53 protein-coding genes and 3 pseudogenes (1 of these 56 running past the window's edge) are annotated in these 56,771 nt (G+C 68.4%); 30 read left to right on the forward strand and 26 right to left on the reverse strand.

Annotated features, from left to right (window positions below):
- Positions 1-1,288, reverse strand: partial view of a phosphoribosyltransferase family protein gene (locus J7E87_RS24570; protein WP_215096690.1) — the 5' portion only. The gene continues 86 nt to the left of window position 1, outside the view; only the first 1,288 of its 1,374 coding nucleotides appear in the window; its start codon is at positions 1,286-1,288; its stop codon lies off the left edge, out of view.
- A gap of 85 nt (positions 1,289-1,373) precedes the next feature.
- Here J7E87_RS24570 and J7E87_RS24575 point away from each other — a divergent pair, with 85 nt between their 5' ends.
- Positions 1,374-2,162 carry an HAD-IIA family hydrolase gene (locus J7E87_RS24575; RefSeq protein ID WP_215096691.1) on the forward strand — a complete coding sequence of 263 codons (789 nt, stop codon included), beginning with the start codon at positions 1,374-1,376 and terminating at the stop codon, positions 2,160-2,162.
- 40 nt (positions 2,163-2,202) lie between these two features.
- Here J7E87_RS24575 and J7E87_RS24580 read toward each other — a convergent pair whose 3' ends face one another.
- Both J7E87_RS24580 and corA read right to left on the reverse strand, forming a co-directional pair.
- Positions 2,203-2,574, reverse strand: coding sequence for a helix-turn-helix transcriptional regulator (locus J7E87_RS24580; RefSeq protein WP_215096692.1), 372 nt, complete (start codon positions 2,572-2,574; stop codon positions 2,203-2,205).
- A 140-nt stretch (positions 2,575-2,714) separates the two neighbouring features.
- The gene (gene corA / locus J7E87_RS24585; RefSeq protein WP_215096693.1) at positions 2,715-3,797 is read right to left on the reverse strand and encodes a magnesium/cobalt transporter CorA; all 1,083 of its coding nucleotides are present in this window, start codon (positions 3,795-3,797) and stop codon (positions 2,715-2,717) included.
- Positions 3,798-4,014: 217 nt separating this feature from the next.
- Here corA and htpX point away from each other — a divergent pair, with 217 nt between their 5' ends.
- Positions 4,015-4,950: a zinc metalloprotease HtpX gene (gene htpX, locus J7E87_RS24590; protein ID WP_251017950.1), complete on the forward strand. Its 936-nt coding sequence runs from the start codon at positions 4,015-4,017 to the stop codon at positions 4,948-4,950.
- Between the two features lie 20 nt (positions 4,951-4,970).
- A complete protein-coding gene (locus tag J7E87_RS24595; RefSeq protein WP_215096694.1) occupies positions 4,971-5,591 on the forward strand; it encodes a hypothetical protein in 621 nt (206 codons plus the stop codon).
- 33 nt (positions 5,592-5,624) lie between these two features.
- Here J7E87_RS24595 and J7E87_RS24600 read toward each other — a convergent pair whose 3' ends face one another.
- A complete protein-coding gene (locus J7E87_RS24600) occupies positions 5,625-6,365 on the reverse strand; it encodes a PP2C family serine/threonine-protein phosphatase (RefSeq protein ID WP_215096695.1) in 741 nt (246 codons plus the stop codon).
- A 51-nt stretch (positions 6,366-6,416) separates the two neighbouring features.
- A complete protein-coding gene (locus tag J7E87_RS24605) occupies positions 6,417-7,826 on the reverse strand; it encodes a chloride channel protein (protein WP_215096696.1) in 1,410 nt (469 codons plus the stop codon).
- Between the two features lie 225 nt (positions 7,827-8,051).
- Between J7E87_RS24605 and J7E87_RS24610 the strand changes: the two genes are divergently transcribed.
- Positions 8,052-9,095, forward strand: coding sequence for a M28 family peptidase (locus J7E87_RS24610; protein WP_308313061.1), 1,044 nt, complete (start codon positions 8,052-8,054; stop codon positions 9,093-9,095).
- A 259-nt stretch (positions 9,096-9,354) separates the two neighbouring features.
- Entirely contained in the window at positions 9,355-11,790 is a 2,436-nt protein-coding gene (locus tag J7E87_RS24615; RefSeq protein ID WP_308313062.1) for a SpoIIE family protein phosphatase, read from the forward strand.
- An 87-nt stretch (positions 11,791-11,877) separates the two neighbouring features.
- On the opposite strand, the gene J7E87_RS24620 is transcribed toward J7E87_RS24615, so the two are convergent.
- From J7E87_RS24620 to J7E87_RS24630, 3 genes are all read right to left on the reverse strand, one after another.
- Entirely contained in the window at positions 11,878-13,797 is a 1,920-nt protein-coding gene (locus J7E87_RS24620) for a protein-arginine deiminase domain-containing protein (RefSeq protein ID WP_251017951.1), read from the reverse strand.
- 497 nt (positions 13,798-14,294) lie between these two features.
- A complete protein-coding gene (locus J7E87_RS24625) occupies positions 14,295-14,615 on the reverse strand; it encodes a GYD domain-containing protein (protein WP_215096699.1) in 321 nt (106 codons plus the stop codon).
- A 287-nt stretch (positions 14,616-14,902) separates the two neighbouring features.
- The gene (locus tag J7E87_RS24630; protein ID WP_215096700.1) at positions 14,903-15,688 is read right to left on the reverse strand and encodes a DUF72 domain-containing protein; all 786 of its coding nucleotides are present in this window, start codon (positions 15,686-15,688) and stop codon (positions 14,903-14,905) included.
- 247 nt (positions 15,689-15,935) lie between these two features.
- On the opposite strand from J7E87_RS24630, the gene J7E87_RS24635 reads away from it, so the two are divergent.
- A complete protein-coding gene (locus J7E87_RS24635) occupies positions 15,936-16,310 on the forward strand; it encodes a helix-turn-helix transcriptional regulator (RefSeq protein WP_215096701.1) in 375 nt (124 codons plus the stop codon).
- A 139-nt stretch (positions 16,311-16,449) separates the two neighbouring features.
- Here J7E87_RS24635 and pstS read toward each other — a convergent pair whose 3' ends face one another.
- Positions 16,450-17,568 carry a phosphate ABC transporter substrate-binding protein PstS gene (pstS, locus tag J7E87_RS24640; RefSeq protein WP_308313063.1) on the reverse strand — a complete coding sequence of 373 codons (1,119 nt, stop codon included), beginning with the start codon at positions 17,566-17,568 and terminating at the stop codon, positions 16,450-16,452.
- A gap of 361 nt (positions 17,569-17,929) precedes the next feature.
- Here pstS and J7E87_RS24645 point away from each other — a divergent pair, with 361 nt between their 5' ends.
- Positions 17,930-19,021, forward strand: a complete 1,092-nt coding sequence (locus J7E87_RS24645) for a sugar ABC transporter substrate-binding protein (RefSeq protein WP_215096702.1) — start codon at positions 17,930-17,932, stop codon at positions 19,019-19,021.
- A 130-nt stretch (positions 19,022-19,151) separates the two neighbouring features.
- Here J7E87_RS24645 and J7E87_RS24650 read toward each other — a convergent pair whose 3' ends face one another.
- From J7E87_RS24650 to J7E87_RS24660, 3 genes are all read right to left on the reverse strand, one after another.
- Entirely contained in the window at positions 19,152-19,994 is an 843-nt protein-coding gene (locus J7E87_RS24650; RefSeq protein WP_215096703.1) for a glutaminyl-peptide cyclotransferase, read from the reverse strand.
- A gap of 209 nt (positions 19,995-20,203) precedes the next feature.
- Positions 20,204-21,628 (reverse strand): polysaccharide biosynthesis tyrosine autokinase, encoded by a 1,425-nt coding sequence (locus tag J7E87_RS24655; protein ID WP_374195222.1) that lies wholly within the window; start codon positions 21,626-21,628, stop codon positions 20,204-20,206.
- Between the two features lie 177 nt (positions 21,629-21,805).
- Positions 21,806-23,068, reverse strand: a complete 1,263-nt coding sequence (locus J7E87_RS24660) for a nucleotide sugar dehydrogenase (RefSeq protein ID WP_308313077.1) — start codon at positions 23,066-23,068, stop codon at positions 21,806-21,808.
- A 151-nt stretch (positions 23,069-23,219) separates the two neighbouring features.
- Between J7E87_RS24660 and J7E87_RS24665 the strand changes: the two genes are divergently transcribed.
- Together J7E87_RS24665 and J7E87_RS24670 are read left to right on the forward strand one after the other, a co-directional pair.
- The gene (locus tag J7E87_RS24665) at positions 23,220-24,416 is read left to right on the forward strand and encodes an NAD(P)-dependent oxidoreductase (RefSeq protein ID WP_251017952.1); all 1,197 of its coding nucleotides are present in this window, start codon (positions 23,220-23,222) and stop codon (positions 24,414-24,416) included.
- Positions 24,404-25,438, forward strand: coding sequence for an MraY family glycosyltransferase (locus J7E87_RS24670; RefSeq protein ID WP_215096705.1), 1,035 nt, complete (start codon positions 24,404-24,406; stop codon positions 25,436-25,438). The genes J7E87_RS24665 and J7E87_RS24670 overlap by 13 nt, the downstream gene beginning before the upstream one ends.
- A gap of 52 nt (positions 25,439-25,490) precedes the next feature.
- Here the strand turns inward: J7E87_RS24670 and J7E87_RS24675 are convergent, their stop codons facing one another.
- Both J7E87_RS24675 and J7E87_RS24680 read right to left on the reverse strand, forming a co-directional pair.
- Entirely contained in the window at positions 25,491-26,459 is a 969-nt protein-coding gene (locus J7E87_RS24675) for an NAD-dependent epimerase/dehydratase family protein (RefSeq protein WP_215096706.1), read from the reverse strand.
- Positions 26,456-27,664, reverse strand: a complete 1,209-nt coding sequence (locus J7E87_RS24680) for a glycosyltransferase (RefSeq protein WP_215096707.1) — start codon at positions 27,662-27,664, stop codon at positions 26,456-26,458. Before J7E87_RS24680 ends, J7E87_RS24675 begins: the two co-directional genes overlap by 4 nt.
- Positions 27,665-27,891: 227 nt before the next feature.
- Here J7E87_RS24680 and J7E87_RS24685 point away from each other — a divergent pair, with 227 nt between their 5' ends.
- Positions 27,892-28,812 (forward strand): bifunctional 2-polyprenyl-6-hydroxyphenol methylase/3-demethylubiquinol 3-O-methyltransferase UbiG, encoded by a 921-nt coding sequence (locus J7E87_RS24685; RefSeq protein WP_215096708.1) that lies wholly within the window; start codon positions 27,892-27,894, stop codon positions 28,810-28,812.
- 132 nt (positions 28,813-28,944) lie between these two features.
- Here the strand turns inward: J7E87_RS24685 and J7E87_RS24690 are convergent, their stop codons facing one another.
- From J7E87_RS24690 to J7E87_RS24705, 4 genes and pseudogenes are all read right to left on the reverse strand, one after another.
- The gene (locus J7E87_RS24690; protein ID WP_215096709.1) at positions 28,945-30,144 is read right to left on the reverse strand and encodes a glycosyltransferase; all 1,200 of its coding nucleotides are present in this window, start codon (positions 30,142-30,144) and stop codon (positions 28,945-28,947) included.
- A 155-nt stretch (positions 30,145-30,299) separates the two neighbouring features.
- Positions 30,300-31,616 (reverse strand): lipopolysaccharide biosynthesis protein, encoded by a 1,317-nt coding sequence (locus J7E87_RS24695; protein ID WP_215096710.1) that lies wholly within the window; start codon positions 31,614-31,616, stop codon positions 30,300-30,302.
- Positions 31,609-33,693 (reverse strand): asparagine synthase (glutamine-hydrolyzing), encoded by a 2,085-nt coding sequence (asnB, locus tag J7E87_RS24700; RefSeq protein WP_308313064.1) that lies wholly within the window; start codon positions 33,691-33,693, stop codon positions 31,609-31,611. Before asnB ends, J7E87_RS24695 begins: the two co-directional genes overlap by 8 nt.
- 80 nt (positions 33,694-33,773) lie before the next feature.
- Positions 33,774-33,936, reverse strand: a pseudogene (locus tag J7E87_RS24705) (IS701 family transposase); the annotation flags it as partial.
- Between the two features lie 207 nt (positions 33,937-34,143).
- On the opposite strand from J7E87_RS24705, the pseudogene J7E87_RS36560 reads away from it, so the two are divergent.
- The 5 genes and pseudogenes from J7E87_RS36560 to J7E87_RS24725 all read left to right on the forward strand — a co-directional run.
- Positions 34,144-34,284: pseudogene (locus J7E87_RS36560) on the forward strand (Trm112 family protein); the annotation flags it as partial.
- A complete protein-coding gene (locus J7E87_RS24710; protein WP_308313065.1) occupies positions 34,285-35,130 on the forward strand; it encodes a class I SAM-dependent methyltransferase in 846 nt (281 codons plus the stop codon).
- A gap of 497 nt (positions 35,131-35,627) precedes the next feature.
- Positions 35,628-36,956, forward strand: coding sequence for a hypothetical protein (locus J7E87_RS24715; RefSeq protein ID WP_215096714.1), 1,329 nt, complete (start codon positions 35,628-35,630; stop codon positions 36,954-36,956).
- 24 nt (positions 36,957-36,980) lie between these two features.
- Entirely contained in the window at positions 36,981-37,934 is a 954-nt protein-coding gene (locus tag J7E87_RS24720; protein WP_215096715.1) for a bifunctional 2-polyprenyl-6-hydroxyphenol methylase/3-demethylubiquinol 3-O-methyltransferase UbiG, read from the forward strand.
- A 22-nt stretch (positions 37,935-37,956) separates the two neighbouring features.
- A complete protein-coding gene (locus J7E87_RS24725) occupies positions 37,957-38,520 on the forward strand; it encodes a low molecular weight phosphatase family protein (protein WP_215096716.1) in 564 nt (187 codons plus the stop codon).
- Positions 38,521-38,536: 16 nt separating this feature from the next.
- On the opposite strand, the gene J7E87_RS24730 is transcribed toward J7E87_RS24725, so the two are convergent.
- The 5 genes and pseudogenes from J7E87_RS24730 to J7E87_RS36565 form a co-directional block, all read right to left on the reverse strand.
- Positions 38,537-40,399 (reverse strand): DUF4012 domain-containing protein, encoded by a 1,863-nt coding sequence (locus tag J7E87_RS24730; protein ID WP_215096717.1) that lies wholly within the window; start codon positions 40,397-40,399, stop codon positions 38,537-38,539.
- Positions 40,400-40,409: 10 nt separating this feature from the next.
- Positions 40,410-41,306 carry an LPXTG cell wall anchor domain-containing protein gene (locus tag J7E87_RS24735; RefSeq protein WP_215096718.1) on the reverse strand — a complete coding sequence of 299 codons (897 nt, stop codon included), beginning with the start codon at positions 41,304-41,306 and terminating at the stop codon, positions 40,410-40,412.
- A gap of 1,060 nt (positions 41,307-42,366) precedes the next feature.
- Positions 42,367-42,723 (reverse strand): YciI family protein, encoded by a 357-nt coding sequence (locus J7E87_RS24740; RefSeq protein ID WP_215096719.1) that lies wholly within the window; start codon positions 42,721-42,723, stop codon positions 42,367-42,369.
- Positions 42,724-43,109: 386 nt separating this feature from the next.
- Entirely contained in the window at positions 43,110-43,841 is a 732-nt protein-coding gene (locus J7E87_RS24745; protein WP_215096720.1) for a CAP domain-containing protein, read from the reverse strand.
- 572 nt (positions 43,842-44,413) lie between these two features.
- A pseudogene (locus tag J7E87_RS36565) lies at positions 44,414-44,813 on the reverse strand (AfsR/SARP family transcriptional regulator); the annotation flags it as partial.
- Positions 44,814-45,083: 270 nt separating this feature from the next.
- On the opposite strand from J7E87_RS36565, the gene J7E87_RS24755 reads away from it, so the two are divergent.
- Complete coding sequence (locus J7E87_RS24755; RefSeq protein ID WP_215096721.1) at positions 45,084-45,581, forward strand: phospholipase; 498 nt, start codon at positions 45,084-45,086, stop codon at positions 45,579-45,581.
- A 125-nt stretch (positions 45,582-45,706) separates the two neighbouring features.
- On the opposite strand, the gene J7E87_RS24760 is transcribed toward J7E87_RS24755, so the two are convergent.
- Entirely contained in the window at positions 45,707-46,519 is an 813-nt protein-coding gene (locus tag J7E87_RS24760) for a maleylpyruvate isomerase family mycothiol-dependent enzyme (protein ID WP_308313067.1), read from the reverse strand.
- 366 nt (positions 46,520-46,885) lie between these two features.
- On the opposite strand from J7E87_RS24760, the gene J7E87_RS24765 reads away from it, so the two are divergent.
- The 11 genes from J7E87_RS24765 (at position 46,886) to J7E87_RS24815 (ending at position 54,196) form a co-directional block, all read left to right on the forward strand.
- Complete coding sequence (locus J7E87_RS24765) at positions 46,886-47,500, forward strand: hypothetical protein (protein WP_215096723.1); 615 nt, start codon at positions 46,886-46,888, stop codon at positions 47,498-47,500.
- 135 nt (positions 47,501-47,635) lie between these two features.
- Positions 47,636-48,562 (forward strand): SRPBCC family protein, encoded by a 927-nt coding sequence (locus J7E87_RS24770; protein ID WP_308313068.1) that lies wholly within the window; start codon positions 47,636-47,638, stop codon positions 48,560-48,562.
- Positions 48,563-48,567: 5 nt separating this feature from the next.
- Complete coding sequence (gene gvpJ / locus J7E87_RS24775) at positions 48,568-49,062, forward strand: gas vesicle protein GvpJ (RefSeq protein WP_215096845.1); 495 nt, start codon at positions 48,568-48,570, stop codon at positions 49,060-49,062.
- Complete coding sequence (locus J7E87_RS24780) at positions 49,059-49,856, forward strand: GvpL/GvpF family gas vesicle protein (protein ID WP_215096725.1); 798 nt, start codon at positions 49,059-49,061, stop codon at positions 49,854-49,856. Before gvpJ ends, J7E87_RS24780 begins: the two co-directional genes overlap by 4 nt.
- Positions 49,857-49,858: 2 nt before the next feature.
- Positions 49,859-50,110: a c-type cytochrome biogenesis protein CcmI gene (gene ccmI, locus J7E87_RS24785; RefSeq protein ID WP_215096726.1), complete on the forward strand. Its 252-nt coding sequence runs from the start codon at positions 49,859-49,861 to the stop codon at positions 50,108-50,110.
- A 3-nt stretch (positions 50,111-50,113) separates the two neighbouring features.
- A complete protein-coding gene (gvpO, locus tag J7E87_RS24790; RefSeq protein WP_215096727.1) occupies positions 50,114-50,641 on the forward strand; it encodes a gas vesicle protein GvpO in 528 nt (175 codons plus the stop codon).
- 2 nt (positions 50,642-50,643) lie between these two features.
- Positions 50,644-51,111, forward strand: coding sequence for a gas vesicle protein (locus tag J7E87_RS24795; RefSeq protein ID WP_215096728.1), 468 nt, complete (start codon positions 50,644-50,646; stop codon positions 51,109-51,111).
- Positions 51,108-51,923, forward strand: a complete 816-nt coding sequence (locus J7E87_RS24800; RefSeq protein WP_215096729.1) for a GvpL/GvpF family gas vesicle protein — start codon at positions 51,108-51,110, stop codon at positions 51,921-51,923. Before J7E87_RS24795 ends, J7E87_RS24800 begins: the two co-directional genes overlap by 4 nt.
- Complete coding sequence (locus J7E87_RS24805; RefSeq protein WP_374195223.1) at positions 51,913-52,212, forward strand: gas vesicle protein; 300 nt, start codon at positions 51,913-51,915, stop codon at positions 52,210-52,212. Before J7E87_RS24800 ends, J7E87_RS24805 begins: the two co-directional genes overlap by 11 nt.
- Positions 52,213-52,360: 148 nt before the next feature.
- Positions 52,361-52,618, forward strand: coding sequence for a gas vesicle protein K (locus tag J7E87_RS35385; RefSeq protein ID WP_251017953.1), 258 nt, complete (start codon positions 52,361-52,363; stop codon positions 52,616-52,618).
- Between the two features lie 51 nt (positions 52,619-52,669).
- Entirely contained in the window at positions 52,670-54,196 is a 1,527-nt protein-coding gene (locus J7E87_RS24815; RefSeq protein ID WP_215096731.1) for an SDR family oxidoreductase, read from the forward strand.
- Between the two features lie 126 nt (positions 54,197-54,322).
- Here the strand turns inward: J7E87_RS24815 and J7E87_RS24820 are convergent, their stop codons facing one another.
- Together J7E87_RS24820 and J7E87_RS24825 are read right to left on the reverse strand one after the other, a co-directional pair.
- The gene (locus tag J7E87_RS24820; RefSeq protein ID WP_215096732.1) at positions 54,323-54,760 is read right to left on the reverse strand and encodes an SRPBCC domain-containing protein; all 438 of its coding nucleotides are present in this window, start codon (positions 54,758-54,760) and stop codon (positions 54,323-54,325) included.
- Complete coding sequence (locus tag J7E87_RS24825; protein WP_215096733.1) at positions 54,757-55,089, reverse strand: helix-turn-helix transcriptional regulator; 333 nt, start codon at positions 55,087-55,089, stop codon at positions 54,757-54,759. Before J7E87_RS24825 ends, J7E87_RS24820 begins: the two co-directional genes overlap by 4 nt.
- 89 nt (positions 55,090-55,178) lie before the next feature.
- Between J7E87_RS24825 and J7E87_RS24830 the strand changes: the two genes are divergently transcribed.
- From J7E87_RS24830 to J7E87_RS24840, 3 genes are read left to right on the forward strand one after another with little or no spacing between them, the layout of a single operon-like run.
- On the forward strand, positions 55,179-55,601 hold the full coding sequence (locus tag J7E87_RS24830; RefSeq protein WP_215096734.1) for an SRPBCC domain-containing protein: 423 nt from the start codon (positions 55,179-55,181) through the stop codon (positions 55,599-55,601).
- 17 nt (positions 55,602-55,618) lie between these two features.
- Positions 55,619-56,191, forward strand: a complete 573-nt coding sequence (locus J7E87_RS24835) for a TIGR03086 family metal-binding protein (protein ID WP_215096735.1) — start codon at positions 55,619-55,621, stop codon at positions 56,189-56,191.
- Between the two features lie 43 nt (positions 56,192-56,234).
- A complete protein-coding gene (locus tag J7E87_RS24840) occupies positions 56,235-56,699 on the forward strand; it encodes an SRPBCC family protein (RefSeq protein WP_215096736.1) in 465 nt (154 codons plus the stop codon).
- The last annotated feature ends 72 nt before the right edge of the window (positions 56,700-56,771 follow it).

The raw sequence follows: 56,771 nt of genomic DNA on the forward strand, positions 1-56,771 counted from the left end.
CGAAGAGATGCGTGGCGCCCGGGACGACCTCGAGCCGGTTCTCGCAGCGCAGCCGAGCCTGGGCCTTGCGGTTGAGGTCGAGCACCATCGTGTCGCGGCTGCCCACGATGAGCAGCGTGGGCGCCCGTACGTCGGCGAGGTGGGGGCCGGCGAGGTCGGGACGGCCGCCGCGGGAGACCACGGCGGCGATGTCCATGTCTGTGTCGCCGCCGGCACCGGTGGCAGCGGCGGCGCCGAATGACGCGGCGGCCTGCAGCGCGGCCGCGGCTCCGGTGCTCGCCCCGAAGTAGCCGATCTGGGCCGACTCCCGCTCTCGCAGCCAGCGGGTGGCGTCCGCCAGCCGCCCGGCCAGGGTTTCGATGTCGAAGACGTTCGCCCGGTCGGCTTCCTCGGCCGGGGTGAGCAGGTCGAAGAGCAAGGTGCCCAGGCCCGCCTGGTTCAGGGCGGCCGCCACCAGCCGGTTGCGCGGGCTGTGCCGGCTGCTGCCGGAGCCGTGGGCGAACATCACGATCTCCTCGGTGCCCCGGGGCAGCGTGAGGTCCCCGGCCAGCCGGACCCCGCCGGCGTCCACCTCGACCGCGGTCTCGCCCCCGGTCGCCCCGGTCGCCCCGGGCTGATCCCCGGTCCCATCCGTGGCCCGGTCCTCGTCCGCCCACGCGGCCGCCTGCGCGAGCAGGGCGACGACCTCCTCGTCGGAGGTCTGGGAGAAGTCCTGGTACCACTCGCCGACTGCCCGGAACGCCCTCGGCGTGGACAGGCACACCACTTCGTCAGCCTTGGTACGCAGCCAGGCGACCCCGTCCGGAGGCGCCACCGGCACGGCAAGCACCACGCGGGCCGCGCCCTGCGCCCGTACCACCTCGCACGCCGCCGCCGCCGTCGCGCCGGTCGCGATCCCGTCGTCCACGACGATCACTGTCCGGCCGCCGATGGGCGTCCGCGGCCGGTCCGCGCGGAACCGCTTCGCCTGCCGCGCGAGCTCCGTCTCCTCGGCGCGCTCGACCGTTTCGAGTTCGTCCCGGCCGACCCCGCTGCGGCGGACGATGTCGTCGCTGATGACCCGTACCCCGCCCTCGCCGATCGCGCCGTACCCCAGCTCGCGGTGGTAGGGGACCCCGAGCTTGCGGACCACGATCACATCGAGTGGTGCGCGAAGTGCCCGCGCGACCTCGAAGGCCACCGGCACTCCGCCGCGCGGCAGGCCCAGGACGACGGGACTCTCCCCCCGTACGTGCCGCAGCGCTTCGGCAAGTCGGCGTCCAGCATCCACGCGATCCGAGAACAGCACAGCGGTTCACTCCCATCCCCTTCGTAATAACCCCATCTGTGACTGTTTCGCAAGCGGGAGGCGGGCCGGCGATACGGTCGGTCGCATGGAACGAATCGGAGCGGTCCTGATCGACATCGACGGCGTGCTCACGGTGTCCTGGAAGCCGCTGCCCGGCACCGTCGAGGCCATGGAACGGCTGCGCGCCGCCGGCCTTCCGCTGGCGCTCGTCACCAACACCACCTCACGGACCCGCGCGTCGATCGCGGCGAAGCTGGCCGAGGAGGGCTTTCCCGTCGGCGTCGAGGACATCCTCACCGCGCCCGTCGTCACCGCCGCGTATCTGCGAGAGCACTACCCGGGTGCCCGGTGTCTGCTGCTCAGCAGCGGCGACGTCCGTGAGGATCTCGAGGGCGTGACACTCCTCGACGGGAGTGGGGACGCCACTGCGGATGTGGTCGTCCTCGGCGGCGCGGGCGCCGAGTTCGGTTACGCGGCCCTCAATGCCGCCTTCCGCCATCTGCAGCGCGGCGCCGCGCTGATCGCCATGCACCGCAACCTCTACTGGCGTACGGCGGACGGGCTCGACCTCGACGCCGGGGCCTTCCTCCTGGGGCTGGAGCGAGCGGCTCGCGTCGAGGCGGAGGTCACCGGCAAACCCGCCGCCGCGTTCTTCGCCACCGCCCTGGCACACCTGGGCGCCACCGCGTCCGAGGCGCTGATGGTGGGCGACGACATCGAATCCGATGTGCTGGCTGCGCAGCGCGGCGGAATCACGGGCGTGCTGGTCAGGACGGGCAAGTATCTGCCCGAGACGCACCGGGCGGCCGACGGCACACCGGACCATGTACTCGACTCGTTCGCCGACCTTCCCGCGCTGCTGGAGCGCGGCTGACCGGCGCTTTCGCCGACCGGTTGAGCGCCGCCGGGGCCGATCAGGGGGCGTACTGCCCCAGCATCCTCGCCATCGCGGCCAGCACGGAGGGCGCGACCCGGTAGTACACCCAGGTGCCGCGCCGCTCGGAGGTGAGCAGGCCCGCCTCCTTGAGCTTCTTCAGATGGTGGGAGACGGTCGGCTGCGAGACGCCGACGTCGGAGATGTCGCAGACGCAGGCCTCGCCGCCCTGGTGGGAGGCGACCGACGAGAACAGCCGCAGGCGCACCGGGTCGCCGAGCGCCTTGAACATGGCGGCGGTGCGGACCGCTTCCTCCGCCGTGAGGGGCCGCTCGGTCAGCGGCGGGCAGCACGGCTCGACAGCCGGGTCGACGTCCGGCTCCAGCAGCGGCAACGCCTTCACATTCGACATACGTCTATGTTGACACATGTCGAACCAGCCGGCCCAGGTGGCCGCCGCCGGGAAACCGGTCAGCCGACGTGCACCCGCGGCAGCCGCACCCGCACCTGCCGCCGCCACGATCGGATCGTCAGGGCCGTTCGAAGGGAGCGTCAGAGCCAGCCGTTGCGGCGGAAGCTGCGGTGGATGACGAAGCAGGCGACGACCATGACGCCGAGAACGAGGGGGTAACCGTAGGTCCAGCGCAGTTCCGGCATGTGGTCGAAGTTCATGCCGTACACGCCGCAGACCATGGTCGGCACGGCGACGATCGCCGCCCATGCGGTGATCTTGCGCATGTCCTCGTTCTGGGCCACCGTCACCTGCGCGAGATGGGCCTGGAGGATCGAGTCGAGCAGGCCGTCGAACGATGTGATCTGCTCGGTGACGCGAGCCAGATGGTCGGCGATGTCGCGGAAGTACGGCTGTATGTCCGGGCCGACCGGCGGCAGCGATTGGGTGCCGAGGGCCCGCAAGGGCCGGTCCAGCGGCGCCACCGCACGCTTGAGCTCCAGCAGTTCGCGCTTGAGCTGGTAGATGCGGCCCGCGTCGCCGCGGCCGGCCTGCTCGGTGAAGACGGTGCTCTCGACGGCGTCGATGTCGTTCTGTACGGCGTCCGCCACGGCGAGGTAGTCGTCGACCACTTGGTCGGCGATGGCGTGCAGTACGGCGGCGGGGCCCTTGGCCAGCTGCTCGGGGCTGGCCTCCAGGGCCTCTCGGAGCGGGCCGAGCGAGCCGTGCCTGCCGTGCCTGACGGTGATCACGAAATCGGGCCCCGTGAAGACCATGAGCTCGCCGGTGTCCACCACCTCGCTGGTGGCGGTGAGCTCCTCGTGCTCGACGTAGCCGCAGGTCTTGAAGACGGCGAACAGGGTGTCGTCGTAACGCTCCACCTTGGGCCGCTGATGGGCGACCACCGCGTCCTCGACGGCCAGCGGATGCAGGCCGAACAGCTCGGCGACCCCGGCGAACTCCGTCTCGGAGGGCTCGTGCAGCCCGATCCAGACGAAGCCGCGGCCGGACTTGCGGACCCGGCGCAGGGCGTCGTCCACCGGGCCGGCGTCGGGCTGCCGTACGCCGTCCTCGTAGATCACGCAGTTGACGACCGTGCTGCCCAGCGGGGAGCGGGCCGGGTGACTCAGGTCCACGGTCGTGCGGCGGGCGCGGCTCACGGCGCGGCGGAGATTGCGGATCATCGGCACGGGCTGGCTCCTTCGGACATTCGCCCGCCAGTGTGCCACCCGCCCGATGTGGGGTTGTGGGCCGCCGTTGCCCGAAGTCCGGCAGCTCCGCGGCGCGGGTGGACACGGCAGACCCGCCGCCGCCCAGACACTCTTATCCCAGCAATAGGTGCGAAAGGGGCACACTGAAGGGAGCAGTAGGGCGGCAGGGTTCCGTCTGGAGGGTGATCACATGGCCGGTCGGACGATGGTGGGGAAGGGGCCCCGGTCCCGCTACGCCCCGGATCGGGGACTCACCACCCGCATGGTGACGACGATGTTCCTGATCGGGCTGGTCTATGTCGTCTTCGTGGGTGTGCTGCTGGCCGTGCTCCGCGGCTCGTGGCCGCTCATCCTGCTGATCGCGGGCGTGCTGTTCATCGCTCAGTTCTGGTTCAGCGACCGCATCACGGCCTTCAGCATGGGAGCCCACGAGGTCACCCCGGAGCAGGCGCCCGAGCTGCACGGTGCCGTCGACCGTATCTGCGCCCTCGCCGACATGCCCAAGCCGCGTGTCGCGATCGCCGACAGCGACGTGCCGAACGCCTTCGCCGTCGGACGCAACGAGAACACCGCCCTGGTCTGCGCCACCACCGGCCTGCTGCGCCGCCTGGAGCCGGAGGAGCTGGAGGGCGTCCTCGCGCACGAGCTGTCGCACGTCGCCCATCGCGATGTCGCCGTGATGACCATCGCGTCGTTCCTCGGCGTCCTCGCTGGGGTGATGACGCGAATCGCGCTCTGGGGCGGCCTCGGCCGGCCGGACAGCAGCCGCGACCCCAACGCCGCGATCGCCATGCTGCTCATCCCCGTGGTCAGCGCGGCCGTGTACGTGGTCAGCTTCCTGCTGACCCGGCTGCTCTCCCGCTACCGCGAGCTGTCCGCCGACCGCGCCGCCGCGATGCTGACCGGCCGTCCCTCCGCGCTCGCCTCCGCGCTCACCAAGGTGACCGGCGAGATGGCGGCGATCCCGACGCGTGACCTGCGCAGGGCCGAGCCGTTCAACGCCTTCTGGTTCGCACCGGCCTTCTCCTCCAAGGAGAGCCTGAGCAGGCTCCTCTCCTCGCACCCGACGCTGGAGCAGCGCCTGGACCAGCTGGGCAGGATCTCGGCGCAGCTCGGCCGCCCGTGACGACGAACTGAGGTTCATCCGTGGGACTCCTCGACACCATCCTCGGCCGCAGCAAGCCGGTACGCCCCGACCTCGACCAGCTCTTCGGTCTGCCCGCCGCCGCGATCACCCTCCAGGCGGGCGCCGGATTCACCCCGACCGGTGTCGGCTCGGTGTGCTTCGCCAGCGTCGAGGGCGGGGCCTTCGCCCAACTGCAGGAAGACGTACGGGAGTTGCTGGATGCGGACACCGGCCACGGCGGCATCCCGGTCGAGTTCAGCCAGGACGCGTACGGCTACACCTGGCTCCTCGCCCGCCACCCCGCCAGCGACACGGCCTCCCTGGTCAACGACCTGCACGCGGTCAACACTCTCCTCGAGGAAGCCGGTTTCGGCCCGCAGTTGCTCTGCTCCCTGATCGCCTTCCGCGAGGCCACCGGGGATCGCGCGCTGGCGCTGGTCTACCTCTACAAACGCGGCACCTTCTACCCCTTCGCGCCGCTCCCCGACGACGCGGAGAAGCGTGACAACGCCCTGGAACTCCAGGCGAGGTCGCTGCTCGGGGACGACCTGCGCATCGAGACGGACCTGGCCCGGTGGTTCCCGGTGTGGGGAGCGCCTGGGCTGGGCGGGACGGGCCACGCCCCCGTGAAGGACCCGTAGCCGAAGTCCCTGCCGGGATCACGCGTAAGAGCTCTATTCGGCGAGGCGTACCAGCGCGAACGTGATGTTGTCGGGCCCACCGGCCGCGATCGCCGCCTTCCACATCTCGAAGGCGGCCCTGCCGTCGTCGTGCGCCCGCAGCAGGCCGTCGAGCTCCTCGTCGGGCACGGGGTCGGTCAGCCCGTCGGTGCACACCAGGTAGCGGTCGTCCACGGACAGCGCCCTGGCCGTCACATGGGGCGTGATGGCGTTGAAGGTGTGGCTGCCGCCGAGCGTCTGTGTGACGGCCGACGTGGTGCGCTGTCCCGGCCGCAGCGGCGGGCTGTCGTCCACGCTCACCTGACGGAGTCCGTCGTGAGCCGCGTCGAACACCTTGCTGTCGCCGACGTTGAAGACCAGCAGCGACTCCGTCAGGACGACGGTGCCCGCGACCGTGGTCCCCATGGTGAGCAGCTCGGGATGGTCGCGAGCGGCCGAGTACACCGCGTGATTGCACATGTCCAGGGCGTCGCTGACGGCTTCCTCGTCGTCCAGCGAAGGGCCGAACGAGGCCAGTTGGCGGACCACCAGCGCGCTGGCCACCTCGCCGGCCGGCTGCCCGCCGAGTCCGTCGGCGACCGCGACTACGAGCGGTGTGCCGAGGGGGAACAGCAGCGTCTGCGGATTCTCGGTCACCGTGCCGCACAGCGTCCACGGTCCGGCGACGAGGCTGTCCTCGTTGTGCTCGCGGATCAGCCCGACATGGCTCAAGGCAGTCACTGCTATGTACGGCACCGGAATATCCCGCCTCTCGGCAACGGCAGGCGTGCCCTTCACCAACCATTGTTACGCGGCGGAAGCCCTCGTGGACGAGGTGGACGAGGTCGACGAGGTGGACGCGGCCGACGGGGAAGCGAACCGGGCTCGCAGCAGCTCAGTGGTCACCAGGGCGACGACGGAGGCGATGATCATCAGGGGAACCGCGTCCCTGGCGTCCTTGCCGAGCAGCAGTGTGGCCAGCACCGTACTGGTCACCGGCAGCCGGGTGTTCGCGCTGCAGGAGGCGGCGAGACCGACGGCCAGTCCCGCGGCCATGCCGAATCCGGGCAGCCCGCCGAAGGCGATGCCGAGCGCCGCGCCGATCAGCATTCCGGGGAAGATCGGGCCACCGCGCAGACTGCCCAGGCAGATGCCCCAGGCCACACCCTTGAACAGGACCAGCGCGGCCAGTACGGCAACCGGCCAGGCGTGCGGCTGGCCGGCCAGGGAAGCGAGCGTGGCCTGGCCCGACAGGGCCGCCTCTTCCGGCGTACGACCGGTGACCAGGGCGTACGCCGTGATGCAGACACCCGCCGCGATGGCGCAGGCCACCGTTCGCAGCGCTGTCCGCCGAGCGGTCCAGGCCACCACGTACCGCCCCAGGGTGTGCGCGCAGAAGACGACGACCGCGATGAGTACAGCCAGCGGAATCCCCCACAGGAAGTCCCCGGTGTCCGGGGCCATGGCGGTCGGCACCGAAGGCAGCGACAGGGCGCCGATCTCCAGGCCCGTGAAGTTCCCGAACCCCGTGAAGACCAGCGCTCCGATGCCGCTGGCCAGCAGACAGGGCAGCAGCAGCGCGACGAGCGACGGTCCGCCGATGCCCGCGGCTTCGAGGGTCATCACGACGGCGACGATCGGGCTGCCGAAGATGGTCGAGATCGCGGCTGTCGATCCCGCGGCCCCCAGGACCACGGCGTGCTGGGGGTCGTTCCCCTGCTCGCCGTGCCGCTTGCCGTATCGGCTGCCGTACTGCAGCGCGAGCAGCGCCAATCCGCTGCCGAGGCCCATGAGAGGGGCTTCGGGGCCCAGTACGACGCCGAGCGGCAGGCAGACGAGGGCGGCCAGGACGACGCCCGGCACCGCTTTGGGGCCGATGGGCGGCCCGCCCAGACCCTGGACGGGAATGTGCCCGCCCTTGCCCGCCATCCGCGTGACGATCGGGGCGAGCAGCAGTCCGGCGAGCGTCAGTGTGAGCAGCGGCCACCACCACGGCGCGGCCTTCATGCCCAACGCGTCGGGCAGTGACTCCCAGACGGCGTGCTGGAGTTCGTGCTCCAGGCTGATGAAGGCGAAGGAGGCCAGGGACACCGGTACGCCGAGGAGAGCGGAGAGCAGGAGAAGGCGTACGTATGCGCGGCTGCGCAGCACGGCGCCCAGCCCTTGCGCGCCGCCGGTACCGGACTGGTGCGCGCCGGACGCGTCCACGTCTGCCATGGCGGCAGACTAGGTGGATCGTCCGCCGGCGCGGCGGTCCGTGGCCGCGGCCCGCGCGGCGGCCACCCGGTGAGCCGAGCCCCGGCATGGCGCGGACGCCTCGGCAGGAACACCATCGGACGTGGAACACAACACCGCCAATGAATGTCGGCCGCTGTGCGCCGACGAAGGTGTGCGCCGACGAGGCTGTGCACCGACGAAGGCGGAGGCGAAGGCGGTGATCGCGTGCCATTGGACCTCGCCCCCGACCTGCCCGCGCTCGTACGCGAACTGACCCGAAGGGCCGACCCGTTGCGCCTGCGGCAGGACGTGGAGTACCTCGCCGACCGCCCGCGCAGCAGGACCCGCGCTCCCGAGGCCATGCTGCGCGCCGAGGCTCATGTGAGAAGTGAACTGGCTGCCGCGGGCTGGCGGACCGAGCGGCAGCCCTTCGACGTACGGTGGCGACTCGGCTCCACCGACCGCCACCGCGATCAGCCGCGCGCGCTCACACCCCGCCTCCACCGGCGGCTGACCGGCGCCAACCTCGTGGCGGGGCTGCCGGGAGGCGACGACCGCCGAACCGTGGTCGTCGGAGCGCACCTGGACACCGTCGCCGGCTGCCCCGGCGCCGATGACAACGCCTCCGGCGTCGCCGCGCTGCTGGAGATCGCGCGTCTGGTCGGCGGCCTGCCGGAACCGCCCGCGGTCACCCTCATGTTTTTCGACATGGAGGAGCTGGGGTTGATCGGTTCGCGCTTCGCCGCCCGGCGGCCGGGCCGCACCCGGCAGGTCGCGGGCATGATCTGCCTCGAGTCGGTCGGCTTCTTCGCGAACGAGCCCGGAACCCAACTGCTGCCCACCGGGTTCGGCGCGGTCTTCCCTCGCGCGGCCGCCGCGGTCCGCTCAGCCGGGCAGCGGGGCGACTTCACCCTTGTTGTCCACCGGCGCTCGACGCAGACGGCGGCCCGGCTGTGGCGCCGGGCAGCGAGCGCCGCCGAGCCCCCGCTGGCTGTCATCACCCTGCGCGACCCGCGACCCGACGGTCCGCTGGGCGCGCTCATCGGCCTCGCGGTGCCGCCGGTGAGCCATCTCGACCGAAGTGACCACGCCGCCTTCTGGAACGCGGGGATTCCGGCCCTGATGCTCACCGGCACGGCGAATTTCCGGAACCGCAACTACCACCGGCCGACCGACACTCCTGACACCATCGACTACCGGCGTCTGGCGGCCCTCGCCGTCGCGACCGCCGCCACCGTCACGTTCTGGCCTGTCGGTGTGACCGGTTGATCCCGGTCTCCACCCGTCTCGGGCGGCCGAGATCAGCGGAACCCCGGTAGAAGCCCGCACGTGTCCCCCGCCTTCCCTACGCTGGACGTGACTGGTCCCATACGCATGACGAGGCGGGCGGGCCGCCCCGGAAGGCGACTCGGCCGGCGAAGACTGGTCGGAGGCGAGGGAATATGAGGCGTGGCGTTATCGAGCCACGGTTGCACCCGGTGACCCCAGCCGACCGTGTCCACTCCCGGCGACGGGGGCGCTGCGAGCCGTGAGAGAGCGGATCCGGGTATTCGGCGGGGCGGTGCTGGCCGCTGTCTACGTGCTGGGAAATCGGGACGACTGTCTGAGTCTCGCGGAATCGGCCGGAGACTCCGGTGCCATGTACGGGCTGTCGCCGCGCTATCCCTTGTCCGGTCGTGCGCCAGTCGTGGAAGCCTTCCGCACCGGCCGCCCTCTGTGGCTGAACGCGGAAGGGCTCGCCGCGTACGGCGAGCGCCCCGGCGAGAGCCCTGGGCTGACGCTACCCGCCAACATCTCGCTGGGCGCACTGCCGCTCGGAGCCAACGGCACTCCGCTGGGCTGCCTGGTCGTCGTGGACGACGTCGGCGGCGGCTTCGACGCCGAACGGCGCAACTTTCTGGAGCTCTACGCGGACCAGGTCACCGCATGGCTCGAAGCGACCGGCGAGCCGAACAATCACGCCATCGGCCGTACGGGGCCCCGGCCGGTACTGGGCCCTGCCCTGGACCGGCTGCGCGTCGGCTCGTTCACCCTGGTCCTGAGCACCGGGCACATCGAAGCGGACGACCGCGTGCTCGACCTCGTCGACATCCCCAGGGGCGAATTCGACGGACGCGTGGAGACCCTGCTGGCGCACACCGTTCCCGACGACCTGCCCGCGCTCATGTCCATCGTCGACCCGGGCCATATGACATCCGGCGGCCGGGACCTCGAATTCCGCGTCCGCCGCCCGGGCGGCGAGCTGCGCTGGCTGCGCCTGCGGTGCAGGGTGCTCGCGGACGGCGTGGGCAGGCCGGAGCGGGTGCTCGGCGTGGTCGCCGACGCCTCGCATCTGCGGCCCACCGCGGACGAGGTCTCCAGGGTGCAGCGACTGTCCGTCGCTCTGGCCGGTGCGATGACCGTCCGGGACGTCAGCAGGGCGGTGGTCGCTGCCCTGCGCGACCCGCTGGGAGCAGATCGGGTGGCTCTCGCCGAACTCGAGGGGGACCGGCTGGTGGTCAAGGTCCTCGACCCGCCGGAACCCGACGCCTGGCCGGAGCTGTGGCGTGCCGAATGGCGGTCCGAGTGGCCCGATGCGCCCGCCGGCGCCCTGCCCACACTGGAGGCCGCGCTGCGCGAGGGCCGGGCGAGCCTGTGGCCGGCGGGCTCCGCACTCGAACCGGGCCTCGAAGGCATCGGCCCCGGCGGCCTCGCCGTCCTGCCGATCCCGGCCGAAGGCCGGGTGGTCGGCGGGTGCCTGGTCGGATGGGACGAGCCGCACGAGTTCGGCCCCGAGGAGCGGTCCCTGCTCACCGCGACCGCGGGCATGGTGGGGCAGGCACTGGTGCGCGCCCGTGCGTTCGACGCCGAACATGAACTCGCCACGACGCTTCAGCGCAGCCTGCTGCCGCGCAAGCTTCCGCGGCTGCCCGGCGCGGTGGCCGTCGCCCGCTATCTGCCCGCGACGGTGGGACTCGAGGTGGGCGGCGACTGGTACGACGTCATCCCGCTCTCCGAGAACCATGTGGCGCTGGTCGTCGGTGACGTGCAGGGGCACAACGCCGGCGCCGCGACGATCATGGGCCAGATGCGTACGGCGATCAGGGCCTACGCCGTGGAGGGCCATCCGCCCGACGTGGTCGTCTCCCGCGCCAATCACCTGCTCGTCGGCATGGAGACCGATCTCTTCGCCACCTGCTGCTATGTCGCCATCGACTTGGAGGAGGGCAACGCCTTGTGCGTCCGGGCCGGGCATCTGCCGCCGTTGCTGCGTCCCCCGGAGGGCGTCACCGAGGAGGTGGAGGTCGAGGGCGGGCCTCCGCTGGGCGTGCTCGCGGAGGCCGAGTTCCCGATGACTGCGCTCGCGCTGACGCCCGGCACGGTTCTCGCCCTGCTGACGGACGGCCTGGTCGAATCCTCGAGCCTGCACCTGGAGGACGGCATGCGCCGTGTGTGCGACGCGTTGTCCAGAGCCGACCCGTCCGACGCCGGGCGGATGGCCGACGAGCTGCTCGGCGGCGTCAACCGGCGCGACGACGACGTGGCGCTGCTGCTCCTGCGCTACGACGGGATAGGAGTGCGGCCGCTCCGGGCGCGCTGGACGGTGTGGAGGCTGCCCGACGCGGTCGCGCACGCGCGCCGCTTCACCGCCCGCACCCTGCGCTCCTGGCGCGCGACGGACGAACGGGTGACGGAGCAGTCCGACACAATCCTGCTGATCGTCTCCGAGCTGGTCACCAATGCCCTGGTGCACACCCAGGGCCAGGTGGGCCTCGACCTCATGCTGTCCGGGGAGCGACTACGGGTGGCGGTGAGCGACGCGTCGCCGCGCGCGCCCGTCAAGCCGGGGAACGTGGATTGGGAGGCGACCGGTGGGCGGGGGATCCTGCTGGTCCAGGCGGTGTCGGCGTCGTACGGCTCAGTGCCGCTCAGCAGCGGCAAGCAGGTGTGGGCCGAGACCCTCCTGCCACGGCGCGAGCCCTGACGGGCGGAACCCGACGGGCCGGTGGTGCGCACGCCCGCCGTGACAGGCGTGCGCACCCGGCGGTCACCCGCCGCGAACCACGGCTCGCTACGGCTTCCACCACGCGGCGGAGGCATCGCGCAGAGTGTTCGTGCCGCAGTGCACCTCGCCCATGCCGACGTGATACGTGTGCCAGTCGTCGATGTACGACACCTTCATGCCGGCCCGGGTGTACGAGTCGGTCACGGCGGAGGTGAATATGTCCTTGCCGCCGACGACCGGACCCCATTGCCGCGGGGCCAGATAGCGGTCCCGGCCGAGCAGGATCCCGTTGACGGCACCCGGAACGTAGGCGCTGGTCATGACGGTTCCCGGGGGCGCAGCGCGGTCGCCCTGCCTTGCGAGCTCCTTCTGCTGACCGTGCTCGCGGACCGCGTCCGGTATCTCGCCGGCGCCCATCCGCGAAAGCCGCGGCATGCGGTCGCCCCGCTCCTCGTCCCCCGTACCCCGTGTGTACAGCGCGGGCACCCGCACCACCTCGGCGTCGGTCACACCCGTCTCGCGCTTGAGCACGTCCAGATTCGCCGCGATCCGCTTCGCGGCCATGGTGTTGTCGGCCACCAGCCACTTCGAGGCGAGCGCCTGGTCGATGGTCTCCTTGGGGGCGGGCAGGTCCTTGCTTCCCGGCACGGAGAACATCCGCGTCCTGCCCTGGCCGGCCTGCTGCGCCTCGCGCAGCAGCCGCAGCCCCGCCTCGGGATCGGCGATCCCGATCTTCCAGCCGCGCGGGGTGTCCGCGGGGAGGAACTGGACGAACTCGTCGACGTGACCCACATGCAGCCATGAGGTGTCCAGGAACAGCGGGTCCTGGAAGCCCTGGGACTTCAGCAGTGTCCGCATCACCTGCGCGGGCTTGGAGCCGTTGTCCTTGCGCTCGCCCATGATGATGCGCCCGGCGGGGAAGGAACGGTCGCCGTGGGCGTACGGCGGGATGGTCTCCAGATTCCCCATCGAGTTGAGGGTCCACTCCTCCGAGTCGCGGACCCCGGACACCTGTACCACGCCCACGCCGTTGCCGCGCAGCTTCTCGAACAGCTCCCGGCCGGCCTCACGGTCCGCCTGCGCGGAGCGCAGCATCACGCGTATCACCTGCCGGCCCCCACCGGGGCCGGTCATGCTCACGTAGCCGGGCTCGACGAAGTCCTGCGCCCAGACGTCCCCGTACTTGTCGAAGGTCGCCAACGGCTTGTTGATGCCCGCCGACTTGACCTCTGCAGCGAGGCCCTTGACGAACGCCTGTTGCCGGCGCGCGTACTCGTCCTTCCCGGGCACCTGGGTGACGAGCAACTGCTGCGCGTTCTGCAGGTGATGGTGCGTGAGCAGCGGAGCGACCCGCAGGGTGACCTCGTCGGAGGTGCTCTTCCCGCCGGAGGTGACGGTCAGCCGGATCACGGAGCGACCGCCCCAGCGGGCGTTGTCGCGAATCACGTCAGTGCTCTCGACCCCGAACTCCACACCCGCGCGGAGTTCGGCGGCGGACAGGCGGGTCTTGGCTGTGACCCAGGCCCAGCCGGTGGAGCGTTTGACGTAGATCCGGGTGTTCTTGGCGCCGGCCACGACGGTCAGGGCGCCCGTCGCCGTGGCGGGCAGGTTCGCCATCGGCAGGGAACGCACCCGAGCCAGGTCGGCCGCGTCGGCGGAGCCGTTCACCGTGGTGTCGGCCGCGTCGTTGCAGGCGGCGAGCTTGGCGTCCGGGAGTGGCTTGCCGCCCGGGCCTTTGACCGCGCACCGCTTGGTGTCGTCGTCGATGTTGGGGAGGAACACCGCTCCCCTCGCGGGGGACCAGGTGTCCTCACCGCTGGTGTCCGTCGTACCGCCGACGTCCACCCGCCCGTCCCGGTTCACGTCCGCCCGGAGGTCGACCTGGGGCGGCTGCGCGGCGAACGCCGGTGACACGGGAGCCAGTACGGCCCCGATCACAGTGACGGTAATGGCCAGTGCCGCGTGTCTCGCATGGCTCGTACCCAAGATGCGTCCCTTCCTGAGGATCGGTGCTACCGAGCCGGAAGAGGACATGGGTGCGTGGTGCGTTGCCTTCTGGGGCCGGGATCATCCCGGAGGCATGCGGGGGTGCAACTGGTGGAGGAGGCGGTGTCAGCCCAGGGCATGACGAAGAATCAGGGGCATTGGGGTATTGCTGAAAGGACTCGGCGGACGGCGACGCCGTACGCGCGGCGGCTGCGCGGGTAGCGGCAGGCGGCGATTCGGGGGTGCATTCGACTCGCGGGCAGGGCGCAGGCCGGTTCGATGCCGAGCGCATGGGCCGCGTTACGCGCACCCCGCAGCGCGCGGAGGGCCGCCTGGCCGAGACGGTGACGCCGGACAGCGAGTGCGTACGCGTACGACTCAGGGGCGGCCGGATACGCAAGCGGCGCCCGGCAGACGACGGTTCAGTCTGCGGGCGCCACGAACCTCGGCAGCGGGACCGGGCAAGGTCCCGCGCCGCTTACGCGAAGGGTGGCTCGTCAGGCGCCGGGTGCGCGGTAGTCCACCTTCTTCTGGACTGCTTCGTCGATTTCCTCGGGCGTCAGCAGCACGACCGTGCTCGTGCGAACGCCACCCGCCGCGGACGTAACCAGACCCATGGCCGCGGCGGAGGCGTTGCCCGGCAGGTCCACCGTGACGTAAACGTCCTCGTCGCCGAAGGCCCAGTGCATTGATTCGAGCTGACCCCCCAGGCTCTGGACCATGCGCTCGACGACCTCACGGCGGGCAGTCCCGCCTTCCTTGAGCAGGCCTTTCAGTCCGTCCACCGTCAACTTGACCCTGAAGAGGTATTTCGACATCGGTCTGCGCCTTTCCCGTGATCGGTCAGCCGGAGCCGTATGCCTGGAGACCGGCCTGGATGTCGTCGAAGCTCATCACCGGCATGAAGGTGACCTTGGCACCGAGCTCCTGGAAGAAGGGCTCAGCGATCGCCGGGCAATACCCTCACGAGCGTTCCATTGCTGGGTGCCGGCGCTGCGTAATGCGCGGGGGATTCGCGCGGTGTGGCTGTACAACCATCGTCGCCCCGCGTCAGCGCGACTGCATCCCGGCGGCAGGGCGCGCCTTGCCCACTGCTGTGGCTCGCTCAGGACGTGGACCGCGCCACCAGGGCCGGAGGCGTACGGCTCACTGTCCGGCCCAACGCGGAGCCTGCCCTGGCGAACTTCGCGGCGTCCAGCAGGGCCGCACCGCCCAGGTCGTTGTTGAAGTACACAAACACATCGTTCTCGTCGGGCCAGGCGTCGGCGATACGCCGGGCCCAGGACTTCAGCGCTTGCCGGCCGTAGCGCGGCGGTGGCTGCGAGATGCCGCCGTGGAATCGCATGTACCCCCACGACGCGGTGCGCCACAGCGGCGTCACCGGGCGAGACCCCCGGTCCGCCCAGCACAGGGCGCTGCCGTGCCGTTCCAGCAGCGCCCGGAGCTCGCGCTCCGCCTCCCACCACGACGTGTGGCGGAATTCGACGGCCACCCGAACCGTGCCGGGGAAGCACCTGAGGCAGGCGTCCAGAGCCTCGATGTCCTCCCGGAAGTGGGGAGGCAGTTGCAGCAGTACGGGCCCCAGCCGGCTGCCCAGGCCCTCGGCGCGATCCATCAGCCGAAGCACGGGCTCCTCGGGCGCGCGCAGCCGCTTCATATGGGTCAGATAGCGGCTGGCTTTGACCGCCATGACGAACCCCTCCGGCGTCTGCTCCCGCCAGGAGGCGAAGATCTCCCTGGTGGGAAGCCGGTAGAAGGCGTTGTTGTTCTCCACGGTGGCGAAGCGCCGGGCGTACTCCTCCAGCCACAGCCGCTGCGGGAGCCTGGGCGGATAGAGAACGTCGCGCCAGTCCTTGTACTGCCATCCCGAGGTTCCGACGAGCATGGGCATGGTCCGATCCCTGCCCAGGGAACCAGAAAATATCGCCCCATTTCAGGCATATCTCTAACTGGTGTGGACCAGTCGAGGCCGCCCGGCGTCCGCCACCCCGCCCGGCACGACACCGGGCGGGAACTCGCGGGTCACCGCGGCCACCGTGATCCTGTTCCGGACGGTCAGCGGTGAACTCCGGGCGAACAGGTGGCGCAGGTGCCCGTCGCTCGGTCGCTCGGGCGAACCCGCTTCGTATGCTGCATAGATGGCCGTCGCTGTATCGGGCCCGGAATCGGGCGAGGAGCCCATCGGAGGGTGTGCGCCTTCCCTGACCGCCCCCCTGGCGGAGCGGGACCGGGTCGAGCGCATCGCCCGCGTGCTGAAGGCGGTTGCCGACCCAACCCGGTTGCAGCTGCTGTATCTGATCCAGACCGCGCCCGGCGGCGAGGCATGCGTCTGCAATCTGACCGAGAAGCTCGGGCTGCGGCAGCCCACCGTCAGTCACCATCTGAAGACCATGGCCACCGCGGGACTGCTCGCGCGTGAGAAGCGTGGCACCTGGGTCTGGTACTCGGTCGACCGCGACGGGATGCGAGCGGTGCGGGACATCCTGCGCTCACCCGTCGGCGCACTGATCTGACGGGCGGCGCGGCCGTCTTGACGAGCCGTACGGATACGGCGCAAGCCGCGCCCGAGACCTGCTCGGCCACGGCGCCCGGACCGGCCCCGCCGCCACCCTCGTCGGCGTCAGCCGCCCGGCTCGCGGGCAGGCGACGCGATCAGGACAGCGTCTGAACGACCTGACGCACCTGGCCGGCGACCGAGTCCGGCAGCGGGGCGTAGTGGATTCCCGGGAGGGCCTTTTGTCCTTCTTCACCGGCGGTATAGGCCAGGAAGGACTTCAGGGCGGGGAGGGTTTCGGCCCGGTTTCCCGTGTCGCACACGATCTCGTAGGTGACCTGAACGATCGGATACGCACCTTCGGCGGAGGTTGCGTAGTCGAACTCCAAGGTCAGGTCCTTGCCCGTGCCGGCGATTTCGGCTTCGGCCATGCCCGCGGAGGCGGTCCTCGGTGTGGGGGCGACGGGCCGGGAGGCTCCAGTGTCGATCTTGACTGTGCTGATCTTGCCCGCGGCGGCGAAGGACAGCTCGAAGTAGCCGATCGAGCCGTCGAGCGACTGCACCTGCGACGCGACACCGATGGACCCGCTCGCGGCTTCACCGCCCTTGCCCTCCCAGGACTTCTTCACGGGGTGTGGCCAGGAACCGCCTGCGGCGCCGGCCAGGTAGGCATTGAGGTTCTGGGTGGTGCCGGAGTCGTCGGACCGGTGCACGGGATGAACGGGCACCGACGGCAGTTTCGCGCCCGGGTTCAGCCGCCGGATGTCGGGGTGGTTCCAGGAGGTGATCCGCGAGTCGAAGATCTTCGCCAGGGTCGGGGCGTCGAGCACCAGATCGTCCACGCCCTGAAGGTTGAAGCCGATCGCGATGGGGCCGCCGACCATCGGAAGGTCAATGGCCCGGCCGCCCGCGCAGACGTCCTTCGACCACTGGACCTCTTCGGGTTTCAGGGCGCCGTCAGAGCCGCCGAAGCCGGTCGCCCCCCGGAGGAACTGGGCCACGCCGGCGCCCGAGCCCAGGGGGTTGTACCTGATCTGCACGCCTGTGCACGCGCGTTGGTACTGCTTGATCCAGTACTCCATGGCGTTCTGCTGAGCCGTCGACCCCGAGCCGGGCAGCTGACCCTGCGTGGCGCACTCGATCTTGGCCGCGGCCGGGTCGGCGGCCGAGGCCTCACCGGCGGGGGAGCTGTCCGTGTCGCAGGCGGTCAGCAGCATGCTCGTCAACGCGGCCGCCGCGGCGAGTGCGATCCGTCCCTTCGTGGGTCGACGCTGCACTTTGCTCTCCTAAGACACCACGAATGAGGCGAATCGGCAGGGGGCGCCCGGTGAGCGTCGCCTGTCGCCCGGAATATAGATATTCGGCGATGTTTCGCGCTCATAGGCGACATCGGTGCGAACATCAGCCGTCATACCGTCGTACATGCGGTTACCGGGCGCGCTCGACGGTCTTGACGTACGCCACCGACGGATGCCGGAACGCGCTCCGTCGGCCAGTGCCTGGCTTCATTTAAATAATGAACAAGACTGTTGCCATCTCGTTAATATTGTACTTCTTGACGCTTTTGTCGGGGCAGAGTTGACTTCCAGCCACCTCGGCCACAACTACGTGGCCAGTCAGGGAGGTTGATTTCCACCGATGAACGCATATCTGCCTCGCGCCGCCGTTGCCCTCGCTGCTTCCGCGATGGCCGTCTCGCTCACCTCCTGTATCAGCACTCAGGACTCGGGTGTGAGGGCGGGCGACGACATCACTGTCGGTCTGCTCCTTCCGGAGAACCAGGCTGCTCGCTACGAGAAGTTCGACAAACCGGTCATCGAGGACAAGATCAGACAGTTGACCAACGGCAAGGGTAAAGTCCTCTATGCCAATGCGAACCAGGACGCCACTCTGCAGACGCAGCAGGTAGAAACCATGATCACGAACAAGGCCGACGTCCTGATCGTGGACGCGGTCGACTCCAAGGCCATAGCCGAATCGGTCAAGAAGGCCAAGGACGCGGGCATCCCGGTCGTCGCCTTCGACCGTCTCGCCGAGGGCCCGATCGACGCCTACACCTCGTTCGACAACGAAGAGGTCGGCCATGTCCAGGGCAAGGCGCTGTTGCAGGCGCTCGGCTCCAATGCCAAGTCGGGCGAGATCGTGATGATGAACGGCGCGATCACCGACCCGAACGCCGCGCAGTTCAAGAAGGGCGCGCACAACGAGCTCAACGGCAAGGTGAACATCGGCAAGGAGTACGACACCAAGGAGTGGAAGCCGGAGAACGCCAACGCCAACATGGAGGCCGCGATCTCGGCCCTCGGCAAGGACAAGATCATCGGCGTCTACTCCGCCAACGACGGTATGGCGGGCGGCATCATCGCCGCCCTGAAGGCCGGCGGCGTCTCCCCCCTCCCGCCGGTCACCGGCCAGGACGCCGAACTCGCCGCCGTGCAGCGGATCGTCGCCGGTGAGCAGTTCATGAGCGTCTACAAGCCGTACGCCCCGGAGGCCAACGCAGCGGCCGAGATGGCGATCCTGCTCGCCAGGGGCATGTCGCTCAACTCCATGGCTCAGGCGGACGTCGACAGTCCGACCAACAAGGGCATCCCCTCGGTGCTGGTCCCGGTCATCTCGCTGACCGAGGACAACATCAAGGAGACGGTCATCGCGGACGGCGTGTACACGGTCGCCGAGATCTGCACCCCGAAGTACAAGGCCGCCTGCGAGAACCTCGGCCTGAAGTAGGTCCCGCCGGCCCCCCCGCGGAGCGCGCGCCGCCACGAACGGAAACCTTGGGGCGTCGGGTGCCCCCTGCCCAGCGTCCCTGGGCGGGGGGCTTGATGCGTTCCCCTCCGGCAGATGGCCTGCTGCAGAGTCACCTGGGAACGAAGGTGACCCGGAACATCTTGGGCCACCACTTGCCGGTGAGCAGGAACTGATCGGTCCCCGGAACGGCCGCAATACCGTTCATCACCTGCGCCCGCTGCTTCTCGGCCGCGCTGAGCAGGGCCGGAGCCTCGATGTCGCCGGTCACAGTGCCGGTGTTCGCGTCGATGCGCACAATCCGGTCGGCGGGCCAGACGTTGGCGTACACGATGTCGCCTACGCATTCCAGTTCATTCAGCCGCCCCACGGGCTGCCCATGTGCGGTGACGGCAACATCCCCTGTCTTCGCGAGTGTCCTGGGGTCCCGGAAGATGAGCCGGGAGGAGCCGTCGGTCGTCACCAGCCGGTCGCGAAGGGGCTGGTGGCACACTCCCCAGCCTTCGTCCTCATAAGGGACCTGGCGCAACTCGGCCAACGTCCTTGTGTCCCGCTCGATCGCGATGCCGTTCTTCCACGTGAGCTGCCACAGAGTGGGCCCCATGACGGTGATTCCCTCGCCGAACAGCGGCTGGGGCAAATCGGCGCGGACCTCCGGTGGCTTGCCGAGCGGCCCCGCCCGAACCGACGACTGTCCGACCACGCCTGTGCTCTCGTACAGCGTGCCGCCGGACAGTTCCAGGCCCTGGGTGAAAGCCGTCGGGTCATGGGGCAGGATCTCGACGACCTCGGCCCGCAGTTGCTCGACCTCGACCTCGGCCTCGACCCCTGCCGCGGGCCGCTTATGCGTGCCGGGGCCGTGGTCCCCGGCTCCGCCCACCGAATCACAGGAAAGTACGAGCATCCCGCCGGCCAGGGCCACGGCCGCGACAGGGATCACCAGCGCAAAACGCATGATCCTGACACTGCCACAGGGGCCGACAAGAGCAACGTTGCCCCGCCCGGCAGCGCACAGACGCTTCTTCCCCAGGCGTAGTTGTCCACGGGGGGAGCCTCGTCCGGGCGGGTGTCCGTCGCGCGCGCCACATCCTGGACCCCGACTCTGTCGTGCCCCGGCGGCGCCGGGGCACGACAGAGTCGGGGGAGAGGAAGGTCCAGCTGGTTCTACGGCCGTGTCTTGACCGGAACCGGCACCCCGTGGCCGTTGGCGGCCGACCCCGGGCTGGGGACCACTGCCGCCGAGCGCGACGACACCAGCGCGGTGAACCGGGCTTTCGCGCTCTGCTTCGGCCGGTACTTGTACGCATAGCTGTACGCTTCGCCCTCCCCTCGTGCCGGAGCGCCGTTCAGGACGGCCCCCAGCACAGGGACATTGACGCGTTCGAGGATGCGCAAGGCGTCGACGATCTGGCTCCGGCTAGTCCGCCCGGCGCGCGCCACGAGCAGATAGCCGTCGACAGAGGGCGCCATCGCTGCGGTGTCGGCAAAGGGAAGCACCGGAGCGGTGTCCACCACGACATGGTCGAACTGCTCGGCAAGAGTCCGCAGCAAAGAGCCGAATTGGCTGCTTCCGAGGAGCTGGGTCGGGTTGGGCGGAATCACCCCACTGGTGAGTACGGAAAAGGACCCGGCCGACTGCAGGACCTCATGCAGCTCGGCCTGGCCCACCAGAGCTGTGGTGAGCCCCGCGTTCCTGACCAGACCGAGGGCTGCCGCAATCGAAGGGCGGCGCAGGTCGCAGTCGATCAGGCATACCCTTGCCCCCTCTTCGGCCAGTGTGGCGGCCAGGTTGACCGACACGCTGCTCTTGCCCTCACGAGGCAGCGGGCTGGTGACCGCGATCACCTTCGGCCGCTGGTCCACCTCCGCGAACTGCAGGTTCACCCGAAGCTTCCGGAACCCTTCCGCGCGAGGACCGTGCACGTCGTCGCGCAGGGAGACCGGCTGGCGTACGGCTCGCGGGTCCTGAACGATGCTGGACAGCACCGGAGGCCCGCCCGCTCCTGCCAGGCACTCGTCGAGGGCTTTGGAATCACGCATCGAGGTGTCCACCGTCTCCAGCGCGACACCCAGCCCCAGCCCGAGAACCAGGCCCGCTGTCAGACCGAGCGCGACATTGAGAATGGTGTTCGGGGATGAAGGCGCGTCCGGCACCGTGGCAGGCTGGGTGATGGTGAGTCGCACCGGGGACGGGGACTTGCTTTTCTCCGGACGTTCCAGCTCCCTGATCACCTGGGCGAAGCGAGCAGCAACAGCGTTGCTGATACGGGCGGCTCGTCCCGCACGGATGTCGGTGACGGTCAGACGGACCAGCACCGTGTTGAGCGGCGCCTCGGCCGAGATCCGCGAAGCCAGTTGGGTCGGCGTCATATCGAGCCGGAGGGCTTTCACGACCGGCTTGGTCACCTGCGGGCTGGCCGCCACGTCGGCGTAGGACTGGACTCTCGCCTGGGTGAACGCGTTCCCCTGATTGAGCTGGGACGTGTCGGCACCACCCTGGAGGGAAGCGAACAGGGTTGTCGTTGCGCGGTACTCAGGAGTGGCGACGGCACTTGCCAGGATGCCTGCCGCCGTCCCCAGCAGAGCCACAACGGCGATGACGCGCCATCGGCGGGATAGGACTCGAAGGTAGTCGCGCAAATCCAAGGTCATCCCCGATCGGAGCGAGTGAGTGAACCGTCACCCTAGGACCACACTGAGGGATTTACGGCACGTGGCATGCATGTGCACCATTTCGTACCCCAACGGAGTGCACGGGCGTTTCTTTCAGAGGCGCTCAACGGTTTCCGCGGTGCAGCGATTGCAGGCGTCGAACACATAGCGGGCGGTCCGTTCCACCAATGCGTAATCGAATACGTCGTGGTCAGTGGCGATGACGACGGCGTCGGAAGCCGCGACCTGTTCCTCGGTGAGTTCGACGCACAGGATGTCCTCGGGCAGTCGCGAAGGGTCGACGTGCGGCTCCACCGCGAGGACGTGAGCGCCCAGTTGCCTCAGTCCGAGAGCCACGGCGACGGCAGGGGATTCCCGGATGTCGCCGGCATTCCTCTTGTAGGCGAGCCCGAGGACCAGGATCTGACTGCCGTTGACCGGCTTACGACGGGCGTTGAGCCCTCTGGCAACGCGCAGTACCACATGGTCGGGCATATGGCTGTTGATGTCGTTGGCCAGTGTCACGAAGCGGAAGTCATGCCGAAGCGTCTGCTTGACCTGCCACGAGAGATAGGAGGGATCGATGGGCAAGCAATGCCCTCCGACGCCGGGCCCGGGCAGAAAGCGCATGAAGCCGAACGGCTTGCTCGCCGCCGCGTCGATCACTTCCCAGATGTCGATGTCGAGTGGTTTGCAGAACATCGCAAGTTCGTTGACGAGGGCGATGTTGACATGGCGGAAGGTGTTCTCCAAAAGCTTGGTCAGCTCGGCCGTGCGTGGTGAACTCACCGGGACAGTACGGTCCACGACGTCGTCGTAGAACTGCTCGACATGCCGCAGGGAGACGTCGTTCAAACCGGAGACCACCTTGGGGGTGTTCTCCAGTCGCCACGTCGGGTTTCCCGGATCAATTCGTTCCGGGCTGTATCCAAGGAAGAAGTCCTCGCCTGCCCGGAGCCCGCTGCCTGCCTCCAGGATCGGGGACACCACGTGCTCGGTTGTGCACGGATACGTGGTGGACTCGAGGATCACCGTGGCGTTCGGCCGGAGTTGCTGGGCGACTGCCTGTGCGGCGGTCTCCACGAAACTCAGGTCGGGGACGCCGTCCTTCAGGGGGGTCGGCACCGTGATGACGCAGACATCGAAGTCCGCGGCATCGGCATAATCGGTACTCAGGGAATAGCGGCCCGAGTTGAGGGCTGCCAGTAGTCGATGGGACGTCACGTCCTCGGCGAACGACTCGCCGGCGGCCAGACGCTTGACGCGCATCTCGTCCACATCGAGACCCACGACGTTGTGCCCGGCTTCCACCACACGAACCGCGAGTGGTAGCCCCACATACCCTTGGCCGACCACTACGACCTTCTTTGTTGTCACCGACACGGTGACTCCTCTCTGCTTGCCAAGCAGAATGTTTCGGAGGAATATGCCTGGCACTCGCTCGACGCGGCTTCCTGTCCGTCTCTTGAGTGAAAATCATCAGGCGAATGGAGCCATGTCGGCCGCTGAGGGGCCGCGAACGGCCTAATTGCAGGATTCCATTCATTCTATTTGCGGTATCCACGGCTATCGTGGACATGCGTTGCCGGTGCACATGCCCCCGGCAACGTCCCCACCGGCAACTCCCCACCGGCAAAAATGGAGTGACGGCGTGATGGAACGTCCGAAGTACCTGGTCACCGGAGGAGCCGGCTTCATCGGCTCCCATCTCGTCGATGCACTGCTGGCCCGTGGTGAGCCGGTTGTTGTACTCGATGACCTCAGCACCGGACGAATGGAGAACCTTGCAGGTGCGCGCGGGCAGGATAACTTCAAATTCGTCCACGGCTCCGTACTGGATGCATCGCTCGTCGACGAGTTGGTGCGTGACTGTGATTCTGTGATGCACCTGGCGGCGGCCGTAGGCGTGAAACTCATCGTCGAACAGCCGCTGAATTCGTTCACCATCAACACCAAAGGCACCGAAACTGTCATCGGATCCGCTCACCGCTATGGCCGACGAGTAATCCTGGCCAGCACATCGGAGATCTACGGAAAGAATTCCTCCGGACCGCTGAGCGAGACCTCCGACCGCATCCTGGGCAGTCCCTCAATCCCACGTTGGTCCTACAGCACCGCCAAGGCGGTCGACGAGATCCTCGCCGAGCTGTACCGCCGGGAGTACGGACTGCGGTCCACCATCGTGCGGTTCTTCAACACCGTCGGCCCTCGGCAGAGCCCCGCCTACGGCATGGTCATCCCGAGATTCGCCCGTCAGGCAGTCCGGGGAGAACCCCTCACGGTCTACGGCACCGGGGAGCAGAGCCGCTGCTTCCTCCATGTCGCGGATGTGGTCGAGGCGCTCTTGTCGCTGATCGACCTTCCGGATGCCGTGGGTGAGACCTTCAACATCGGAAGCGACGAGGAGATCAGCATCCTCGATCTGGCGGAGCGGATCATCGCCTGCGCCGAGAGCACTTCGTCCGTGAACCGTCTCTCCTACAGCGAGGCCTACGGACCGGGGTTCGAAGACATGGAGCGTCGGGTCCCCGACACCACGAAACTGAGGGCCTTCACCGGCTGGCAGCCGCACCGGAACCTCGACGATGTACTGGCGGACGCCGTCGCGGACGCCCGAAGTGAGGTGAGCCGGCAGGTACTCGGGCTTGTCGCTGAAGGCCAGGCCAAGGGAGACACCGACAGTTCCACCGGTCAGACCGTGCTGGCGGGTCCATGTCCGGTCTGAGCCCGTGGCTGGTGTCGGCAGTAGCGGGGCTGGGAGCTCTCTTCATCGCGGCACTGCTGACCGAACCACTGCGGCGCCTTGCTCTGAGGCGCGGGTACACCGACCAGCCGAACGCACGCAGAGTCCATGTCCACCCCACGCCTTATCTCGGCGGCATCGCGGTCGCGATTGCCACCCTGGTCTCCGCGGGTGTGGTGACACTCGTCGCGAAGGAGCACGACGCCACGGTCGGCGTCGTGCTCACATGCGCCGCGCTCATCGCCGTGCTCGGCCTCACCGACGATCTGCGTCAGCTCAGCATCCGATTTCGTCTCTGTGTCGAGGCCGCGGCGGCCCTGGTGGTGGTTCTGTGGTGCGGCCATCCCGTGTTCTTCGGTACCTGGCTCGACGTGGTACTCGCCGTCGCGTGGATCCTCTTCACCACCAACGCGTTCAACCTGCTGGACAACATGGACGGGGTGGTATCCACGGTGACCGCGATCACCGCCGGATTCCTCTGCTGCGCCGCTCTCTCCGTCGGTATGGTCGGCACCGCCTCGGTCATGGCTGCGTTGGCGGGGGCTTGCGCGGGCTTCCTCTTCCACAACTGGCATCCGGCGCGGATCTTTCTCGGTGACGCGGGCTCACTTTTCGTGGGCTTTCTGGTGTCGTCCGCCACTGTGGCTCTGCACAGGGACAACGCCGCCCTTTCCGGGTACACCAGCTTTTTCCTCATCACCCTGGTCGTCACCGCGGACACCGGCCTGGTCATGGTCGCCCGTCGCAGGGAGGGCAGGCCCGTACTGCAGGGCGGCAGGGATCACATCGCCCACCGGCTCCGGCGGCTCGGACTGACTGTTCGTCAGATCACCGTCGTCATCGGAGGCTTCGCTGCCATGACGTGCCTGACAGCAGTACTCGTCATGTTCAAGGCTGTCCCGGAAAGCGCCGTGCTGGTCACGGTTGTCACGGTGACCGTAGTTGCCTGGGGCCTGCTTCTGAGAGTCCCGGTCTACACCGTAAGAGCGGACGGACAGGCCTGAGGGGAGCCACGGCGCGTCGCCGTGGCTCCCCTCAGGCCTGTCGTCAGCCCACTTACACCGCGAGCGACTGGGCCGGGGGCAGCGCCTCGTACTCGGGGAGCGTGCGGAACCAGCGCACCGTCTCGGCCAGTCCACGCGGCAGCGACACCTGGGCGACATCGGGGAAGAGCCCGCGCAGCAGACCGTCCGCGGCCTGGGAGTGGCGGACGTCTCCCGCCCTTGCCTCCTCGTGCCGGATGTCGGCCGGAGACCCGACGATTTCCTCGAGCTGCTGGGCCAGGTCGATGAGAGGCACCCGCGTACCGAAGGCCAGGTTCACCGGACTTGGGTAGGTGACCTTGCGCAGGACCGCGTCGGCCAGCACCCTGACGACGGTGCCGACATAGGTGAAGTCCCGCGTCTGCAGTCCGTCGCCGAAAATCCTCAAGGGCCTGCCGCGCAGCAGCGCATCGATGAAGGCCGGGATCACGGCGGCGTAGGCATGGCCGGCCGACTGCAACGGCCCGTAGACGTTGAAGAACCGGAACGCCAGAACCCGCAGGTCGAACGAGGCGCCGTAGGCCAGGACATAGGACTCGGTGGCGAGTTTGCTCGCGGCATAGGGGCTCAGTGGCTGGGTCGGCAGCTCCTCATGTTTCGGAAGTACGGAAACGGCGCCGTAGACCGAGGAGGACGAGGCGGCGACCACCGGAACGTGTCTGTGACGGCATGCCTCCAGGACGTACACCGTCCCCGTAGCGTTGACGTTGTGGCTGGCGACGGGGTCCGCCAGGGAGCGCGGCACGGACGGGCGGGCCGCGAGGTGGACGACGGCGTCCGCTTTGGCGACGACGCTTTCGAGGAGGTCCGGATCGAGAATGCTGCCCTCGATCAGCTCCACGTCGGTCCCCGCCAGGTTGGCTGCGGAACCTGTGCTCAGGTCGTCCAGAGCGATGACCTTGCCCACCGCCGGACGCGATGCGAGCTCTTGGCAAAGGTTGGCGCCGATGAACCCGGCGCCTCCGGTAACAAGGACGTTCAACAGTGCTCACCTTTCGAACGGGGTGCGGTCCACCAGCCGCGGGTGACGGCGATGGAGGTGTAGAGAGCCTGCGTGCCGGCCACCAGACGTTCCTCGCCGAAGCGCTGGGTGGTGAACGTACGCGCTCGTGCCCCCATCTCCCGGCGCAGTTTCCCGTCGCGCAGAAGCGTCACCGTGTGGCGAGCGAGTTGATCCGACGACAGTCCTGCCAGGAGCCCCGTCGTACGGTCTTGTACGACCTCGGCGACGCTGCCGACGTCGGTGGCCACCGCCGGCAGCCCCGACAGGCCGGCCTCGATCAGACTGACGGGCATGCCTTCGTTGTCCGAGGTCAGCAGTACCAGGTCGGCCGCCGCGTACACCGTCTCCACGTCTGCGCGCCAGCCCAGCAGGTGCAGCGAGTCACCGAGCTCGGTGACTGCCTCCGGGTCCGGCTGGAAGTCGCCGGCTCCACACATCACGAATTGCGCTGCGGGCACGGCACGGCGCACCTCTCGGGCCACGGCGAGAAATCGGTCGGGGCGCTTGATTGCGGTAATCCGACCCACATAGGCAACCACGGGACCGCCCTGCGGGATTCCGAGCCGGCGCCGGGCCTCGGCGGGCTCCGGTGCGGCTGGAAGCTTGGTGCCGGGCGGCGTGACCGTGTATTGGTCCGCCTTTCCGATGCCGGCGGCGAGGAGGTCGTCCCGCACCTGGCTGCCCACGGCAACCAACCGATCGGTGAGGCCTGCCAGTCTGCGCTCGGTCTGCACCAGGAGCCGAGTCTTCGCCGGGGAGAAATAGCCGTGCAGGAGATGGCCGTGAAAGGTGTGCACCCGTGAGGGGACACGCGCCAGTACGGCAGCCGCCCGCCCCAGTGCGCCCGCTTTCGCTGTGTGTGTGTGGACGATATGCGGCCGGAACCGGCGCATGGCTGCCGTCAGTTCGAAAAGGCTGCGCACATCATCCGTGGGCCGCACAGCCCTTCCCAGCCCAGCGAGCCGGTGGACCGGCAGGTCGGGTGCCCGCTGATCCAGATAGTCAGCCTCATCCGAACCCACAAGTCCGGAAATCAGGTGATGGTCGAATCGCTCAGGATCCAGCCCCCGCAAGAGGGCCGAGACCTGCACAGCTGGACCACCGATATTCATTCGCGTGATCACTCGCATCACGCGCAGGCGTGGGATGCCGAAACCCCTGGTTCGGTACATGGCGGTCGACATGTGCCAGATATTAAGCCGAACACACTCCGGTATCTGTCAAGGGCGCGAAGTATGTGTCCGCTGCTTTGGACAAGCCTCTCGGAAATATTTCGAGGGGCCGTGGAAGGATCGCCGAGAGCCCGGTATTCGGTCGATTCTTGCCTCCACCGCCGCAGCGTCGACGCTCATCCCGGCCGGCGTCTGATATACCGCGTCAGTACGCACGTTTGCCGGGGAATCCGCGGTACATGCGCTCCCAGGAGGAAGGAGACCATGAGGTGATCGACTGCTCCAGCGAGGTAGAGCAAGGCAAGCGCTTCGCCTTCGGCCGCAACTGGCAGAAGTTCAGCAGGCTGGTCGACGAGGACCGTATCGCTGCCGCTCGAGAGTCCCTCGTGGCGGCCTTGGGAACCGGCGACCTCGCCGGGCGCACGTTCTTGGACATCGGCTGCGGCAGCGGCCTGTTCTCGCTGGCCGCACTCCAACTCGGTGCGAAGGTGCACTCCTTCGACTACGATCCCGACGCTGTGGTGACCACCAGGCAACTACGCAACCGGTACGAGCCCGACAGCGACTGGTGTGTGGAGCAGGGTTCGGTGCTGGATTCCTCCCAGATCTCCCGCCTCGGACGGTTCGACGTCGTCTACTCCTGGGGAGTGCTGCACCACACGGGCGCTCTGTGGGAGGCCTTCGACACCGCCTGCCGACTGGTCGCCCCCGGCGGGTTGTTGTACGTGTCCATTTACAACGATCAGGGTCTGCGCAGCCGCGCGTGGACACATGTCAAGCGCACGTACAACTCCTCCGGCCCGGTGACGCGGCGTTTGCTGGTCGCCGGGAGTGGGATGTACCTGAACGCTCCCCGACGAGCGGTCACCCTGCTGAAGTCGGCCATGACGGGGCAACGTCCCGTCGGCGGCCAGGCTCGACGTGCTCGCGGCATGTCCGCCCGATACGACCTCATCGACTGGGTCGGAGGCTATCCCTTCGAAGTCGCTGCTCCGGAAGAGGTGTTCCGTGTGGGCCGCCGCCATGGGCTGGAGCTGCGCCATCTCAAGACCTGCGGAGGGGGCCTGGGCTGCAACGAGTACGTCTTCGCCTCGATCGCCGATCAGGACACCGCGCAGACGCCACCCGCCGCCGCACGCAGCGTGACGGCGGTGGCCTGACCAGCGTTACGATGCCCGCGCCCGATCCGGGCTGCCGGGCCCGGCCGGCGCCGCCGACGTCAGTAGAGGGCGGCGGCCGGCCGTACCGGGCATGCCGGCGCGGGGGTGCTCCGTTCCGGCTGTTCCCCGCGCTTACCTGACGGATCTGCGCTCCAGGAGTTCTTGGTAGAGGCTGATGTGCCGCTCCACCATCGTGTCCGCGCTCAGGTTCTCGAGAGCCCACCGCCGGGCAGCCTTCCCCAGTCGTGCGGCGGCGGCGCGGTCGGTAAGCATCCATTGCAGGCCCTGCGCCAGAGCATCGGTGTCTGCCGGGGGCACCAGCACACCCCGCTCGCGCAGCAACTCCGGTGTTCCGCCCACCGCGGTGGCAACCACGGGCCGGCCGACTGCCATGGCCTCCATGACCGCGTTGCTCAGCCCCTCCTCCAGGGAGGGCAGCACGACGACGTCCGCCCTAGCGAGAAAAGCGGGCACATCGGTGCGATGGCCCAGAAAGCGTACATCGATGCCCAGCCGGTCGGCCTGCTTTTGCAGAGGGCTTCGCTCGGGACCCTCCCCGATCAGCACGAGGGTGCAGCGCTGCCCCTTCTGCTGCATCCGGCCGACGGCGTCGAGCAGGTACTGGTGGCCCTTGTAGGTCCGCAGGTTCGCCACGCACAGCACCACCGGCAGGTCCGTGGTCAGGTCGGCGGGAGTTGCCGTCCGGAAGTCCCGCTCCTCCATCCCGTTGTGAATCACGGCGATCTTGCCCTGTGGCAGACCTTCCTGGCGCCGGGCCTCCTCGGCGACGGCATGCGCGTTCGCCACGACGAAGTCGGTCATACCGGTGGCGGCCCGCTCCATGGCCAGCAGCCCACGGCGCCCTTCCTTGAAAGTGCCCAGACTGCGCCGCCCGGCCACGCACACCGGAGTCCGTGCGAGGCGGGCCGCGGGAGCTGCCGCGATGTAGCAGTCGAACAAGTAGGCATGGAAGACCTGCGCCCGCGTGCGGCGCAGATGTGTCACGAGCTGAGTGAACGCCCTCACTCCGACTGCGCCGTCCTTTGCTGCGGCTACAGGATGAACCCATGGCCGGTTGATTCCGCGGTATCCCAGGCTGACCGCCGTCACCCCGGAGCCGGACAGCTCTGCCTCACGTGGTCCTCCTTCGTACAGCAGGAGCAAGGTGGTCTCGATGCCTCGAGCCGCCAGACCGCGCGCCAGCATCACGACCTGCTTCTCCGCACCACCCAACCCAAGTTGACCGATCATCAGACAGACTCGGGACAGCTCGGCATCGCCGACGGCACTCCCGGCGATCGGCACGGTCCTGGTCTCGCGGCATCCAGTCACTGATGTCAGCTCCATCCAGCCAGCAGTTCAGGCACGACAAGGCGTGCTTTCCTTCTTGTCCAGGCTCTCAGCAGTTTTTGTACCGATATCAACCACGACGCGCGGTCGTCCGGGTGAATGGTCACAGCGGTGGCGGTCCGGCTGGCCGGTGGCGGCTATCCGGGCGGCAGAGACGCCGCGGCGCGCTTGCCGGGAACGCAGAGACGCGCGGAGGTGAGCAGCGCGAGCAGATCCGCGGGGGAGGGGAGAAGCTTCCGGGCCTGGATGCCCGTCATCCTGGCGAACAGTCGTGTCTGAAAGGCGGCCAGCAGTACGTAGGCCAGCGAGGAGGCAAGCGCACAGCCGGCAGCGCCCCACACGGGAATCAGCAGCACGTTCAGTGCGATGTTGACGGCCAGGGCGATCACTGACGGCAGGACGACCAGCCGTGCGCGGCGCAACCGCAGCAAGTAGGCACTCGGCAGTCGGCTCGCCCCCAGAGCCATCACGCCGGGAGCGAGCAGCATCACGAGCGGCACCGCATCGGTGTACGCCGCGCCGTACACGGCGGAAACCAGCACCGGGGCGGCCAGCGTAAGGGCCAGCGCCGAGGCCAGTGCCAGGAGGATCGTGTAACGGGTGATCCGTACGGTGACGTCGGCGGATTCGGTGTCGCTTGCGTTGAACTGGCGTTTGAGCATCACCTGGGAGACGACATCCGCCAGCATGCGGCTGTACCCGGCCAGCCCGACCGCGAGCGAGTAGATGCCCACCTCCCGCGCGCCGGCGAATGCACTGAGCATGTAGATGTCGGCGTTCAGCAGAAGGAACACCGAGGCGGGACCAAGGTGGTAACGGGCGCCAGTCGCCACCGTGGCGCGTGCCAGCTTCAGGTCCCGGCGGTGCCCCGAGGCCGCCCCCACGGCGGTGAACACCAGCAGCGGGACACTCCCGGCGGCGACCCAGACGATCAGCGCCGCCACGACGCTCAACCGCTCACCTGCCGACAGTGCGGCCACAGCGGCGCATTGGGCGAGCCCGCCGGCCAGCATCGACCGATTCGCCACGCGCACATGCCCCCGCAGTAGCGCGATGTTGGCGGTGTAGTTCGACGCGATGCTGAGCGGAACGCTCAGGCAGGCCACCATCACCAGGTACTGCCCCGGCAGGTCCAGAGTTTCGGGGCCGATCACGGCCACCAGGGCTGTTGCGGCCAGACCGCTGAGAGTTCCGAGCACGAGGGCGAGCGGCACGCTGTTGCCGGCGAGCGCCTCCCGGCGCCCGGCGTCGGTCCACAACGCGCTCTGCGCCTGCTCCCCGGACAGGTGCCCCAGCATGGTGGCGGTCGTGGCGACCGTGACCGCCATGTAGTAGACCCCTCGGCCCTCCGGCTCCAGCGACCGGGCGATGACAGCGCTGGTGAACACGGACAGCACCACGCACGCGGCCCGGCTGCCCAGCATGCCCAGCACTTGCCGCGCGGTGTCAGCCACAGGACCCCTGGGCGGGTTGGGCAGTGGCAGTCGCGGTGTCCCAGGAAGGCTCTGCGCATGTGCGTTGCCATAGCTCGAACTGCAGCAGGGACCACAGCTGATTGGACCGGTCGCGCCCCTCGTCATGGTCCTGCAGCAGTTGTCGCACGACTTCGGGCCGGAACAGGCCGCGGGAGCGAGCGGTGTTGTCGGTCAGCAGATCGTAGGCCAGCGGCCGCAGTTCGCAGCGCAGCCAGTCCGCCAGCGGCACTCCGAAGCCGGCTTTTGGCCGGGTGAGCAGCTCTGATGGCAGCCAGGGAATCATCGCCTTCTTCAACAGCGCCTTGGTCACCCGGCCGTCGACCTTCCACCGCCCGGGCAGGCCCGCGGCCCACTCCATCAGATGGTGGTCCAGGAACGGAGAACGAGCCTCCAGTGAGTGAGCCATGGTGGTGATGTCCACCTTCACGAGCAGGTCCCCCGGCAAGTAGGTGTTGACGTCGACATCCATCAATCGGTTGACGTCCTCGTCGGCTCGGGAAGTGTCGAACACCTGCCTGATCAGCTCATAGCTGTCAATACTGGCCACCTGTTCGTGCAGCGCCTCGGTGTAGAGAGCGTCCTTGCCCTCGCGGGTGAAGTAGGACATGAGACTGGCGTAGCGGTGCTGTGGTGTCTCAGCCAGGAGCCGCAACCCCCTGCCGACCCTGCGCAGCCGAGGGGTGGTATTCCCCTGCGCCAGCGCGGAGCCGACAAGGTTCAGCACGCCACGCAGCGCGTTCGGGGGCTGCATCCGCCCCATTCTCTTCATGAACGCGTAGCGCCGATAGCCTCCGAAACATTCGTCGCCCCCGTCGCCGTTGAGTACCACCGTCACCTGCTGGCGGCTCAGTTCGGCCACGAAGAAGCAGGGAATGGCCGAGGAGTCGGCGAACGGCTCGTCGAAATGCCGGGCCACAGTGGGCAGAACCTCCAGCGCGGACGAACCCGCCACCACAAACTCATGGTGGTCGGTTCCATAGCGGCGGGCCACGGTCGCCGCGTAGGTACGTTCGTCGAAACGCTGGTCGTCGAATCCGATGCAGAACGTCTTCACGGGCCGATCACTGAGCCGGGCCATGGCGGCCACCACCGCGGAGGAGTCGATGCCGCCGGACAGAAACGCCCCCAGCGGACGCTCGCTGACCATCCGGACCCGTGTTGCATCCAGCAGCAACTCCCTTGCCTGCTCTGCCGCCTCCCGCTCGCCGCCCGCCGGCCGGGGCGTGAAGTCCAGCTTCCAGTAGCGCCGCAGGCTCACCTCCCCGTCCTGCCAGACCAGCAGGTGCCCGGGAGGCAGCTTGCGGACTGCGCTGTAGATCGACCAGGGTGCCGGCACGTATTGGTAGGTCAGATAGTGATGCAGAGCCACCGGGTCCACCTCACGGGACACCGCTGGGTCGGCCATCAGAGCCTTCAACTCCGACGCGAACGCAAGTGAGGTCCCGGACTGCCGGTAGTACAGCGGCTTCTTGCCCACCCGGTCCCGTGCGAGCAGCAGCTGGCGCCGTGCCATGTCCCAGATCGCGAAGGCGAACATGCCCCGCAAGTGCGCGACCAGGTCCTCGCCGTGTTCCTCGTACAGGTGGACGAGTACCTCGGTGTCGCCGTCGGTGGCGAATCGGTGCCCGCGCGCGACCAGTTGCGCGCGCAGCTCCATGAAGTTGTAGATCTCTCCGTTGAAGACTGCCGCGACGGTGCGGTCCTCGTTGTAGACGGGCTGGTCTCCGCCGGCCACATCGATGATGGCGAGTCGCCGCATCCCCAGCGCCGCGTGGGCGTCGGTGTGGTAGCCCTCTCCGTCGGGCCCCCGATGGGTGATGCGGCGGCACATCACGCGCACCTGTTCGGGATCGGGAGGGCTGGTGGACACGATTCCAGCTACACCGCACATAAACGCTCCCCATGTGTTGCACCGTCCGTCGACATCGCCGGCTCCCACTCGCCGGTGCACTGCCTCGCGGGCTGACCGCAAAGCCTCCGAGATGCATACCACACATATGCGGGCATTTAGCCGGGCCTGACTGCGCAACGCCTGCCCCTTCCCTTCGGGAAACATCGCGGTGTGCTCTGAACCGGTGACCTCTTCTGACGAGCACCGTCGGCATGGTGGTGAGGCCCGGATGGCGGGTTGGTCCTGCGGGCCCAGTCAATACACACGCGGGCCGTGAGCCCCGGCCCCGCACGAGCGGCGCTTGCACTTCTGCCGCGGCAGTTCTGCGATCAACTCATCGACGCGGTGGTCGATGCTGACACCGGTGACCACGGTGTCGTTGCGGCGGGTCGCCATGACGTGGGCAGCGTTCGCGGTCCGCAAGGCACGGTGCAGGCCCCACTGGCTCGCGTCAGCCACAGCCGCCGTACTCATCCTGGAGAAGCACCGCTGAAAATGCTTTTGGTGGATCTCATGAGTCGGCTGCATGCCTAACTCGTCGCATAATATGCGGCAGGAAACACGACACGCGAGTCCTTGCCCGCCCAAAGCGAACGATCAGTTAGCTTGTCCTGCATGCACAGGAGATTGGCCGACGGCCTCGCGGAGAAGAACCGAGACGGTTGCTGGTTCGAAACGCTTCAGTGTCCGAACTGCCGTGCGCGGCTTCACGGAGAGACCACACTGACCTGCGAACGGTGTGGACGGACCTATCCGGTGCGTGACGGGATCCCGCGATTCGTTCCCGAGGACAACTACGGGAAATCGTTCGGGTATCAATGGAATGTGCATCGGCTTACCCAGCTTGACTCCTATGTGGGGCTCCCCGTATCCAGAGATCGTCTACTGCGGGAGAGCGGCTGGACCGCTGATGAACTTCAGGGCCGCGAAGTTCTTGAGTGCGGAAGCGGCGCCGGACGCTTCACCGAGGTGCTCTGCCAGACCGGGGCTGCCGTAACCTCCTTCGACATCTCCAATGCGGTGGAGGCCAACGCCACATCCAATGGCCGATTCGCCAACCTGCGGCTGCTTCAGGCCAGCATTTACGACCTCCCCCTGGTGGATGAGTCGTTCGACTACCTCGTCTGCCTCGGGGTCATCCAGCACACGCCTGACGTCGAGCGGGCCTTTAAGACGATCTTCCGTTACCTGCGTCCCGGTGGAAAGTTCTGCATCGACGTGTACGCGGCGATCGTCGCCTATCCGCATCTACGGCAACTGCTGCGGCCCGTCACCAAGCGAATTCCTCCATGCAAGCTCTATAGCGTTGTCCAATCCATCACGCCACGACTGCTGCCAGTTTCCATGCTCCTCAGCGCAGTCCCACGGGTGGGCGACTATCTGACCCGGCTGGTTCCCGTCGCTAATCATCAGCACCTCGGGTTGACCGACACCGAAACCTTGCGGACCTGGTCGATCCTGGACACCTTCGACTGGCTCTCGCCTCAATTTGAGCGGCCCCAGCCGCGGCGCCGACTCGAGCGCTGGTGCAGGGACCTTCGCCTGAGCGAATTCGAGATCGAACGCATTCGCGGGCTCTATGTCGTCCGTGGAACGAAGTAGAATGCCGGACAGGACATCAGCCTTGCGTTCCATCGACAGCGGCCTCTGACCGCGCTATCGGACGCTGGACACACCTCTCCCCGGCAGCAGCGCACTGACCCTTGGCCGCTTAGTGTCGCACCGGGGGAGACGGCTCACACTGGCATGTCCGCGAGTTCACCGGCGCAGGCCCGGTGCCCGGCCTTCCAGTGCTGCCTCCGTGCCGCCGGGCCCCGTGGAATACTGAATAGAGGACGAGCGCTTTCAACTGCGCGACAAAGCCGGAGATTTCTCAGGCCTTCGGTAGCACGTCTCGCCGTTCGAGTTCATCGAGCGTTATCTCATATCGCGACACAGAACGTCAGCCGGGCCCAGGAACTTCTCCCTCCTGTAATCTCATGGCCCATGGTCGACTCGCATTACCGGGGCTTTCGTACTCGGGTCGTGCTTACATGCAAAGAGTGGGCCGCAGTCCACGGGGCCGGTATGCGCCACGCGCACAGATCGAAAGAGGCCGGTTGACCATGCGCGCATCGACTGTGCTCAGGACACCAGCCGGCGCTCATCCCTCCAAGTCTGAAAGCCCGCGGCCCGGTTCGCTCTGGGGCGCTCTCGCGGTATTCGCGGCAGCGGCAGTTCTCCACGTCGGTGTTGTCCTGGTCGTTCACTCGCAGACCAACGGTGACGCGCTCTTTCCGGATGCCCAAGGCTATAAATCGGCCAGCGACATGATTGCCGTGGCCTGGCGCAACGGGAGCCCCTTGGAAACGCGCAGTCTCTCAGGGCTGGTCGGTTCTGCGGTGTGGGGCTACCCGGCGATCATGGCGCTGTGCAGGCTTCTGACCGGTGGCGGGTGGCTGGCCGCCAAGACGGTTCTGGCTCTTTTCGCGGCCACCGGCGCGGTCGCCGCGTACGGACTGGCTCTCATGTCCGGGCGGGGGCGTAAGCGCGCCGCCGCCGTCGGACTGATGGTGGGCGCGAGTCCGTCCCTCTTGCTGTGGGATGCCTGGGGCCTGAAGGACGGGCTGATCACCAGCCTCGTCCTGTGGTCCTTGCTCGTACAGACGCGTGCCCGCTTCTCGATTGCCTGTGTCAGCACGCTGCTGAGTATCCACGCATGTCTGTACCTGAGACCTGCGGCAGCGCTCTTTCTCGGGGTTGCTCTGCTCGCCCGGGTGAGATTCCGCCGCGAGTACCTGGCGGGTTCCCTGATCGTAGTAGGGGCCGCCGCCCTCTTCATTCTTCCTCGCCTGACGACGCTCTTCGGTCTTGTGGACAGTCTGGAGGTCCGCGGCGGGACCCGTCTCGGCTTCACCGGGGGATACGGCTCAGAGAACCTGCTGAATCATCCTCAGTACCTGGTGACCTTGCTGCTCGGGCCGTTCCCCTGGGAGTTCGGGCCGGAGACCGCAGTCCCGGAACGTTGGCTCTATCTGGGCACCATCATCTGGATCGCCTCCCTTTCCCTTGCTCCCACCGCGTTGCGCAGGGCATGGGCGGACACCTCGGGGGTCGGCCGTGCCGCCGTCCTGGGGATGTCCGCCTACGCCGCCGCATATATCGCGACCTTCGGCGGAGCCTTTTACCGGCAGCGTTCCCTGCTTGAATGCGTGCTGATCATTCTCGTCGTGCTCTACCTCCCCCTCTCTCCGGCCAGGGCCATGATGCGGATCCATGTGTGGCTCGCCGGCATCGCCGCCGTGGCCGTCGTACACAACCCGCACCTCACTCCCACGATCTGGAGCAAGTGGCTGGCTGTGTGCGTCATAGGTCTGGTTGTTCCTCTGGCATTTGTGCACGGCCTCCGGCAGGGCGCGGCACGTCGATTTCGTGAACGCCGTACGTAGACACGCTCCCGAAAGGATTGCCCGGTGCTGGATTCTTCTCCGAATCCCTGCCCGCTCTGCGGTTCGACCTCCGCGGATACGCTTTCTCACATCCACCTCTCCGATGTATGGCGGGCATACGCGGAGAAGTGGGCCACGTCGTTTTCGGACGATGTCATCGCGAAGTACGGGAACGGACCCGTCGCCCTCCGCCGTTGCGGGCGCTGCGAGCTGGAATGGTTCGACCCCGCGCTTGAAGGCGATTCCGGCTTTTACTCCCAGCTCTTCACAGGCTTGATCAGGTACGAGAAGTGGCGCTGGGAGTTCGAGCGAGCCGCACGAAGGATCGCGGACGGAGCGCGGGTGGTCGAAGTGGGCTCGGGCGAAGGAGCCTTCCTGCGCTCCGTACTTCCCCGGTGCAGTTCCGTCGAGGCGCTTGAGAAGAACCCTCATGCCGCAGACCTGCTGCGTGTGGCCGGCATCAAGGTGAGTGAGAACGACGTCCGCGCCGACGCCCTGGCTCGTCCCACCCGGGCGGACGTCGTCTGCGCTTTCCAGGTGCTGGAGCATGTGGCGGACGTACGCGGCTTTCTCTCCGCGCTGGCGGCGATCGTGGTGCCGGGCGGTGAGGTTCTCCTCTCCGTGCCGAACCGTGAGCGGTTCCGTGAGGGCCTGGAGCCGAACGACTGCCCCCCGCATCACCTTTCCAGATGGAGCCCCCGGCAGTTCACCGCCGTGGCCGAAGTCCTCGGCATGGACCTCGTCCTGGTCGAGTACCAGCCGCCTTCCCTGTCCCACGCCAGAGCAGCACGTCAACGACCCGTCCGGACGGCGCTGCGTCCCGTGACCGGTCCATGGATGGCGCAGTTGGCGGGCCGCGCCACCGCCCGGGTGCGCATGCCGGAACGTCGCCATGCGCGCTTGGCCGCCGAAGGCCGCTTTGCGCCCCGGGGTGAGTACGGGCACACCATGTTCGCGGTGCTCCGCCGTCGTGGGTGAGGCCGTGATCCACTGCTCAAGCGTGCGTGAACCGTTCCGCGTGCTCGTCGTCTGCACCGGAAACCTGCACCGCTCGCCACTGGCAGAACGCCTGCTGACCTCCCGACTGGCTTCGGCATGGGACAGATTCCGGGTCTCGAGCGCGGGAACCGACGCGGTGAACGACGCACCGATGGACCCGGTCGCCGTCGCCCTCCTCACCGAGCGGGGCGGGGATGCCGCCGGAGCCGCCGCCCGGAGCCTCACCGCAGGCCTCGTGAGCGGCGCGGCACTGGTTCTGGGTGCCGCGACAGAGCACCGCGAAGCCGCGGTACGGCTCTGCCCGGTGCATGGGCTCGGACGCGCCTTCACGCTGCGGGAGTTCGCACGGCTGCTGCACGAGGACGATGCGGCGGGTCTGACCGACCCGGCAGAGCGGGCCGAGGCCCTGACTAAAGGGGCCGCCGCACGTAGAGGAGTGGGCGGAGGGGGATCCTGGGACGACGACCTGGCCGATCCGTACGGTGCGTCCGAGCAAGAGGCAAGGGCGTGCGCCGCCCGTATCACCGAAGCCGTGGAACGGATCGCGGCAGCAGTGCTGGGCTGACCGGCAGGGCCTTCGCTCAGGCTGCGGGGCAGCCGCCCGGGGACGGGTGCACCCTGGCCCGCAGCGGGCGTGGCAGTCGCTGGTGGAAGACGATGGGTCCTTGGTCGGTCGGGGGCTCCAGCAGGTGCAGCGTCAACGTCCGGCTGCTGCCCGCGGGCACTTCGACGTCGAACGTGTACACCGGATGGCCGCGCTCGACACCCGGTGTCAGGAGGGCGGGCCGCCCGTCGAGTGCAGCCTTGACCAGATCTGCCCCGCCGGTCGCGAAGTAGGAGACCAGCAGGCGATTGTCCCCCTTACGCGTCGGGTAGGGGGGCTTGTCGAGACGATCGGTGACGTAGGTGGGAAGTCCTGCGGACGGTGCACCGTTGGAGAAGACCGCCTTGACGGTGACCTCGCGGCCGTCGGCGGTGCAGCGGCTGGGGTACCAGTCCAGGGTGCGGTCGAGGTAGTAGTCGAGCTTGGTGCCGGCGGCATTGTTGACCACCAGCCCGGCGTAGGGCTCCGGACGCCGCGGCAAGGAGCCGCCGACCGGGCGTGATTCCAGCTCCTGCTGCTCCTTCGCGTGGGCGCTCCAGGCGGTCACCTGCCCGTTGCCCAGCAACTCGTACAGGCCGAGGAGCAGCGAGGGCCGCCGCTGGGGATCCTCGGCGGCGGTCAGCAAGCGCCCGGCGGCGGCTCGGGCCACGTCCAGCAGATAGGCCTTGCGCTTGACCTGGTCCGTGTGCGTCACGTAGTTGGTTCGCTCGCTGAGATCCACCACGTTGTCCGCGCTGACGACCGTTCCGTCGGCTGTGAGCGCCGGGCCGGAGGCTGCGAGTAGCCGGGCCAGCGCGGCCGGATCCAGTGCGAGTACGCCGTCGACTCGCTCGCCGCTCTGGTAGAGCCAGGTGGCCGACCAGATACGCGCGGCGTAGGGGAAGTGCGGGCTCATGTTGGAGTTGGCCCAGGTGTTCACCGCATCGCCACGTCCGTACATGGCGGCGAATTCGGAACCGAGGTCCACCTCGGGGCGAGCGCCCACCATCTCCGCGTCGCTTCCGAAATGCGTCAGCTCCAGCGCCCCCCGGTCGGCTGTCAGCATGGCGAAGGCACCGGGCATTCCACCGGTTCCACGCGACTCTGCGGGGTTCTGGAACACCACGAGGAAACGCCGCGGACCGTCCATCCCCAGCATCAGCGGCAGGAGCCGGGCGCCGGTGGCGGCGTCCCCCATAGCGGGCGCCAACCGGTCCAGTCGGCTGACGAGTTGGTCCCGGACCCGGTCCACGGAGGGCAGCCAGGTGCGGCGGGGCAACTTGCGGGCCTCCCTGCGAGCTGCGGCCACCTGGTGTGAGGCCTGCTCGAGAGGCGGGGCGGCCCTGCGCAGTTCGGACAGGTTGAGGTGACCGCCACCGGCGCCTGCTTCGTTGGTGAGGTTGCCGACGGTGCGTACGACGGCAGGCAGCACCTCGCCGGTCAGCCGGTCGACGGCTTTGGCCGTACCGCGAACGGTCTCGAGAGGGTCTCCGAGGCGGGGCAGATGCGCGGCGACGTACCACGCGGGTCCGGTGGTGAGCCGATGCGCCCGGGCCGCGTGCGCCGCAGCGGAACGGGCCGCTGCTTCGGTGCCCGCCCCGCGATCCGTGGCGTCCCCAGCCGTCGAGACCGGAGAGGGGGGTGCCGTCACCGTGTTCCGCAGCGTTTCCAGGTCGTGCTGGGCCGCGAGCAGCTCGCTACGGGCGTACAGGCCCGTTACGAGCACCCAGCCCGGAACGGCGATGAGAAGCCCCGCCGCCGCCCACATCAACGGCCTGGTACGACGGTGGTTCCGTCGTACCAGGCCGGTGAGATGGGACAGAACGGTGCTGTCCGAGAGTTTGTGGATGGTCCACGGCATTTTTGGCTGCTCAGCCGCGTTCAGTGCGAGTGCGCCGACGCCTGGTGATCACCAGCGACCCGCCACCGAGAAGCACCAGACCACCTGCCGCTGCGAGCAGCGCCACCGTTGCATCCGAGGAACCGGTGTCCGCGAGTCCCGAGGATCCGTTGCCATGACCGGAGGATCCGTTGCCGTTGCCGTTGCCGTTGCCGTGGCCGGGTCGGCCGTGGTCGTCGTCTCCGTCACCGTCGCCGGGGCGGCCGTGGTCGCCGTCGCCGTCGCCATCGCCGTCACCGGGTCGGCCGTGGTCATCGTCTCCGTCACCGTCACCGTCGCCGGGGCGGCCGTGGTCATCGTCGCCGTCGCCGTCGCCGGGCCGGCCGTGGTCGTCGTCGCAGTCGCCGTCAAGGGGCACGGTCACCCGTGCGGACAGAATCAGTCCCGACGTCTGGCCGACCAGCTGGAAGTCGTAGGCGCCCGGTCGGGTGCCCTGGGGGATGATGACCCTTCCCGCCACATTGCCGTTGGTGTCGGCGACGAAGGTGTCGAGCTCCACGATGGGCCGGGGACCCCCGTTGGTCGGGGCGGGTGAGGGGCAATGCGAGGGTGAGGCCGTCGCCGTCGCTGTGGCTGTCGGCTTGGGGCCGGCCACCGCACGGGACTGTGTGAGGGGGGCAGCCGCGGCTCCGGCGGCGCCGACGGCCCCCACCGGGAACAGGCGCGCGAGAACGCCCTCGCCCGACTGGAAGCCGGTCGCGGTGTGGTTGATGTCGTCACCGGGGGGCACGGAGACGTCGTCGATCTGAATAGTTGGGGCCGGTGGGTACTGTGCGAACGCCGGCTCGGCGACCACCAGCGGAACAGCTGCAATCAAGCTTGCGGTGGCGACGGCCATGGCGACACGCCGTCTAGAACGTCTGGGCATCGGTTCGGGGCTCCTTCGGAAGACGCTTGATGAGTGATCGTTCGTGGTGGGATGTTTCTGTTCAGGCCGTGGCTCCGTGGCCGGCTATTGCCTGGTGGCAACTCCCGCCGGTCTTCGGCTCCTTTCGGCATGTGCTGCAGCGCTTCCTTACCGACTGAACCGCCGCGCCGGTGTGGCATTCCCCACCGCGTTGTCCTCGAGCAGCTCGGTGTGGACGACCACGTGGACCGGCCCCAGTGCGAGTTCGACTCGGTCCGTGTTCGCGCGCTCGAAGGGCGCACCATGGCGTGGGTGAACAGTTCCGCCGTCTGCACCACCTCTACCAACATCGCGCTGATCACTCCCTTGCTTCAATCGGCACTGCCGCAGGCCTTGTGCCACCGTCGACTGCCCGATTCGGACGACTCCCGGGCCACGACTTATCGGACAGCAAGGCCATTGACCGAAATCAAGCAACAGGATCCATAGACGTGGGCGGCTCGGGCCAAACAGGCTCGCCTGGTGCTCCGCAGGACGGCGCAGTGGTTGCACTCATGTGGCCCTCAGCGCTCGCGACTGCGGCCTGACTCTGGTGATGCCGGTCGCGTGGCAGCCGGATCCGAGCGTCCTCGACGCGTCCCGCTCGAAGCGAGAGACCTCGGACCGGGTCGTGCCGATGACCTTGGCGACATGGGTCTGTCTTTTGGGCGTCTTTGGCGTCATCGCCGTATGACTGTCCGATGCGCCGAGTGCGGCCGTTCTGCCGAGTCCACGGAGCGCGCGGCGAACAAACCGGACGAACGGAGCGACTTCTCACTGTTCCGCGGCCGGCCGTACGGCCGGCCGACGGTGAGATCGTGCAGTACGCAACCAAGTCGGTCTACGAGGGCACAGCCCGATCAACTCACCTACCAGGGGGACCTGTCCATCCCGCCGGGCTGGAAGGTCGGCGGCTTCGCCTCCCGGCACTTACCCACCCCGCGCCGGTCGACTGCGCCTGCGGCGCCCACATGCAGCGATGCTCACGTCTCGCCCCCATGCGGCGCAGCCGCATGGGGGCGGGGCAAGATCGGCGCCGGGTTCAGCCCTCGGCGATCTCGCGGACCTCGGCGGTGACGGTCCAGTGCTCCGGGTGGATCTGCAGGAATCGCTTGGTCCACTCCAGGGCCTCGGCCTTGTCCCTGGCCTGGGTGATGGAGTAGCCGCCGATGACTTCCTTGCTCTCGGTGAAGGGCCCGTCGGTGTAGCGGACCTTGCCGCCGGACCAGGTCACCCGGGTGCCCTCGGAGGTCGGGGTGAGCGCGGCTGTTTCCAGCATGACTCCAGCCTTGGTGATCTCCTCGAACAGCGCACCCATGCGCTCCTCGAACTCGGGGCCCGGGTCATCGGTGGGGGCGTTCTGCTCGTCGATGCGGATCGTCGTCAGGTAGCGCGGCATGGTGACTCCTCGGTCGGGACGGCAGAGCCTTCCCTGCCTGTCACCCATGCGTCGAACGGGAGCAGACTGGATCGACAGCTCCCGCGGAGTTTTTCTGAGAATTTTTCGGGGCGGCAACCGGAGTGGTCCGGTCCAGGTCGGAGAGCAGGTCGACGCCGTGCTGCTCGACGAGATCAGGGCCGCCGCCCAAAGGTCCGCCTGCCCGGACCGGCCGGTGGCGTCGCGGGCGACGCCACCGGCTCCGATCAGGCAGTGCGGGACATGGGGATTCGTAGCGCCTCGGCCGCAGGCCGCCGACGGCCGCCCGAAAAGCGCGGGGCCCCAGGTCACGCCGTCCCCGCAGAGTGGGGCCGGGGCAGGTGGTGGCCCCGGATTCCCTGTTTCCTCTAGCGGGCCGTTCCGAAGTCCTGCGTCCAGTAATCGTCGGGCTGCGCGAGACCGATGCCGATCTCCTTGAACGCACAGTTGAGGATGTTGCGCTTGTGGCCGGGGCTGTCCATCCAGCCCGCCATGACGCTCTCGGGTGTGTCGTAGCCATAGGCGACGTTCTCGCCGTAGGTGCTCCAGCTGTAACCGGCACGCGTGATCCGGTCGCCCGGAGACGACCCGTCGGAGCCCGTGTGGGACATGTTCCGATGGGATGCCATGTCCTTGCTGTGGTCCTGAGCGGCCTTCGTCAGCTTGGCGTTCATGACCAGCGCAGAGCAGCCGACCTTGCTGCGCTCGCTGTTGACCAGTTGCAATACGCGGGCCGCGGTTGCCGGAGCGGCCGTCTTCGGTGCGCTCGGAGCCGCGGTCGCCTTCGGGGCGGCCGGGGCGGCGGTCTTCGGCGCGGCCGGAGCGCTGGTCTTGGGTGCGCTCGGAGCCGGGGTGGCCTTCGGGGCGGCCGGAGCAGCGGGCGTCTTCGACGCCCCCGCGCGCGGATTGTGTCCCCATGGGCCACCCGTCCACCGCTGCTCGGAGTTCGCCCTCTTCCAGTGGCGGCTGTGCGACTGGGTGCCCGCGTTCTCCTGCGGGTCGACACAGGCCATGGCGACAGAGGGAACACCCAGGGCGCCAAGGGCGACGGCGGCGATCGTTATCTTCCGGTAGTGCGTCTTCTTGCGGTGCTTCCTCATGCGTGACCTCGTTCGATAAATCGCGGAGCGCCCCCGGCTATGGCCGACTCTGCGCAGGTCCTGCGTCTGAGCTGCGGAGACGCCTTGCGGCCGCCATTCTTAGAACCGCTGTCAGGGCAGGGCAAAGAGCGTCAGTACTACCTCGCTTCGTAGTACTGGTCGGCTCTTGAAACGGGCGCTGAGCCGTGCTGGGCCGGGTCCTGGAGTTCCGGGAATGCGCTGATGCTCCGTCAGGAACCCTTGGTAACTCGATGAACGGGCGAAAGCACCGAGGGGATCGAATGCCCCCAAACCCAGCGCAGGGTATGTCTGAACCAAGACGGACAAATCTCACTATGTCGCCAAGGTGCCATCTACTATTCAGCGACCTAAGTGCGAAATGTCCGTGTGGTCGATGTCACAGGTCGATGGCGGAACCACGCCTCATTTCCCTGGACGGCGACGAGATCACGGCGCCGCTCGTGAGGGGCCGGGGGCCGGGGGTCGTGGCGGAGAAAAGGCGCGGCGCCGCCGTCCGCGTTGCCCCGGCGCGCACCCTGGGGGCCGGGGGCAGAGATCTGCGCCGAGGGTGGCCCTGCGGTGCGTCCTGCGCCCCTCAGCGCAAGACCCGCCTCGGCGTGCACGAGCGCGCCCCGGCGTGGTCTCCGGCCCAGGAGCGCTCCGCGCCCGCGGCGGCGTACAGAAGGACGGCGGAGCTGTCCACCTGCTCCTCGCCCAACGCGAGGCGGTAGCCGGTGGGGGTGCCGGCGATCATGTCGGCGCCGAGCCGTGCCCGGGCGCGAGGCAAGGATCTGCAGCGCCTTGGTCGGGTTCTCCGGTTGCTCGTCCGGCAGAGACCGTCCACCAGGAGCGCGGTGCTGCACCCTGTGCGCAATTCGCTCACGAGGAGGGCGGCCAGCCGCGCAGGCGGGGCGCGGTGATCTCGTGGTCGCGGTAGGAGACCTGTGACAGCAGCGTCAACTCGGCGGTCACCAGGGAAGGTTGGCCAGCTGTCCTTCGGCGGGAGCCGGGGCCGGCAGTCGGACCGACGGACAACCAGGACCGGTCTGACGCTCCTTGAAACTTCCTTTCCTTGAACTTCTGTGGCTGTCTCGGCAAATCGAGGCCATGGGGGACCGAAAGCTTCAGGAATCCACCTATGCCTGTCCTATTTGGTCTATGCCTGACAGGGACATGACTGCACGCTTGAGCCGCCTCGTGAGTCCCACGGGGTGCACGGCCCCCCACCCATGGAGGTCACGCATGCGTCGTCGTTTCGCCTTACCTCTCGCCGCCGCCATTCTGTCGTTGCCCATCGCCCTGATCCCGGCCGGTTCCGCCGCGGCGGCCCCCGCGGACAAGCCTCAGGTCCTCAGTTCCTGGACCCAGACGAGCGCTTCCAGCTACAACGCCTGGTACGCCGCCCGTCAGAACCAGGGCGCCTGGGCCGCGTACGGCTTCGACTGGTCGACGGACTACTGCAGCTCCTCGCCCGACAACCCGTTCGGCTTCCCCTTCCAAACGGCCTGCGCCCGCCACGACTTCGGCTACCGCAACTACAAGGCGGCCGGCACCTTCTCCGCCAACAAGGCCCGCGTCGACTCCGCGTTCTACGAGGACCTCCGGCGCGTCTGCGCCAACTACTCGGGCGCCACCTACTCGGCCTGCGCCGCCACAGCCTGGACGTACTACCACGCAGTCGACGTCTTCGGCTTCTCGGCGGCCGAGGCGGGCGCCAACAAGCTGGAGCAGGCCGCCTGATGAGCCGCCTCTGCGATGCCTGACAGCTGACGTCGCGTCACCGAGTCCGGACCTGGGTGCGTCCGGACTCGGTGTGCGCGCGGGGGGTGCCGAGGGGTGGGGCGGTTCGTTCGTTGCGCCGGAGTTCAGGGCGCCTTGAAGAGTGTCGGGAAGCGGGGGGCGAGCCAGGGCTTGCGGCCCCAGGCGAGGACGCGGCCCCGGGCGATGGCGCCCCACGGCTCGCAACGGCCGAGCGCCATGAGCAGGAAGGTGACCGGCTCGGTGAGGATGGTGCAGTCCGGGCGGCTCGGCGGCTGCGGACTTACGGCTACCGCGCCGTTGGTGAGGGTCACGCCGAAGCGGGCGCCGCCCCACAGGCGGATCGTGTAGCGGGCGGTGAGCTCGGCGGTGGCAGCGGTGTCGACCACCCGTGGCATGGCCGTGATCAAGAAGGGCAGGGTCAGCTCGACCCGGGCGCGGTCGATCATGTGCGGACGGTCCAGGGCGCGGGCCAGGTCGTAGCCGTGGCCGAGCATGTGCGCCAGCAGATATGAGCCCAGTTCGGCCTGGCTCATCGGACCCAGCGGCGTGACCACAGTCCCCTGCGCCGCGTGCTCGTCCACCGCCTTGAGGAAGGCGGCAGCCTGAGCGGCGATCATCTCGGCCAGCGGATCGGCCTCGCGCTCGTCGAACGCGGCGAGCGCGCGCTCATTGGCCGCGGCGAGGCTCTGCGGGGTGCCGTCCCCATGGCTGCGCTCCTGCCCCGCCGCGATATCGGCCATCAGCTCATTGGCCTGCGCCAGATGCGCTGCGGCCGCCCCGACGCTCCACTGCGACCCGGGGACCGGAACACCTGTGTCGGCAACCCCGCGCAGCAGCGCGGCGATGTCCTCGGCGGTGCCGCGTATGGCGTCACCAAGCCCCTCAGGCAGAGTGCCTCGTACTTCCTGCCCAGCCACTGACGCCACGACTCTCCGCTCATCACCCTCGTACCGACAGCGGATCCCGCAGTCCGCCGACGAACCTGTTCGGGATCGCCCGCGTACCCAACCAGGCGAAGAAGGCCGCGGCAAGAGCTTGAGCGTCAAGCCGGACGGTCGTGGCGTCGGCCTTTCCGTACCGCTGACGGCCAGTGACCGAAGCGCAACTCTCCGCCCCATCGCTCCCAAAGCGTCAATGGGTCATAACGAACCATAATTAAGTACATGTCCTACTTTTCAGTGCATGCCCGCACGGAGATCGGGAACACGACATTTCGAGCGTCCCGGTAAAGGGAGGACCCCGGCCGACGTGAGTGCGGGGTCGCCGACCGGACATCGGCAACGATGCAGGAGGAGACAGAGATCATGAAGAACGGCCAGGTAGCACTTGCCCTTGCCGGCGGATACCTCCTCGGGCGCTCCCACAAGATGCGGTGGGCGCTGACGCTTGGCGGCATGGCGGCCGGCAGTCGCTTGCTTCCCGGTAGGGACGCTTTGGGGACGAAACTCCTCAAGTCCCCCGAGCTGAGCAAGCTCACGGACACCGTGCGCGACGAGTTGCTGTCAGCGGGCAAGACGGCCGCGGTGGCTGCAGCCGGCAATCGCATCAACTCGCTGAGTGACCGGATGCAGCGGCGAGCCTCGTCGCTTCGCGCCGGACCGGAGGCGGAGGAGCCGCGCGGCGAGGACGAGGAAGAGGAAGAGCCGCGCGGCGAGGACGAGGAAGAGCCGCGCGACGAGGACGAGGAAGAAGAGGAAGAAGAAGAGGAAGAAGAGTCGGCCGAGGAGGCCAAGGAGCAGGACAGGCAGCGGCCCGCGCGGAAGCCGGTCGCGAGCGAAGGCCGTACGAAGAAGGCTGCAGCCCGTCCCGCCGCAGACAAGAAGAAGACCACCGGCAGCCGGTCCTCCCAGAGCAAGAGCGCTGCCGCCGGTCGGTCCACACCGCGAAGCCGAGGGTGATGACCTATGGCTGAACGATCAAAAGGTCAGTCTTCGGGCGGGCTCGGTACGTTGGCCAAGGAACTGCCTACGGACCGCTTGAAGGAAGAAGCACGGAACCTTGTTGGCGCTGTCGGAGAGCGAGCGTTCTCCACAGTGAAGCACAAGGTCGGGAGTCTGACACATCTCGGCGGGCTCGGCGGCGGCGCGGGGGCCAAGGCAGCGCTCGCTGGGGGCAAAGAGCTCATCAAGTCCAAGGTCGGCGACGGCGTTTCCCAGGCCACGGAGAAGGTCCAGGAGGCGGTGTCCGGAGGCCTGGGCGGAGACTCGAAGGACAAGAAGATCAAGGTCGTCAACATCGTCGAACACATCGATGTGGGCGTCCCCGTCTCCGTCGCGTACAACCAGTGGACGCAGTTCGAGGACTTCCCGACCTTCATGAAGAAGGTGGAGGACGTCGAGACGGAATCCGAGACGGAAACGAACTGGAAGGCGCAGATCTTCCTCTCTCACCGCAAGTGGAAGGCGACCGTCATCGAGCAGGTGCCGGACGAGCTGATCGTCTGGAAGTCGAAGGCTGACAAGGGCCATGTCGACGGGGCGGTGACGTTCCATGAGCTCGCGCCTCGCCTCACCAGGGTCCTGCTGGTTCTGCAGTACTACCCGCAGGGTCTGTTCGAGCAGACCGGGAACCTCTGGCGCGCCCAAGGCCGCCGGGCGCGGCTGGAGTTGAAGCACTACCGCCGTCACGTCATGAACCAGGTAATTCTCAACCCCGAGGAGATCGAGGGGTGGCGGGGTGAGGTGCGCGACGGCGAGGTTGTGCGCAGCGATGAGGAAGTGCGCGAGGACGAGGCGGCGGACGAGGAGGAGCAGGGCGAGGAGCGGCCCGAGGAGGAGGAAGAAGAGCAGCCCGAGGACGAGTACGAGGAAGAGGAAGAGGAGGAGGAAGAGGAACCCGAGGAAGAGGAACCTGAGGAAGAGGAACCTGAGGAAGAGGAACCTGAGGAAGACGAACCCGAGGCAGAGGACGAGAAGCCGGCCGGCCGTCGGCGTCGGCAGTCCTCGGCGAGGAGCAGGTGAGCGTGATGACCGTAGCGAGCTCAGGCAACCGCTACCTGGAGCGGCCCTCCTCAGGGGGCCTGGCAGAGGTAGTCGACCTGATCCTGGACAAAGGCCTGGTCATCGATATCTTCGTCCGTGTCTCGCTGGTGGGCATCGAGCTGTTGACGATTGACGCCCGAATAGTCATCGCGAGCGTGGATACCTATCTGCGCTTCGCGGAGGCGGTGAACCGTCTCGACCTCGCCCGCACTGGAACCGAGACACGTGGCTTGCCCGGGTTGATGGAGGAAATCAGCGAGGGCGGGGCGAAGCACAAGACTAAGGGCGCCGTGGAAGGGGTGAAGGACAAGGCCAAGGAAATCATCCACGGTGACGACGAGGACGACGACGAGGACGAGGAGTACGAGAACGAGTCCGAGGAAGCTGACGAGCCCGAAGAAGAAGAGGAGCCGGAGCCGGAGGAAGTGAAGCCCCGACGCCGGTCGCGGCCCGCCAGTGGTAAGGCACGGGACCGATGACGGAGTCCACGTCGCAGACGCCCGGGGCCGGCTGGTACGTCTACGGAGTCGTCCGGGAATCCGGGGCCACCACGGAGGTCGAGGCTCTGCCCACGGTGGCGAGTTCCGATGCGCACGTCACCTACGTCCGGCATCGCGGGATCGCGGCCGTCGTGAGCAAGGTGTCCGACGACCGGCCGCTCGGAACGCCCGACGACCTGCGCGCGCACGCCCAGGTGCTGGACTCGCTGGCGGCCGGGTCGGAACCCGTATTGCCCTTCCGGTTCGGGACGGTGCTGCGGGACGCACAGGCGGTGACCGATGAACTGCTGGTCGGCGGCTACGACGACTTCATGACCGCCCTCGACCGGCTGGAGGGCTCCGCCCAGTTCACGCTCAGGGCCCGGTACGTACAGGACGAGGTGCTGCGGGAGGTGCTGGACGAACAGCCGCAGGCCCAGCGGCTGCGCGAAGAGCTGAAGCACATGTCCGAGGACGCCGGTTACTACCGGCGGATCGAGCTCGGCCAGATCCTTGCCGAGGCGATTGCCGACAAGCGTGACATGGACGCCGTGGAGATCGACCGCTGTCTGGCGCCGCTCGCGGTTGCTGTGGCGCCGGAGGAACCGGGTGCCGCCGACGCGGTCGCGGATGTCTCCTTCCTGGTCGACGGGAAACGGCGTGCGGCCTTCGAGGAGGCGGCGGAGGACCTTGCGCGGCGCTGGCACGGCCGGATCCGGCTGCGCCTGTTCGGGCCGGTCGCCCCGTACGACTTCGTGACCGAGGCGATGGCCGGCCTCGGGGAGAGGCGTTAACCATGGGACTGTTCACCGGATTGCTGACCCTGCCGCTCGCGCCGGTCCGGGGCGTGGCGTGGATCGCCGAGCGGGTGCACGAAGAGGCGAACCGTGAGTTCACCGATCCAGCGGTCATCCGCCGGCGCCTGGAGGAAGTTCAGGAGGCGCGGGAGAGCGGCGAGATCTCGGAGGAAGAGGCGGCGGACCTGGAGGAGGAACTTGTGCGCCGCCTGTTGGCCGCGGGGCCTCCGCGCGGCGGCCTGGAGGTGTGATCCATGCCGCGGACAGAACGTGAACGCGGGGCGCCCGAGGCCGAGCAACGGCGCCGTTCCGGCGAACGGGAGTCCCCGGACCGCCACAGCACCAGGGACGGGACGTCTGGGCGGTCCCGCCCGAACGGTGACGAAGGCGAGGCGGACGAGCCGCGACGTCTCCGGGGCGACTCCGAGCCCGACGAGCGGCGACGCCGCCGGGGCGACTCCGAGGCGGACGAGTCGCGACGCCGCCGGGGCGACTCCGAGCCGGATTCATCACGCCGACGCCCGGCCATCACCGCGCGAAAGGCCGCCCAGTACGCGGCGCGCCATGTCCAGGACTTCACCGGGGAGCCACCCGAGGGCGTGACCTCCCTGGAATCGACCGAGGACGGCTGGCAGGTGGGCATCGAGGTCGTCGAGACGCACCGGATACCCGACTCCACCGACATCCTCGCCGTGTACCGGGTCGAGGTGGACGAGGAGGGAGAACTCGTCTCGTACCGCCGCGACCGCCGTTACTACCGGGGAAGGGCGGATGAGCAGTGACCATGAGCCAGGGCCCGGACTGGGCGGGCCCGAGCCGCGGCGGTACGAGCCCTGCCCGCCGGCCCTCTCACTCCGAACCGGCGAACCTGGCCGACATCCTGGAGCGCGTGCTCGACAAGGGCATCGTCATCGCGGGTGACATCCGTATCAACCTGCTGGACATCGAGCTGCTCACCATCAAGATCCGGCTGATCATCGCTTCCGTCGACCGTGCTCGTGAGATGGGCATCGACTGGTGGGAGCACGATCCGACCCTGTCGGTGGGGGAGCGGGACGTCGTCGAGGAGAACGAGCGCCTGCGGCGCCGGATCGGCGAGCTCGAAGCCGGCCGCCGCTCGACCGCCGACGCAGGGCTCGGGCGTGCGGAGCCCCGGCAGGAGGAGGGAGAGGAGCGGGAGGAGCAGGAGGCGGAGCCGCGACGGCGTCCACCGGGCCGGAGGTCCGGTGGCGACAGGGGGTCAAGGCCATGAACGACGCCGTTGCCACCTGGCTCTACGCCGTGGCGCCCACAGCGGGGACCAGTGTTCCGGCCGGTCTGAAGGGGGTGGCGGGCGAGCCCGTACGCGTCGTCGAGGGCGCGGGACTCTCGGCCGTCGTCGGGTCGGTGCCGCTGAGTGATTTCGGGGAGGAGGAACTCCGCGCCCACCTGGAGGATCTGCCCTGGCTGGAGGCGGCCGTCCGGGCCCACCACTGGGTGATCGACAATGCGGCCCGCAGCGGGTGTGTCGTACCGCTGCGCTTTGCGACCATGTACCGCGACGACGCACGGATCCGCTCCCTTCTGGACGAACGACGAGCCGATTTCGATTCAGTACTGGACCTGCTCGCGGGCCGGACCGAGTGGGGCGTGAAGGCGTACGTGGACCCGCAGGCGTTCGTGCCGGACTCCCCGGGCGACCGGACCGGTGGCCACAGCAGCCCCGGCACCGCCTATCTACTGCGCCGAAAAGAGCAGCAGAGGGGACGGGAGACCGCGCATGTACGTGCCACGGAGTGTGCGGAGGCGATCCACGCGGCGCTCGCCGAGCTGGCCGTGAGAACTGCGGAGCATCCGCCGCAGGACGCACGGCTGGCCGAGTACGAGGGGTGGATGGTTCTCAACAACTCCTACCTGGTGCCCGACCCACGCGTGGAGGAGTTCGCCGCCGCCGTGGCCTCCCTCGAACAGCGTTTCCCGGAGATCCGGCTGGAGCTCAGCGGCCCGTGGCCGGCGTACTCGTTCACCGCGATCAGCGACAGCGGACAGGACAGCGGACAGGAGGGTGAGAGCCGTGCTCAGTGAAGAGCCCATCGGCGGGGACGAGCCCGTGCGCGGGGACGAGCCCGTGCGCAGGCCGTCGCGTGCGCTCGAGTCCCGGCAGGTCGCGCTGGTGGACCTGCTCGACCGGCTGCTGGCCGGCGGCGTCGTGGTCACCGGAGACGTGACGTTGTGCATCGCCGATATCGACCTGGTCCGCATCTCGCTGAGGGCGCTGGTGGCTTCCGTACGCGAGGAGTGGATCGCCGGTGGCGGCGGCCGCGACGCCGGCGGGACCCTCCAGGGAACCGGAGGGCGTTATGACCGACAGTGAGCGCGTGCGGCGAGACGGTGAGCCGGCCGTGAAGCGGACGCGGCACTACTGGAGGGCCGGAGCGGCGACGCATGCCCCCGCGGCAGGAACGCGTCGCACGCGTCTCACCCGCGACAACAGAGCCCGGGGGCCGGCGCGGCGCGTCACGATGGATCCCGAGTCGGTGGAGCGCGGTCTGGTGGGGCTGGTGCTCACCGTCGTGGAACTGCTGCGCCAGTTGATGGAGCGGCAGGCGCTGCGCCGCGTGGACGCGGGTGGTCTCAGCGACGAACAGGTGGAGCAGCTCGGACTGACCCTGATGGCGCTCGAGGAGCGGATGGCCGAGTTGCGTGAGCACTTCGGGTTGTCCCAGGAGGACTTGAACATCGACCTCGGACCGCTGGGGCCGCTGCTGCGGCGGGACTGATACGCACGCGGGAGAGTGGCATTGGGGAACCCCCGCGGATCGGAGGCTTCCATGAGCGGCCGGGACACGCAGAGCCTGCACTGTCTGGTGACAGGCGCGACGGGTTACATCGGTGGCAGGCTGGTGCCCGAACTGCTGGACGCGGGGCACCGCGTACGGTGCATGGCCCGGTCTCCGGACAAGCTGCGCGATCACCCCTGGGCAGGTCGTGCCGAGGTGGTACGCGGGGATGTGACCGATCCGGATTCGGTCGGCGACGCACTGCGCGGTATCGATGTCGCCTATTATCTGGTGCACGCCCTGCGGACCGGAGACGACTTCGAGGAAACCGACCGCAGGGCCGCCCGGCTGTTCGCCGAGCGGGCCCGCGCCGCGGGCGTAGGGCGCATCGTCTACCTGGGCGGGCTGACCCCGGCCGATGTGCCGGAACGCGAACTCTCACCCCATCTGCGATCCCGCGCCGAGGTCGGCGAGACCTTCCTCCGCTCGGCCGTGCCTGCGACGGTGCTCCGCGCCGCGATCATCATCGGATCGGGTTCGGCGTCCTTCGAGATGCTGCGCTACCTCACCGAGCGGCTGCCGGTCATGGTCACCCCGAGCTGGGTCAGCACCCGCATCCAGCCGATCGCCGTCCGGGACGTGCTGCGGTATCTGGTGGGCAGTGCGCGAATGCCCGACGAGGTGAACCGGGCGTTCGACATCGGCGGGCCGGACGTCCTGACGTACGAGCAGATGATGCGGCGGTACGCGGTGGTGACCCGCCTTCCCCACCGTCTCATCCTGCGCGTACCGATGCTGACCCCCCGTCTGTCCGGCCTGTGGATCGGCCTGATCACGCCCGTTCCACCCTCCCTCGCCCGCCCGCTGGCCGAGTCGCTGCGCCACGAAGTCGTCTGCCGCGAGCACGAGATCGCCCAGTACGTACCCGATCCGCCCGGTGCCCCGATCGGCTTCGACCAGGCCCTCACCCTGGCCGTTCAGCGCGTACGGGACGCCCAGGTCACCACCCGCTGGTCCTCCTCCGCGCTGCCCGGCGCTCCGAGCGATCCACTGCCCTCGGACCCGGACTGGGCAGGGGGCAGCCTCTACATCGACCGGCGCGGGCTCGCCGTCGACGCATCACCGAAGGCGCTGTGGCAGGTCATCGAGGGGATCGGCGGTGACAACGGCTGGTACTCCTTCCCGCTTGCCTGGGCGGTACGGGGCTGGCTCGACCGGCTGGCCGGAGGCGTCGGACTCCGCCGTGGCCGCCGTGACGCCGCACGGCTGCGGGTGGGGGACTCGCTGGACTTCTGGCGCGTGGAGGAGATCGAACCGGGCCGGCTGCTGCGGTTGCGTGCGGAGATGCGTCTGCCGGGGCTCGCCTGGCTGGAGATGTACTCCGACCGCGACGGCCAGGGGCGCACCCGCTACCGGCAGCGGGCGCTATTCCACCCGCACGGTCTGCTCGGGCATGTCTACTGGTGGAGCGTGTCGCCGTTCCATTCGGTCGTGTTCGGCGGCATGGCCCGCAACATCGCGCAGGCCGCCAGCCAGGCGGACGCCGTACACGACGGGCACGGCGCGAACCCGGGCTGAGCGCCACGACCCGCCGTCGCCGCCCAGGCCCGGGCCTGCGGGGACGATGCGTCACAAAAATGAGTCACCAAACGGACAGTGGCGTCGTCGGCCGGGCTCATGCAAGTGACTCAATGGCCGGGCAGTTCACATCCAGTTGTCGGAACCCGGGTTGCCGCCCGCCGCCAGGGTCGCGAGCCGGTCCACATAGTGCACCCAGCCCTCCCTGTGTGCGGCGCAGGCCTGGGGGGTGGGCAGGCCGCGGTGGACGAGGCGGAGCAGGGTGCCGTCCGGGACCGGTTCGAGGGTGATTTCGACCGTCGTGGAGCCGGGCGGGATGGACATACCGCCCTCGGCCCAGCCCCAGGTGAAGACGAGGCGTTTGGGCGGGTCGATCTCCACGAAACGGCCTTCGGCGACGTTGTCGCCGGTGATGTTCGTCCGGTAGGCACCGCCGGGCTCGAAGCTGAACCGGCCGTCCTTGCCCATCCACGACAGCCACTTGTTCCGGTCGGTGAAGAAGGAGAACACCGTCTCGGGCCGGGCGGCGATGCGCCGTTCCAGGGTGACCACGTCGGTACTCACGGGCTCGTCCCTTCGGACTCTTCGGGCTGCTCGGCTCGTTCCGCCGCTTCCGCCAGCTCGGCGAGCGTGTCCAGTTTGGTGGCCCACATGGACTGCAGATAGTCGGCCAGCGGGCCCATGCCCTCGCGGTCGGCCCGGTAGAAGCGTTTCTTGCCCTCTTGGCGCAGCGTAACGAGGCCGGAGTCCCTGAGCACCTTGAGGTGCTGGGAAACCGCGCCGAACGTGACGTCGAACCGCTCGGCGATCTCGCCCGCGGACAGCTCTCCGTCCCAGACGAGGCGAAGAATCTCGCGACGTCTCGGCTCGGCGACCGCCCGTACCGCATCCATACACCTCATTTTAGCGGCCACTTCAACTTGCCATCGGTGGGGAAGTCATTTTAGTCTCTACTAAAGCAACCGACATAGGAGTACACGTCATGGCGGACATCGCGATGCAGCTGCACATCGAGGCCGACGCGGACACCGTGTACGCGGCGATCTCCACGACTGAGGGCATCAGGGGCTGGTTCACCACGACCGCCACCGCCGACAAGGACGTGGACGGTCTGCACGAGCTGCAGTTCCCGGGCGTGCCGGAGCCGTGGCGGCTGCGCATCACCGAGGCGGAGCCCGGCAAGCGGCTCGTCCTGGCGGCCGAGAACGGCCCCTGGACCGGCACTCTGCAGTCTTACGAGGTCCTCACCCGCCCCGAGGGCGACGTCACTCTGCGTTTCACGCACAGCGGCTTCCCCGCCGTCGACGACGCCTACCGGGACTTCACATACGGCTGGGCAACGAAGTTCGTACAGCTCAAGGCCTATGCCGAGACGGGCAAACCCGCACCCTTCTTCAACAGCTGACCTCCGAGGGAGATGTCATGAACATCGAGCACAGCACGCTGCGCACCGCCATCCGGGAATGCGCCGATGAGGTCGCGGCGACGGCCACCGGCATCCGTACCGAACAGCTCGGCTACCGCACCCCGTGCGAGAAGTACACCGTCGCCGAGCTCCTCGACCACCTGGGCGAGACGCTGTCCTCCTCCGCGCGCGCCGCACGCAAGGAGCAGCAGCCGGCCGAGGCCGATGGATCGGCCACGTCACCGACGGACGTCGCCGAGTCGGCGGACCGAGCCGCGGCGGCCTGGGGCAACCCCGGCGCGTACGAGGGCATCACCGATTTCGGCCCCGGCGAGATGCCGGCCGGCTTCGCGTCCGCCATCACCCTGGAAGAACTCGCCCTGCACGGCTGGGACCTGGCCCGCGCCACCGGGCAGACCTTCGCCATCAGCGAGGACACAGCGCAACTCGCGCTCGGCGCGGTCGAGCAGATCGCGGAGCAGGCCCGGACCAACGGCGCCTATGGCCCCCTCGTCCCCGTATCCGTCGACGCGCCTGCCTTCCAGCGTGCCCTCGGTGCCAGCGGGAGGAATCCTGAGTGGGCCGGATGACCGCCCGGCGAGAGGCGACCGGAAAGGAGATCGAGGGACCGGAATGACGATCGACGAGACAGCGGAGCGGGTGATCCCGCTCCCGCCCGACCGGGTGGCGGGGTACGCCATGGACTGGCGCAACGATCCCGAGTGGACCCAGGGCATCCGCACGGCCGAGCAGACCCGGGAGGCGGATGGAGGCGGCTTCGGCGTCGGCGCCGAGGTTACTCGTACCGCCCACTTCCTCGGCAAACGCATCGACTACGTGCTCCGCGTCGCCGTGTACGAACCTCCACAGCTGCTGGACATGGTCTCCGTGGCGGGGCCCATGCCCATGCACGTCACGTACACCTTCGACCCACACCCACAGGGCACACTCGCGCGCATCCGGGTTCAGGGCGACGCCGGCCGCTACTACCGCCTGGCCGCGCCCATCATGGCAAGAAAAGTCCGTTCCTCGACCGGCAAGGACCTACGCGATCTGGCGCGCAAGCTGCTGGAGCCACCACAATCCGCGGACGCCTGACTGTTGTGGGAGAAGGGCAAGCCGTTCCGGCGCGGTGCACCTTCGGGCGGAAGTGGCGCAAGGCTCGAAGTG

The organism is Streptomyces sp. ISL-1 (genome assembly GCF_018614585.1).
Classification (GTDB): domain Bacteria; phylum Actinomycetota; class Actinomycetes; order Streptomycetales; family Streptomycetaceae; genus Streptomyces; species Streptomyces maoxianensis.

Excerpts from the sequence above, each read along its gene's own strand:
- J7E87_RS24730 (WP_215096717.1), bottom strand. The coding sequence starts at position 40,399 with ATGCCGTGGACCATCCACAAACTCTCGGACAGCACCGTTCTGTCCCAT.
- J7E87_RS24795 (WP_215096728.1), top strand. The coding sequence starts at position 50,644 with ATGAGCCAGGGCCCGGACTGGGCGGGCCCGAGCCGCGGCGGTACGAGC.
- J7E87_RS24670 (WP_215096705.1), top strand. The coding sequence starts at position 24,404 with ATGTCCGGTCTGAGCCCGTGGCTGGTGTCGGCAGTAGCGGGGCTGGGA.
- J7E87_RS24815 (WP_215096731.1), top strand. The coding sequence starts at position 52,670 with ATGAGCGGCCGGGACACGCAGAGCCTGCACTGTCTGGTGACAGGCGCG.
- htpX (WP_251017950.1), top strand. The coding sequence starts at position 4,015 with ATGGCCGGTCGGACGATGGTGGGGAAGGGGCCCCGGTCCCGCTACGCC.
- gvpO (WP_215096727.1), top strand. The coding sequence starts at position 50,114 with ATGCCGCGGACAGAACGTGAACGCGGGGCGCCCGAGGCCGAGCAACGG.
- asnB (WP_308313064.1), bottom strand. The coding sequence starts at position 33,693 with ATGTTTCCCGAAGGGAAGGGGCAGGCGTTGCGCAGTCAGGCCCGGCTA.
- J7E87_RS24645 (WP_215096702.1), top strand. The coding sequence starts at position 17,930 with ATGAACGCATATCTGCCTCGCGCCGCCGTTGCCCTCGCTGCTTCCGCG.
- J7E87_RS24835 (WP_215096735.1), top strand. The coding sequence starts at position 55,619 with ATGAACATCGAGCACAGCACGCTGCGCACCGCCATCCGGGAATGCGCC.
- ccmI (WP_215096726.1), top strand. The coding sequence starts at position 49,859 with ATGGGACTGTTCACCGGATTGCTGACCCTGCCGCTCGCGCCGGTCCGG.
- J7E87_RS24635 (WP_215096701.1), top strand. The coding sequence starts at position 15,936 with ATGGCCGTCGCTGTATCGGGCCCGGAATCGGGCGAGGAGCCCATCGGA.
- J7E87_RS24735 (WP_215096718.1), bottom strand. The coding sequence starts at position 41,306 with ATGCCCAGACGTTCTAGACGGCGTGTCGCCATGGCCGTCGCCACCGCA.
- J7E87_RS24755 (WP_215096721.1), top strand. The coding sequence starts at position 45,084 with ATGCGTCGTCGTTTCGCCTTACCTCTCGCCGCCGCCATTCTGTCGTTG.
- J7E87_RS24780 (WP_215096725.1), top strand. The coding sequence starts at position 49,059 with ATGACGGAGTCCACGTCGCAGACGCCCGGGGCCGGCTGGTACGTCTAC.
- J7E87_RS24740 (WP_215096719.1), bottom strand. The coding sequence starts at position 42,723 with ATGCCGCGCTACCTGACGACGATCCGCATCGACGAGCAGAACGCCCCC.
- corA (WP_215096693.1), bottom strand. The coding sequence starts at position 3,797 with ATGATCCGCAATCTCCGCCGCGCCGTGAGCCGCGCCCGCCGCACGACC.
- J7E87_RS24575 (WP_215096691.1), top strand. The coding sequence starts at position 1,374 with ATGGAACGAATCGGAGCGGTCCTGATCGACATCGACGGCGTGCTCACG.
- J7E87_RS24830 (WP_215096734.1), top strand. The coding sequence starts at position 55,179 with ATGGCGGACATCGCGATGCAGCTGCACATCGAGGCCGACGCGGACACC.
- J7E87_RS24630 (WP_215096700.1), bottom strand. The coding sequence starts at position 15,688 with ATGCCCATGCTCGTCGGAACCTCGGGATGGCAGTACAAGGACTGGCGC.
- J7E87_RS35385 (WP_251017953.1), top strand. The coding sequence starts at position 52,361 with ATGGATCCCGAGTCGGTGGAGCGCGGTCTGGTGGGGCTGGTGCTCACC.
- J7E87_RS24685 (WP_215096708.1), top strand. The coding sequence starts at position 27,892 with ATGCGCTCCCAGGAGGAAGGAGACCATGAGGTGATCGACTGCTCCAGC.
- J7E87_RS24625 (WP_215096699.1), bottom strand. The coding sequence starts at position 14,615 with ATGTCGAAATACCTCTTCAGGGTCAAGTTGACGGTGGACGGACTGAAA.
- J7E87_RS24580 (WP_215096692.1), bottom strand. The coding sequence starts at position 2,574 with ATGTCGAATGTGAAGGCGTTGCCGCTGCTGGAGCCGGACGTCGACCCG.
- J7E87_RS24680 (WP_215096707.1), bottom strand. The coding sequence starts at position 27,664 with ATGTCGACCGCCATGTACCGAACCAGGGGTTTCGGCATCCCACGCCTG.
- J7E87_RS24650 (WP_215096703.1), bottom strand. The coding sequence starts at position 19,994 with ATGCGTTTTGCGCTGGTGATCCCTGTCGCGGCCGTGGCCCTGGCCGGC.
- J7E87_RS24605 (WP_215096696.1), bottom strand. The coding sequence starts at position 7,826 with ATGGCAGACGTGGACGCGTCCGGCGCGCACCAGTCCGGTACCGGCGGC.
- J7E87_RS24825 (WP_215096733.1), bottom strand. The coding sequence starts at position 55,089 with ATGGATGCGGTACGGGCGGTCGCCGAGCCGAGACGTCGCGAGATTCTT.
- J7E87_RS24765 (WP_215096723.1), top strand. The coding sequence starts at position 46,886 with ATGCAGGAGGAGACAGAGATCATGAAGAACGGCCAGGTAGCACTTGCC.
- J7E87_RS24800 (WP_215096729.1), top strand. The coding sequence starts at position 51,108 with ATGAACGACGCCGTTGCCACCTGGCTCTACGCCGTGGCGCCCACAGCG.
- gvpJ (WP_215096845.1), top strand. The coding sequence starts at position 48,568 with ATGACCGTAGCGAGCTCAGGCAACCGCTACCTGGAGCGGCCCTCCTCA.
- J7E87_RS24745 (WP_215096720.1), bottom strand. The coding sequence starts at position 43,841 with ATGAGGAAGCACCGCAAGAAGACGCACTACCGGAAGATAACGATCGCC.
- J7E87_RS24840 (WP_215096736.1), top strand. The coding sequence starts at position 56,235 with ATGACGATCGACGAGACAGCGGAGCGGGTGATCCCGCTCCCGCCCGAC.